This window comes from Erythrobacter cryptus DSM 12079 (genome assembly GCF_000422985.1).
In the GTDB taxonomy this organism is placed as follows: domain Bacteria; phylum Pseudomonadota; class Alphaproteobacteria; order Sphingomonadales; family Sphingomonadaceae; genus Erythrobacter; species Erythrobacter cryptus.
Window position 1 is genome coordinate 1 of record NZ_AUHC01000013.1, and the last position, 54,806, is coordinate 54,806.

Here is a 54,806-nt window from a genome sequence, read left to right on the forward strand (position 1 = left end):
CAACGGCAATGGAGCGCCGGCTGACCCTGGCAATGGCGGCGGTTCACCCACTGACCCCGGCAACGGGAACCCCGGCAATGGCGGCAGGGACCCGGAGACGGGCTCTGGCAGGCCGGGCAATGGTGGGCGCGGTGGCCGCTGATCGCTCACGCCTTGCTCCATGGGCGCTGCGGCCGCGCACCGCGCGGCATGCCGACCAGTCGCGCGCATGATGGCCCCTCTCGCCACTGTGCCGCGCCTTGCCGGCTTGCGCCTTGGCGATCGCTGGGCCGATAGCTGGCGCGCCGCAGCACTGCTGCTCGCCGTGCTGTTGCTCGCGGTGGTGGCAGCCAGCCTCGCGGGCGTGTGGCGCAGCGCCGAAGCCGCGCTCGAACAGGCAAGCTTTGCCCTGCTCGATCGCCCCGCCAGCGGGCAGGTGCACATTGTCGAGATGGACGCTGCCTCGATCGCCACGATTCAGCGCTGGCCGTGGCCGCGCGATCACTATGCCCGGGTGGTGGCCAAGCTCGATGCCGCCGGGGTGCGTTCGATCGCGTTCGACGTCGATTTTTCCAGCCCCGGCGATCCGGCGGGCGACCGTGCCTTTGCCGCCGCCATTGCCGCCGCGCGCACCCCGGTGGCGCTGGCGACCTTCGCCCAGGCCGCCGGGGCGGGCGACAAGCGCCAGCTCGATGCCCTGCCGATCGCCCCCTTGCGGGAACATGCCCATCTCGCCTCGGTCTCGGTTGCGCCCGATGGTGATGGCTATGTGCGGCGGATGCTGCTCGGCACCCTCACCGCCGGCACGCCGCGCCCTGCGCTCGCTTCCTTCATCGCCGGGCGCGCGGGCGTGGCGGATGCCGATTTCCCGGTGGACTACGCCATCCGGCCCGAGACCTTTCCGCGCCACAGCTTTGCCGCGATCGAGCGCGGGCGCTTCAACCGCGCGGAGCTTGCCGGCAAGGACGTTATCATCGGCGCCAGCGCCGTGGAACTGGGAGACCGCTATGCCGTGCCGCGGCACGGGGTGATCCCCGGGGTGGTGATCCAGGCGCTCGCTGCCGAGACCCTTGCGCGCGGGGTGCCGAGCTATGGCTCGTGGCCGCTGCCGCTTGCGGTGGCGGCGCTCCTTGCGCTCGCGGTGCTCACCGCGCGCCGCCGTCGGGTGGTGCTGCTGCGTGGCGGCGCGATCCTGCTGGCGCTGCTCCTTGGCTGGATGGCGGCGCGCAGCTTGGCGGGGCTGTGGTTCGAGATCGTCCCGGCGCTGGTGCTCGCTGCCGGGGCGACGGCGCTGCGCTATGTTGTGCTGGTGCAGCGGCTGGCGCTGCTGCGGCGCCGGATCGATCAGGCGAGCCAGCTGCCCAACCGGCTCGGCCTTGCTGCCCGCCCAGCCCGGCCCCAGGACCGCTTCCTCATCGCCGCCCAGATCGACGATTTCGATGCGCTCCAGCTTGCCGTCGATGGCGCGGGCCTTGGCCTGCTCTTGCGCCGCATTGCCGAGCGCCTTGCGGTCGCGGCCGCGGCGGATCAGGTCTATCGCACCGAGGAGCGAACGCTCGCCTGGGTCTCGCCCCTGCCGATCGACGAGCTCGAGGCGCAGCTTGCCGGCCTCAGGGCGCTGATGCGCAGCCCCTTCGAGATCGCCGGGCGCCGCCTCGGGGTCGGCCTCAGCTTTGGCGTTGCTGCCTGCAACACGCCCGATCCCGCCGCCCGGGCGACCCATGCCGCGAGCCTCGCGCGGCGCGCAGGCAAGCATTGGCGGCTTGATGACGAGGCCGCCGGAACCGCGGCCTCCGAGCAGTTCTCGCTGCTCGGCGAGCTTGAGGGCGCGCTCGCAAGCGGCCAGATCGTCGCCTTCTACCAGCCCAAGCGCAACCTTGCGAGCGGCGTGATCGATTCGGCCGAGGCGCTGGTGCGCTGGCAGCACCCCGAGCGCGGCCTGCTGCCGCCCGATTGTTTCGTCCCGCTGTTCGAGGAGGCAGGGCGGATCGACGAGCTGACGCTGGCGGTGCTGCGGCGCACGCTGATCGACATGCGCGGCTGGCTGGCGCAGTCGCTGGCGATTGGCGTTGCGGTCAATGTCTCGGCCGCGGTACTTGGCTCGCGCGGCTTTGCCGAGCGCGCGCTGGCGCTGGTCGATGCGAGCGGGGTGCCCACGGGGCTGCTCACCTTCGAGGTCACCGAAAGCGCCGAATTTGCCGATGCCGAGGCCGCGACCGCCACGCTCGAGCGCTTCCGCGCCCGCGGCATCCGCATCGCCATGGACGATTACGGCACCGGGCAATCCACGCTCAACTATTTGAAGACGCTGCCCCTGTCGGAACTCAAGATCGACCGCATGTTCGTGGCGAGCGCCCATCTTGATCGCGGCGATGGACTGCTGGTGCGATCCACGGTTGATCTGGCGCACGAGCTCGGCCTCAAGGTGGTGGCCGAGGGGGTGGAGGATGCCGCCTGCCTTGCCTTTCTCGAGGAGATCGGCTGCGATCATGCCCAGGGCTACTTCATCGGTCGGCCCCTGCCGCCTGCCGAACTGGTGGCGCTGGTGACAGCGCCCGACGCTGCCGCAGAGCGCGCCGGCCTTCCCATCGCCGCTGCCGCCTGATAGCCTCGCCGCTCGGCAGGGAGGAGCGCATGATGCGAGGCTTGATGATCTTGGCCGCGGCGGGCCTTGTGGCGGGCTGCGCCACCACCGATGCAGCGGACGACGCGGCGCCGGCGCCGATGGCCTGCAATGCCGAGGCGGCGCAGGCCCATGTCGGCAAGACCGCTTCGCCAGAGGTGGGCGCGGCGATCCTCAAGGACAGCGGCGCGCGCATGCTGCGCTGGGGCCCACCGCGCGGGGCCTGGACGATGGATTATCGCCAGGACCGGGTGAACGTGCGCTATGACGAGGGTATGGTGATCACCGGGATCACCTGCGGATGAGCGGGCGGGCGCGGGCGAGCTCGGGCTCGCCCTATGAAGCGGCCTTCGGCTTTGCCCGCGCGGTGCGGGTGGGCCAGCGCATCATCGTGGCCGGCACTGGCCCGGTCGCGCCCGATGGGTCGACCACCCCGGGCGGCGTTGCCGCGCAGGCCGAGCGCTGCTGCGCGATCATCCTTGCTGCGATCGAGGAGCTAGGCGGCAGCGCCGCTGATGTGGTGCGCACCCGGATGCTGCTCACCCACCCGGAGGATCAGGACGCGGTGGGCGCGGTGCATGCGCGCTTCTTCGGTGCGGCAAGGCCGGCGGCGACCATGGCCGGCGTGGCATGGCTATGCCGCCCGGAATGGCGGGTCGAGATCGAGGCGGAAGCGGTGATCGCCGACTGATGCAGCGGGTTCTGGCCTATCTCGCCGCCATTGTTACGGGGGCTGCTATCGGGCTAGGCAGCGCCTTGTGGCTGGCGGGTCTGCTGCCCGGCACCAACAACGTGGCCTTCGGCAATGTCGATGTGGACGGCTGGCGCAGCGACTTTGCGATCGGTTCGGAGGCCGCCGATCCCTATACCCGCGCCCGGGTCGCTCATCACGGATTGCTGGCGCTCGCCAAGAGCGAGGCAGTCTATTTCACCCGCAACACCGACGATGACGGCCGGTCCCTGAGCTCGGCCTGCACCTATCGCCTGTCGGGTGGGGCGATGCCGGCGGGCTGGTGGTCGGTGACGCTGTACGATCAGGCGAGCATGCTGCCTGCCAACACCGATAACGCGCTGAGCATCGATGCCGGACGGGCGGGAAGCGGCGCGTGGGAGGCGATCATCGCCGCCGCCGCGCCCGCGGATACAAAGCACTGGATTTCCAGCCGCAATGCCGGGGCCTTCGACCTCACCTTGCGCCTCTACATGCCCGATCCGGCCCTGCTGTCCGAGCCGGAGGCAGCGCTGGTGCCCCCGCGCATCGAACGGCTTTCTTGCGGAGAGCATGGATGAAGCGCTGGCTCGGCCCGCTTGGTGTGCTGATCTTCGTCGCGGCGGCAGCCCATGTCGCCGCGCTGCATCTCGCACCCGGCGTGATCATAGCGCGGGCGTTGGATATGCTGGCGGCGCGAGGCGTTGCGCTCCACCGCTTCACCACTCCCGAGCGCGTGACACCGCAGACCCAGAGTGTCGTGCGGTCTTCGCCCGATCTCTACTACGCATTGTGCCGCTATGATCTGAGCAATCCGGGGACGCAGGTGAGCGTGCGGATGGGCAGCTGGCCGGACTACCAGTCGCTGTCGTTCTTCGACGCCCGGACCGACAATTTCGCAACCATCCGCGGCAGCGGGCGCGCGGTTGCGGTGCGGCTGCTTCCCCCCGGAAGCGCGGCGGAAGAGGGGGCAATCGTGAGCCCCACCGCCAAGGGCGTGATCCTGATCCGCCGCCTTGCGCCCGATGCGGAACGCTTCGCCGCCGCAACCACTGCGGGCAAGGTGGATCGCTGCCGGCTCGAATGGCGTGACCGGATCGCCGCCCCAGCAGGCGCGGCCTAGCAAATTTCGGCAAGGCCGCGGCGCGCGCCAGCCTTTTCCAACCCGGCAAACCCCGTTAGAGCCCCTGCCATGCACGGACAGTTCCAGCTCACCGAAGATCAGCTTGCGATCCGCGAGGTTGCCCAGCGCTTCACCGCCGATCGCATCACCCCCCATGCCGCCGAATGGGATGCCAAGCACATCTTTCCGCGCGAGATCATCAAGGAAAGCGCCGAGCTTGGCTTTGGCGCGATCTATGTCTCGGAAGAATCGGGCGGCATCGGCCTCGGGCGGCTCGAGGCGGCGCTGATCATGGAGGCCATGGCCTATGGCTGCCCCTCCACATCCGCCTTCATCTCGATCCACAACATGGCCGCGTGGATGATCGATCGCTTCGGCAGCGCCGCGCTCAAGGCGAAGTATCTGCCCGATCTCGTCACCATGGAGAAGATGGCGAGCTATTGCCTGACCGAGCCGTCGAGCGGCTCGGACGCCGCCGCGCTCAAGACCACTGCGCGCCGCGATGGGGATTGCTTCATCGTCACTGGCACCAAGCAGTTCATCTCGGGCGCGGGGGCGAATGATGTCTATGTCACCATGGTGCGCACCGGTGGCGAGGGGGCGAAGGGCATCTCCTGCCTGGTGATCGAAAAGGACATGCCGGGCGTGAGCTTCGGCGCGCAGGAAAAGAAGCTCGGCTGGCATTCGCAGCCGACCGCGCAGCTCATCCTCGAGGAGGTGCGGGTGCCGGTCGAAAACCTCGTCGGCGCGGAGGGCGAGGGCTTTCGCATCGCGATGATGGGGCTGGATGGCGGGCGGCTCAATATCGGTGCCTGTTCGCTCGGCGGGGCGCAGCGCTGCCTTGACGAGGCGATCCGCTACACCCGCGAGCGCAGCCAGTTCGGCCAGGCGATCGCCGAGTTCCAGAACACCCAGTTCATGCTCGCCGACATGGCGACCGATCTCGAGGCCGCGCGCGCGCTGCTGTATCTTGCAGCGGCCAAGGTGACCGACAACGCGCCGGACAAGACCCGCTTTTCCGCCATGGCCAAGCGCCTTGCCACCGACAATGGCAGCGCGGTGGTGGACCGGGCGCTGCAATTGTTCGGCGGCTACGGCTATTTGCAGGACTATCCCATCGAACGCTTCTGGCGCGATCTCAGGGTGCACTCGATCCTCGAAGGCACCAACCAGATCATGCGCATGGTCGTGGCCCGCGATCTGCTGCGGCAAGGATGACGGGACGGGGAAACTGAGATGAGCGATGATGTCCTGATCCGCAACGACGAAAAGGTTGGCCATATCAGCCTCAACCGCCCCAAGGCGATCCATGCGCTCAACCTGGAGATGTGCCACGCGATGAGCGCGGCGCTTGCCGCTTGGGCTCAAGACGAGGGCATCAAGGCGGTGCTCCTCGACCATGCCGAGGGCCGCGGCTTTTGTGCCGGGGGCGATATCGCCATGCTGCGCGCCTCGGCACTGAACGATGGGGGGGAGAGCGGGCGGCGGTTCTTCCACGACGAATATCAATTGAACCACCAGATGTTCACCTATGGAAAGCCGATCGTCGCCTTCATGGACGGCATCACCATGGGTGGAGGCGTGGGCATCTCGCAGCCCGCCAAGTATCGCGTCGCCACCGAGAACACCCGCTTTGCCATGCCCGAGACGGGCATCGGCCTGTTCCCCGATGTCGGTGGGGGCTGGTATCTTTCGCGCCTTGGCGGCCGGATCGGCCAGTTCCTTGCGCTCACCGGCGCGCGGCTCGATGGCGCGGAATGCCTGTGGGTGGGGCTCGCCACGCATTATCTGCCGCATGACAAGCTCGCCGAGGCCAAGGCGCGCATCGCCGAACATCCCGATCGCATCGCCGGGATCCTCGCCGAACTCTCGGTCACGCCGCCCAAGCCGCGGATCGAGGCCAATGCCGACAGGATCGCGCGGCACTTTGCCTCTGACACCTATGAGGAGATCCTCGCCAGCCTCGAGGCCGCGGCAAGCGCGGGCGATGAGTGGGCCGCAAAGGAGCGCGACACGCTCGGCACCAAGAGCCCGCAGACCTGCAAGGTCGCCTTGCGGCAGCTCGCGGAAAGCGCGAAACTGAGTGACTTTGCCGAGAACATGCGGATGGAATATCGCATCGCCTCGCGCGTGCTCACCCGCCCGGACTTTGCCGAAGGCGTGCGCGCGGTGATCATCGACAAGACCAATGATCCCAAATGGAACCCGGCCACCCCCGAGGAGGTGAGCGAGGCCTTGCTCGACAGCATCTTTGCTCCGCTCCCCCCCGATCAGGAATGGAAGCCCCTATGACCTACGAGACCATCACCGTTGAAACCGATGCGCGGGCCACCCCAGGCGTCACGCTCATCACCCTCAACCGCCCGCAGGCCTTGAACGCGCTCAATTCGCAGGTGCTGGATGAGCTGATCGCCGCCTTTGCCGCCTATCAGGCCGATGGCTCGCAGCGCTGCGCGGTGCTCACCGGCAGCGGCGACAAGGCCTTTGCCGCAGGCGCGGACATCAAGGAAATGGCCGACAAGCCCGCGGCCGATTTTTACCTCGATGATTTCTTCGCCCCCTGGACGAGCGAGATCGTGCGCAAGACGCGCAAGCCCTGGATCGCCGCGGTCAACGGCTTTGCCCTGGGCGGAGGGTGCGAGCTGGCGATGATGGCCGATTTCATCATCGCCTCTGACCGGGCCAAGTTCGGCCAGCCCGAGATCAAGCTCGGGGTTGCGCCCGGCATGGGCGGCAGCCAGCGGCTGACCCGCGCGATCGGCAAGTCCAAGGCGATGGAAATGTGCCTAACGGGGCGGATGATGGACGCCGCCGAGGCTGAGCGCAGCAACCTCGTTGCCCGGGTGGTGCCGCATGAGGAACTGATTGCCGAGGCGCTCAAGACCGCGGCCACCATCGCGGCCATGCCGCCGATGGCGGTGATCGCCAACAAGGAGATGGTCAACGCCGCCTTCGAGACCACGCTCGATCAGGGGCTGATCGTCGAGCGGCGGATCTTCCAGATCCTGGCCGCAAGCGAGGACAAGGCCGAAGGCATGGCCGCCTTCATCGAAAAGCGCGAAGGGCAGTGGAAGGGGCGGTAAGCCTGACGCCAGCGCAAGGGAGAGAGCCATGAAGATCGCCTTTATCGGGCTTGGCAACATGGGCGGCGGGATGGCCGCGAACCTGGTGAAGGCGGGCCACGAGGTGCGCGCCTTCGATCTTGCCGAAGCCGCGCTTGCCGCGGCGCGGGCGGCGGGCTGCACCACCTTTGCCAGCGCGCGCGAAGCCTGCGCCGAGGCCGAAGCGGTCGTCTCGATGCTGCCCAACGGCGCGATCGTCAAACAGGTCTATTGGGATGCGGTGATCGGCCATGCGCCTGAAGGTGCGATCCTGATGGATTGTTCGACCATCGATGTCGCCACTGCGCGCGAAGTGATCGAAGTGAGCGAGGCACATGGCTACCAGATGGTCGATGCCCCGGTCTCGGGTGGGATCGCGGCGGCGGCGGCGGGCACGCTCACCTTCATGGTCGGCGGGAGCGCCGAGGCCTTCGCCCGTGCTGAGCCGATCCTTGCTGCCATGGGCAAGGCGGTGATCCACGCCGGCGGCCCCGGGACGGGCCAGGCCGCCAAGATCTGCAACAACATGCTGCTGGCGATCCACATGATCGGCACCTGCGAAGCCTTTGCCATGGCCGAGAAGCTCGGACTCGATCCCCAGACCTTCTACGATATTGCCAGCGTGTCCTCGGGCCAGTGCTGGTCGATGACCTCCTATTGCCCAGTCCCCGGGGTTGGGCCCAAGTCTCCGGCCGACAATGGCTATCAGGGCGGCTTTGCCGCGGGGCTGATGCTCAAGGACCTGAAGCTGGCGATGGAGGCCGCCGCGGCAGTGGGCGCGAGGGTGCCGCTCGGCGAGCACGCCCGGGCGATCTACGAGGACTTCGCCCGCGAGAATGCCGCGGTCGATTTCTCCGGCATCATCCGCGCGCTCTAGCGGCACAGGCGCTGCGACATTGGCGCGGCCGGTGCGGGCAGCTGCCGTGTTTGCCGTGCCTCGGGGCGCCGCGGGCTTCCCCGCCCTTGCAGGAGGGCGCTAGGGGCAGGCCTTCGCCACCGCCTGTGCCAGTGCGGCGGCCTCGCCATCATCCTTCTGGCGCAGCCCCTTGATCGCCTGCGCCAGAAGCGCGCAATCAAAGGTGGTGCCGCGCGCGAGGCTGGCGATCACGATCTCGCGGAAGGCATCGGGCGGCATCACCATCCGCCCGCGCCGCAGCACCAGGGCATGCCACCGTTCGGTGCCGGAGATGAGATCGATCATCGTTCTGCGACCTGGCCCGCCCGGCTCGCCAAGCACCTCGGGGGCGAGTTCGGCGAGCAGGCGGTTGGGCGTCTTGTCGCGCAGGAACAGCGCGGCATAGCGGCGCGCCGCTTCGGCCTTGTCGCCATTGGCAAGCGCGAGGCGCAGCACGGCTTCCTGCGCCAGCGGCTCGCGCCAGCCGCGTTTTGCGGCCATCTGGATGGTCATGAGCGCTTGCTGCTGCTGTCCGGCCTTGGCCTCGGCCAGCGCGAGCAGGCTGAGGTGTTCCGCCGGCACCGGACGCCGCTCCACCAGGCGCTTGGCCTCGGCGAGGGCCTCGTCGCTCCCGCCTGTCTCGATCGCACGCAGCGCCAGCTGCTTCTGGGCATGGTTGCGCAAGGGGACGGGCACCTTGTCGGCGAGCGCCGGGGTCGTTTCGGACTGGCGGTCGAGTTGCAGGCCGACCGTCACCACCGCAATCGCGCCGAGCACCGCATACCAGATCGCCCGCCCGATCATCGCGCGTCACCCTCGCTCACGGAGGCGCGCGCCAGCAGCAGCAGGGCAAGGCCGGCAAAGGCCAGCATCGTCTGGTTGCGCAATGGGTAATCGGTGATTGACTGCGGGCCGCTCAAGCTCAACTGGATTGCCGATATCGGGCTGAGCGCAACTGTCCTCGTCGCGGCGGCGCTTCATGTGCGGCTTGGCCGCAGGGAGCCAAGGTCGAGGTCTAGATCATCGCGCCGATGATCTCGGCGATGCGGCCGGCGGCCTTGCCGTCGCCATAGGGATTGTGCGCCTGCGCCATCCGCGCATAGGCCGCGTGATTATCGAGCAGGCGGTTGGTTTCCGCGAGGATCCGCGCGCAATCCGCGCCAACCAGGCGCGCCGTTCCTGCAGCAACCCCTTCCGGGCGTTCGGTCGTCTCGCGCATCACCAGCACCGGCTTGCCGAGCGCCGGGGCTTCCTCCTGAATCCCGCCGGAATCGGTCAGCACAAGGTCGCTGGCTTCCATCATCGCGACAAAGTCGCAGTAGTCGAGCGGGTCGATCAGGGCGACATTGGCAAGGCCCGCGAGCGCGGGGCGCATCACCCCTGACACATTGGGGTTGGGGTGGAGCGGATAGATGATCGCAACGTCATCGCGCGCGGCAAGCTGTTGCAGCGCTGCGGCGATCTCAGCCATGCCGGGGCCAAAATTCTCGCGCCGGTGCGCGGTGACGGCGATGATCCGCCGCCCGGCAAAGCGCTGCTTGAGCGGCGCGATCGTGGGTGCCAGCGAGGGATCGGCGGCAACCCGCGCCCGGGCGTAAAGCAGGGCGTCGATCACCGTGTTGCCGGTGACGTGGATGGCATCCGCGCGCACACTCTCGGCGCGCAAGGCCGCTGCTGCCGTCTCGGTCGGGGCGAAATGCAGGTCCGCAATCACCCCCGTGACCTTGCGGTTCACCTCCTCGGGCCAGGGCGCATAGATATCGCCGCTCCTCAGCCCCGCCTCGACATGGCCCACCGGAATGCGCCGGAAATAGCAGGCGAGGCTCGCCATCATCGTCGTCAGCGTATCTCCGTGCACCAGCACCCGATCGGGCTTGAGCTGATCGAGCGCCGTGCCGAAGGCGGTGATGAGCCGTGCGCTGAGGCTATCGAGCGACTGGTCGGGCTGCATCAGGTCAAGATCGATATCGGGCAAGAGGCCCGACAGTTGAAGCACCGAATCGAGCAGTTCGCGGTGCTGGGCGGTGACCACAACCTTGACGTCGAACCGCCCGGTCTCGCGCAGCGCAAAGACCACCGGGAACATCTTGATCGCTTCGGGCCGGGTGCCGAAGGTCACCACGATCCGCGGCCTGCCCCCGGCCGCGCTCATCGCTTGAGCATGCCTCTCGTGTCGAACACCAGCTTGCCCGCAAGGTCGGCGGGCGCAAGGTGCCTGAAGGCGGTGTGATCGACCAGCACCACCACAACCTCGGCGGCATCGAGTGCGGCGTCAAGCACCATCAGCTGCGCGCCAGTGCCATCGAAGGCCGCCGGCAAGGTCTCGGCAAAGGGCTCGACCACCAGGATCTTCTCGCCATGGGTGCGGGCAAGGCTCGCCGCGATGGCGAGCGCGGGGCTTTCACGGAAATCGTCGATATCGGGCTTGAAGGCGAGGCCCAGCAGCGCGACCTTGCTGCCCGGCGCGGCCTCGATCAGCGCCCGGATCTTGGCTTCGGTGTGCAGCGCCTTGTGGTCATTCACCTCGCGCGCGGTGCGCACCAGCCGGGCGGCCTCCGGCGCGCCGGCGACCAGGAACCAGGGATCGACGGCGATGCAATGCCCGCCCACCCCGGGGCCGGGCTGGAGAATGCTGACCCGCGGGTGACGGTTGGCAAGGCGGATCACCTCCCACACATCCACCCCGATCACATCGGCAATCATCGAAAGCTCATTGGCAAAGGCGATGTTGACATCGCGAAAGGCGTTTTCGACCAGCTTGACCGTCTCGGCCACCCGGGCGGTGGTGGTCAGGCAATCGCCCTTGACAAAGCTGGTGTAGAGCACCGCGGCGCGCGCCGCGCAGGCCGGGGTGACGCCGCCGATCACCCGATCATTGTGCACCAGTTCGGTGACGATCCGGCCCGGGAGCACGCGCTCCGGGCAATAGGCGAGCGCAATGTCCGCATCTTCCTCGCTGCCCTCGCGCGGGACCACCAGATCGGGCCGCGCCTCGGCGATGATCGCGCCCACCCGCTCGGTCGTGCCGACGGGCGAGGTGCTCTCGACGATCACGCAGGCCCCGGGCCCGATCTTGGGGGCGATCGCGCGCGCCGCGGCCTCGACATAGGAGATGTCGGGCGACTTGCCCGGCCCCAGCGGTGTGGGCACGGCAATCATGTAGAAGCTCGCCGTCGGCACCTCGCACGCTGCCACCAGCGTGCGCGCGGCAATCGCCTCATGCACCAGCCGGTCAAGGTCGCGCTCCTCTATATGCACCCGCCCGGCATTCACCGTCTCGACCACCTTGGGCGAGACATCGACGCCGCACACGCTCCAGCCGTAGGAGGCAAGCAGGGCCGCGGTCGGCAGCCCGATATAGCCCAGCCCGATCACCGCGACCTGGTGGTCGGGCGCGGGGTGGGCGAGCGCCTTGCGCCCGAGCGCGGCGGTGGCATCGAAAGGAGCGTTCATGCGGTCAAAGTCCCGGTGTCCGGGGTGGTGATGGCCGCAAAGCCCTTAAAATCGCGTTAGGCTTGCTGTGACTTTACCACACTTGCCGAGGCACGATCAGGGCTGGCGGTTCTCGATGAAGGCGGCAAGCGCCGCATGGAGCTGCACCGCTGTGGGTGATGCCAGGCGCGAGCAGTCGTGCCCCGTCAGGCCCTCGGCAATTCTCGCGCGCAGTTCGCTTTCGTCCTTGGCGACAAGAATGCCCGGGCGTCCTGCAAGCTTGCGCACCGTGGCGAGCTGGTGATCGTTGCGATGCTCGCCAAGGCTGGCGCGGCGCGGCATCAGCACGATCGGCTTGGCATGGCGCGCGGCTGTTACCACGGTGCCGATGCCGGCGTGGGCCACGATCAGGCTGGCGCGTTCCACCAGCGTTTCGAACTCGGCCGGCGCCAGCTTCTCGCGCGCCTCCATGTGCCGGGGGCGATAGGTGCCCTTGCCGGTTTGCGCGATCACCGGGCCTTCAAGTTCCGGCGCGAGTGCATCCATGGCAGCGATCAGCCGGTCAAAGCCGAGTTGCATGCCCACGGTCACAAGGATCACAACACCGCTCCGTGGTAGTGCGGGCCATTGCTTGCGGCGAGGTGCTCCCATTGAGTCCAGCACTGATGGGCAAGGCGCCGGGACAGCCGTCCGCACATCGACAGCTCCTCGCCATTGGCAACCGAATCGATCCACAAGGTGCGCGCGCCGATCAGCCGGCCGGCAAGGATGCAGAAGAAGCCAGGGGCCGCTCCGGTCGAGATCACCACCCGCGGGCGAAGCCGCAGCACGATCCCCATGGCGACGAGCGCGCACAGCGCAGAGCGCAGCGGCTGGTTCTGGTTGCAATCGGGCAGGGGCGCGACCGCGGCAATGCCATGCTGCTCGGCGACGCCCGGCTCGGTCGTTGCGTAGAAGGTCTCGTAGTTCGCCAGGGTGGGCCGCAGCAGCATCAGTTGCTCCCAATGCCCGCCGCCCGAGGCAGCCGCGAGAACCCTGATGGCCTTTTTGCCCATGCGCGAAAGGCTCCCGGTGGTGCACTGCACAATAGCGACCGGCGCGGGTTTGGTGGATCGCGGCCAGCCTGTCAACGCCGCAGGCTCACCCGGCGAGGCGGGCGATCTCGGCCAGCACACTTGCGGCCCATTCGCGCCTGCAGATGAGCAGATCGGGGATATAGGTATCGGCCTGGTTGTAGCGGAGCGGGCTGCCGTCGAGGCGCGAGCAGTGCAGGCCGTGCGCCGCGGCGACGGCGACGGGGGCGCAGCTGTCCCACTCATACTGGCCGCCCGAGTGGAGATAGACCTCGGCTTCGCCGCGCACCACCGCCATCGCCTTGGCCCCGGCGCTGCCCATCGGCACCAGCGTGCCCCCGAGCGCCGCGGCGACCGCCTCGGCCTGGGCGGCCGGGCGCGTGCGGCTGACCACGAAGCGTGGGCACGCCGCCATGAGGGGGAGAGGGGCCGGCGCATCCGAGCGCAGCACCACGCCAGCGCCCAATCCCGGCAGCGCCACCGCCCCGACCGCGGCGGCCCCATCAATGGCGAGCGCGACGTGGACGGCCCAATCTTCCCGATCTTCGCCAAATTCGCGCGTGCCATCGAGGGGATCGACAATCCACACGCGGTTCTTGCCGAGGCGCGCGGGGCTGTCCTTCTCCTCCTCGGAGAGCAGGGCGTCCTCGGGCCTCATGTGCCGCAGGGCATGGCACAGGAACTGGTTGGCGGTGGCATCCCCGGCCTTTCCCAGCGCCTTGCCCGAAAAGACCCCGCTCGCGCGCACGCCCCGCAGCAGCTCTCCCGCCGCGGCGGCGAGGCGCGCGGCCAGCTCGGCATCGGTCATTGTGCCGGTTCCTGTGATGCCACCGGGGTGGGCTGCGGATGGCCTGCCCTTATGCCCCAGCGGATCGAACTCCATGCACGCTCGTGCAAATAATAGAGCACCATCTTGGTCAGCACCTCGGTAAGCGCGATCGCGCCGGCCGCCTTGGCTGAGCGGGTGAACAGCCAGCTGAGCAGGAAGGTGTCGATGCTGCCCAGGATGCGCCAGCTGATCGCCTTGGCAAGCGAGCGGCTATGAGCCTCCTGACCATCAAACAGGAACATCGCGCAAGGCCCCCCCTCGGCTATTTGAGCGGCAGGATCCGCTCGATGATGTAGCGCGCCGCCTCTTCCGGGCTCATCTCGAGGGTGTTGACCCGGATTTCCGGGTTCTCGGGCGGCTCGTAGGGGCTGTCGATCCCGGTGAAGTTCTTGAGCTTGCCCTCGCGCGCCTTCTTGTAGAGGCCCTTGACATCGCGCGCCTCGGCCACGGCGAGCGGGGTGTCGATGAAGATCTCGATGAACTCGCCCGGGGGCAGCATCTCGCGCACCATCTGCCGCTCGGCCCGGAAGGGCGAGATGAAGGCGGTGAGCACGATGAGGCCGGCATCGGCCATCAGCTTGGCCACTTCGCCCACCCGGCGGATGTTCTCGATCCGGTCGGCCTCGGTAAAGCCGAGGTCGCGGTTGAGGCCGTGGCGGACATTGTCGCCATCGAGCAGGAAGGTGTGGCGGTTCATCAGGAACAGCTGCTTTTCCACCTCGTTGGCGATGGTCGATTTGCCGCTGCCCGAAAGGCCGGTGAACCACAGCACCCGCGGGGTCTGGTTCTTCATCCGCGCGTGATCCTCGCGGGTGATGCTGACCGGCTGCCAATGGATGTTTTCGGCCCGCCTGAGGCTGAATGCGATCATCCCCGCGGCGACGGTGGCATTGGTGAACTTGTCGATGAGGATGAAGCCGCCCAGCTCGCGCGCGGTGGCATAGGGTTCGAACACGATCGGCCGGTCGGTGGCGAATTCGACCACGCCGATCGCGTTGAGGCCCAGCGTCTTGGCCGCAAGATGCTCGAGCGTGTTGACATCGATCTCGTATTCGGGCGGCTGGATGGTGGCGGTGACCATTTGCGTGCCCAGCTTGAGCCAATAGCCGCGCCCGGGCTTGAGGGCCTCCTCATCCATCCACACCAGCGTGGCGCGGAACTGGTCGGAGGCCTGGGGCGGATCGTCGGCTGCCGCGATCATGTCGCCGCGGCTGCAATCGACCTCGTCGGCAAGCGTCAGCGTCACCGACTGGCCGGCCACGGCCTCATCAAGGTCGCCATCGAAGGTGACGATGCGCGCAATCGTGCTGGTCTTGCCCGAGGGCACGATACGCACCTTGTCGCCGGGGCGGATGGTGCCGCTGGCGATCTGCCCGGCAAAGCCGCGGAAATCGAGATTGGGCCGGTTTACCCATTGCACCGGCATCCGGAAGGGGCGCGCCTGCGCGGCGGTGGCATCAAGCTCGACGGTCTCGAGATGGTCGATCAGGCTCGGGCCCGCATACCACGGCGTGTTGGGCGAGGGCGTGGTGATGTTGTCGCCGAGGAAGCCCGAAATCGGGATGGCGGTGAAGGCGCCGATCCCAATGCTTTCGGCAAAGGCGCGATAATCGGCGAGGATCGCGGCAAAGGTGGCCTCGTCATAGTCCACCAGATCCATCTTGTTCACCGCCAGCACCACGTGGCGGATGCCGAGCAGGTGGACGAGATAGGAATGGCGACGGGTCTGGCGCAGCACGCCCTTCCTCGCATCGACGAGGATCACCGCCAGATCGGCGGTCGAGGCCCCGGTCACCATGTTGCGCGTGTATTGTTCGTGCCCCGGCGTATCGGCGACGATGAACTTGCGCTTGGCGGTGGTGAAGAAGCGGTAGGCGACATCGATGGTGATGCCCTGCTCGCGCTCGGCGGCAAGCCCATCGACGAGTAGGGCAAAGTCGATCGCCTCGCCCTGGGTGCCGTGGCGCTTGCTGTCGGCCTCGAGCGCGGCGAGCTGATCTTCAAAGATCATCTTCGAATCATAGAGCAGGCGCCCGATCAGCGTGGACTTGCCATCATCCACGCTGCCGCAGGTGATGAAGCGCAGCAGGCTCTTGTGCTGATGCGCCTCGAGATAGGCCTCGATATCCTCGGCCACCAGCGCATCGACCTCAAATGAGGAGGGCGTGTGCATCAGAAATAGCCTTCCTGCTTCTTGTCTTCCATGCTGGCCGACTGGCCCTTGTCGATCGCCCGGCCCTGGCGTTCGGAACTGGTGGCAAGCAGCATTTCCTGGATGATCGCATTCATCTCCCGCGCCTCGCTTGGGGTTGCGCCGGTCAGCGGATAGCAGCCGAGCGTGCGGAAGCGCACCGAGCGCATCACCGGTTCTTCGCCCGGCGCGAGCCGGAAGCGCTCATCATCCACCACGATAATCAGCCCGTCGCGCTCCACCGTGGGGCGCGGCTTGGCAAAGTAGAGCGGGACGATGTCGATCTTCTCGAGCGCGATATATTGCCAGATATCAAGCTCGGTCCAGTTGGAGAGCGGGAAGACGCGGATGCTTTCGCCCTTGTTTTTCTTGGCGTTGTAGAGGTTCCACAGCTCGGGCCGTTGGTTCTTGGGATCCCAGCGATGCGCGGCGTTGCGGAAGGAGAAGATGCGCTCCTTGGCCCGCGCCTTCTCCTCGTCGCGCCGCCCGCCGCCGAAGGCCGCATCAAAGCCATGCTGGGTGAGCGCGCGCTTGAGCGGATCGGTGAGCTGCGCCTGGCTGTAGAGCGCGCTGCCGGTGTCGAAGGGATTGATGCCCTGGGCCTCCGCCTCCTCGTTCTGCGCCACGATCAGCTTGAGACCATATTCGCGCACGGTGCGATCGCGGTGGGCGATGAGATCGCGGAAATCCCAGCCGCTTGCCACGTGCAGCATCGGAAAGGGCACCGGCGCCGGGTGGAAGGCCTTGCGCGCAAGGTGCAGCATTACCGAGCTGTCCTTGCCGACCGAATAGAGCATCACCGGATTTTCGGCCTCGGCCACCACTTCGCGGAAGATGTGGATGCTTTCGGCTTCGAGCCGTTCAAGGTGGGTCAGCACACGCATGGGCGGGGGTGCTACACGCTGCACTGCACAAGACAAGCAAATTTGCCTTTGCCCGCCCCATAGGCAGCCTTGTGCAGGCAGGGCGTGCGCGGGCTGTGCCGGGCCGCTCAGCGGGCTTGCTCTTGGCGCCCTTCAGCGCCACAGACACGCCCAGCACAGGAGAGAGCAAACAATGACCCAAGCAAAAGGCCCGCTCGCCGGGCTCAAGGTGCTCGAATTTGCCGGGATCGGGCCGGGCCCGCACGTGGCGATGCTGCTGGCTGATCTTGGCGCCGAGGTGGTGCGGATCGACCGGCCGGGGGCAGGGGTGAGCAACCCGGTGGTCGAGCGCGCGCGCCACCGCCTCGCGCTCGATCTGAAAAGCGACGAGGGCAAGGCCGCGGTGCGCGCGGCCGCCCGCCATGCCGACGTGCTGATCGAGGGCTTCCGCCCCGGGGTGATGGAGCGGCTGGGGCTGGGGCCAGAGGTGCTGCTCGCCGACAATCCCCGGCTCGTCTATGCCCGCATGACCGGCTGGGGGCAGGATGGCCCGCTGGCTCAGGCGGCCGGGCACGATATCAATTACATCGCCATCACCGGCGCGCTTGCCGCGATCGGCAGGGCGGGCGAGTTGCCCATCCCGCCGCAGAACCTGGTCGGCGATTTTGGCGGCGGATCGATGTATTGCGCCTTCGGGATCATGGCGGCGCTCTATGAGCGCGAACGCTCGGGCCGCGGGCAGGTGGTTGATGCCGCGATCGTCGATGGGGCCACCAGCCTGATGAGCTTCTTCTTCGGGGTGCGCCAGGTGCCGCACCTCACCACCGCGCGGGGCAAGGGAATGCTCGGCGGGGCGGCGCATTTCTACCGCTGCTTTGTCTGCGCCGATGGCAAGGAGATCGCGCTCGGCGCGATCGAGCCGCAGTTCTATGCCGAGCTGCTGCGCCGCAGCGGCGCGCCCGAGGAGCTGGCCGAAGGGCAGATGAACCCGGCCAATTGGGACGCCTATGCCGAGCGGCTCGCCGCCCTGTTCAAGACCAGGACGCGCGATGAATGGTGCGCGCTGCTCGAGGGCACGGATGCCTGCTTTGCCCCGGTGCTCGAGCTCGAGGAAGCGCGCGAACACCCCCACATGAAGGCGCGCGGCACCTATGTCGAGCACGAGGGGCTGTGGCACACCGCCCCCGCGCCGCGCTTCAGCCGCACCCCCGGCGCGGTGCGTGGCAGCGCTGACGATGGAGCCGAAGTGGTGGCGCGCTGGGCAAGCGAGGCTGGCTGATGGCCGGGCGCTTCTTCGAGGAATGGCAGGTGGGCGAGCGGCTCGAGCACCCGATCCGCCGCACCGTGACCGAGACCGACAACCTGCTGTTCTCGACGATGACCCACAATCCCCAGCCGCTTCACCTCGATGTCGAGGCAGCAAAGGCGAGCGGGTTCGGGCAGATCCTCGTCAATTCCACCTTCACCTTCAGCTTGCTCGTCGGCCTGTCGGTGGGGGAGACGACGCTGGGCACGCTGGTCGCCAATCTCGGCTTCGACAAGGTGGTGACCCCGAAGCCGGTGTTCATCGGCGATACGCTCCACGCGGTGAGCGAGGTCAAGGAATTGCGCGAGAGCCGTTCGCGCCCCGATGCCGGGATCGTCACCTGGGTGCACGAGATGTGGAACCAGCGCGGCGAGATGGTGTGCCGCTGCGAAAGATCGGCGCTGATCAAGCGCAGGGGGTGAGCATGAGGGGCGGCCAAGCGGGGAGGGCGGGCGCGATGCGTTACGGGTTCCTGGTGGCCGGCCTGCTGCTCGCCGCCGCGCTCGGGGCAAGGGCGCAAACGCCCGAGGCGGGGCCGGCTCCGGCTCCGATCGATCTCGCCCGGGCGATGAGCGGACAGTTTGCCACGCTTGCCGATGACAGCGCCAACAACTTTGCCGAAACGCGGCTGGTGTTTGACAACCCCGCGCTGCTCGCCACGCTGGCGCCGGGTGAGGTGGATGGCGCGCTTGTCTATTCCTCGCTCCTCACCGGGCCGGAGCGCCGCCCCTATCGCCGCCGGGTGAGCGTGATCACGCGCGACGGCGCGGGTTTGCGCAGCGAGGCCTATGCCTTTGCCGATCCCGCGCGTTTTGCCGCGGGGCTGCCCTCGATGGCCGAGCTTGCCGGGCTGGTGCCGGCCGATCTGGTGCGCGGCATTGCCGCAGCGCCGGGGGCGGACTGCGCGATGCGCTGGCGCGCGCTCGCCGCGCCGGGCCATTGGCGGGGCATGATCGATCGCGCGGACTGCCGCTTGTGGTCGGAGCGGCGCGGCGCTTTCATCGCGCTCGAGGCCGAAACGCGGATCGAACCAGGCCGGATCGCCCAGACCGAGCGCGGGTATGATGCCGATGGCCACCAGCTGTTCGGCACCGCGCCGGGCGAATTCATCGTGCAGGTGGCCGTTCAGCCCCAACCCTGAGAACGAGGCTCACGCCCCGGGCACTGCCGGCGTGCCGCCCAGCGCCTGCCACAGCACGATCCGCGCCCGGGCAGCGCGCCCCAGCGCCGCGGCGGCGCGCTCGCCGCTGGCATCGGCCGCGCGGCGCGCCTCGAGCACTTCGAGGAAGCTCGCAAGGCCAGCGCGGTAGCGCGTTTCGGCCAGCGCGGCGGCACGTTCAAGCTGGTCGCGCTCGGCAAGGGCCGTGCGCGCCTCGGCATCGGCGGCGCTGACCACGCCATAGCCCGCCTCGGCATCGCCGAGCGCCCGGAATACCGCGGCGCGATAGGCGGCAAAGGCAGCCCGCTTGTCCGCCGCGGCTGCATCGATCCCGGCGCCCACCCGCCCGAAATCGAGCAGCGGCCCGGCAATTGCGCCCGTGAGCGTGCCGATGATCGAATCGCTGTCGAAAAAGTCTTCCGGATCGAAGGCGAGCAGCCCGATCACCGCCGAGAGGGTAATGCGCGGGAAGCGTGCCCGCGCGGCGGCGGCAAGATCGGCATCGCGCGCGGCAAGATTGGCAGCGGCCGCGGCGACATCGGGGCGGTTGGCGAGGAGATCGGAGGGCAGCGCCGCAGGCGGGAGGGCAGGCGCTGCGAGCGGGGCCGGATTGGCGAGCGCGGCGCGCACCGTGGCCGCGTCCTTGCCGGTCAGCGTCACCAGCCGCCCGATCAGCCGTGCGCGCTCGCTTTCGAGCGCGGCGAGGCGGGTGGCCGAGGCGCTGGCATTGGCCTCGGCGCGCACCCGGTCAAACCCCGGGGCGATCCCCGCCTGCTCGCGCACCAGGGCGAGCCGGGCGAGGCCCTGCGCCGCCTCGGCATCGGCGCTGATGGCAGCAGCGCGCGCCTCGATCACCCGCCAGTCGGTGACGCTCGCGGCGATCTCGGCCAGCAGCGCCAGGCGCACGCCCTGCGCCTCGGCGCTGGCGGCATCGATGCGGGCGATGGCCGCCCGTTCGCGCGCCTTGAGCTGGCCGAAGATGTCCGGATCCCAGCTGGCGGTGATGTTGGCGCCGTAGAAGGTCTGCTCTGCGGGGATGAAGCCCTGCTGTCCCGCCGGGCCGAACTGGGCGGGATTGATGCGGTTTTGCCGGATGCTGGCATCGGCGCTGATATTGGGCAGGCGCTCGGCCCCGGCGCGGCGGGCGCCCGCGCGGGCGGCCTCGATCCGGGCGGCGGCCTCGGCAAGGCTCGGCGCCTCGGCCAGCGCGGCGGCGCTGAGCGCGCGATAGGCCGGATCGCCCTCGGGCATGAGCGCGGCAAGGCTGGCCGCGGTCTCGCCCGCCGGCGCGTGGAAGAAGGCCGCCGGCAGTTCGGGCGTGGGCGTGGCGATCTCGGGCTTGGGGTTCGCCATGCAGCCCGCCAGTGCCAGCGCCACTGGCAGCAAGGCGAGCCGCAGGGCGCGGCGGCGAGCGGGGGCGCTGGTGCCGGCAGGCATCGCCGTCACGCCCCCTGCTGCGCGCGGGGGGCATCCTTGGGCTTGCCCCGCGCCGGAATGAAGGCATCGATCTGCTGGCCGACCCGGAAGGCATCGGAGGGCGGCAGTTCATAGATCAGCTGGAGCACCCGCACATCGACCCTTTCGGCCGCGCTGTTCGTGAGCGAGCGCTTGGGCACCACCTGTGGCTCGGCCCGCACGAAGCGCGCGCTGACATGAAGTTCGGCCGCCCCGCGCGGCGAGACCACCGCCGGCTGGCCCAGCGCCACCCGGGCGATCTCGTTCTCGTCGATATCGACGCGCACATGCAGCGGCGTGGTCTGGCCCATCTGGATGAACGGCTGGCTGTTCCCCCCACCCTGCGTGGCGACGAATTCGCCCGGGCGGATGTTGACCGCGAGGATCTCGCCGGCGATCGGTGCGCGCACGGTGAGCCGTTCGATCTCGGTGCGCGCCGCGGCGGCGGCAGCCTCGGCGGCAGCGAGCCGGGCGCGGGCAAGGCCGAGCCGGCTGGTCGCGGCGGCTTCCTCGCCCTCGGCGCGGATCACCTCGGCGCGGCTCACCGCGGCCGGATCGGCAAGGCTGCGGTAGAGCGCAAGCTGCTGGCGCGCGGTGGCCTGAGCGGCGCTGGCCTCGGCGATCGCGGCGCGGGCCTCTCCGATCGCGGCCTCGGCCTGCCTCAGGCTGGCGCGCGCGGCGCGGGCATCGACGGTGAACAGCACCTCGCCCGCAGCCACCTTGTCACCCGGGCGCACCCTGACTTCGGTGACAAGGCCCGAAAGCGCCGAGCCGATATCGATCACCTCGCTTGCCGGTTCGACTACCCCGGCCCCGGCAACCCGCGGGGCATTGGCGAGCGCCCCCACCGCCTTGGGCGGCTGTTCGGCCGGCTCGGCGAGCGAGCGATCGGGTAGGCCGATCGCGATCATGTAGACGGCAAAGAGGAGGCCGATCACCGCGGCGACCGGCAGGATCTGGCGGCTGAAGCTCAGGTTGCGCAGCATGGAGTCCTCGGCACGTTCACGGGGGAGAGGGGATCAGTGGTCATCGGGCATGGCCGTGCCATCGTGGGTGATGCGCCCGTCCTCGAGCGCGATGATGCGATCGGCCAGATCGAAGATGCGGTTGTCGTGGGTGACGATGATGCACGCCCGATCGGGCGCGATCGCCACCTCGCGCAAGAGGTCCATCACCCGCCGGCCCGAGGAGGCATCGAGCGCCGCGGTCGGCTCGTCGCACACCACCAGGCGCGGGGCATGGACGAGCGCGCGGGCGATTGCGACGCGCTGCTGCTGCCCGCCGGAAAGCTGGCGCGGCAGCTTGTCGGCCTGATCGCCGATGTTGAGCCGCTCGAGCAGCACCTTGGCGCGTTCGCGCGCTTCCTCGCGCGGCACGCCCTGGGCGATCAGCGGCACCGCGGCATTGGCGGCCGCATCGATCGAGGGGATGAGGTTGTATTGCTGGAAGATGAAGCCGATGTTGTGGAGGCGGAAGCGCACCAGATCGCTGTCGGAGAGCTTGTAGATATCCGTGCCGAACACCCGCACCTCGCCCGCGGTGGGATAGAGGATGCCGCACATGATCGAGATCAGCGTGGTCTTGCCCGAGCCGCTCTCGCCGACGATGTAGGTCATCTCGCCCGGGCGGATGTCGCAATCGATGCCGTGGAGCACGCGGATGGTGCTCTGCCCCGCCTCGAAATCGCGCACGATCCCGCGCGCGCAGATCGCCGCCTCGGGGTCGCAGCCGCCGATCGCCCGGGTGCCGACGATGCTGCCCGCCGCGTTCACCGGAACACCGCCGCCGGTTCGGTCTTGAGCACGCTGCGGATGGCGATGAAGCCGGTGATCGCCAGGATCACCACCACCGCGGCGAGGCTGATCAGCGGGATTTGCCACGGGATGTAGAAGCCCTTGAAGAAGGGATTGCCGCCAAAGGCCTTGAGAAACAGCACCGTGCCGACCACGCCAAGGGCATAGCCGATGAGCCCGACCAGCCCCGCCTGCACCGCCACCATTTGCACGATCTTGCCGTTGGTGACCCCGATCGCCTTCAAGGCGCCGAACTGCTTGATGTTGTCGCGCAGGAACAGGCTGAAGGTGAGGCCCACGATCGCCACCCCGACGACGAAGCCCAGAAACACGGTGATGCCGAAATTGGTAGGGATGCCGGTGTTCTCGATGATGAAGTTGATGCCCGCCCGGGCAAATTCGTCGTGGGTTTGGGCCTTGAGACCGGTCTCCTTCTCGATCCGCGCAGCCACTGCTTGCGGGCTTTCGCCCTCGCGCACTCCGGCCAGCACGAAGGTCATCCGGTTGCGGGTGCCGGGCACGTAATTGAGCGCATTGGAATAGCGGGTGTAGAGCACGACCTGGCTGGTGAAGGAGGGGATGGCATCGGCAATGCCGCGGATCACCGCGCGCTGATCATTGAGTTCGAGCCGCTCGCCCAGCGCCTGGCCACCATCGGAAAACAGGCGGGTGGTGCCCACATCGTCGATCACCACGCTGTCGGGCGCGAACAGCACGGTCTTGTCGCCCGCGACCATCCGCTTGGGCAGGCCGATCAGCGTGGCATCATCGACCCCGATCACCGCCACGCCTTCAAGGTCACCCTCCTTGGTGCGGACATTGGCAGCCGCGCGCAGATGCGGCACCGCCCATTCCACCCCTTCGACCGAGCGCACCTTGTCAAGCGCGGTGGCTGGCATGGGGAAGCTGACATCGGTGGTGCGGCTGACTGGGTCCATCACCCACACCTGCGCCTCGGGAGCGTTGAACACCCCGCTCGCCCCGCGCTCGATCAGGTTGATGAAGATCGTCATCTGCTGGGTGATGAGCAGCGTGGAAAAGCCGATGCCAAAGAGCAGCCCATAGAACTTCTGGGCATCCCCGGTCAGCATCCTGATGGCGATCCAAAGCACGGGGAGGGAACCTCTGCGCTGGCGATGGGTTGCAATCTTGGGCTATCCGGCCCATTATTGAACGGTGTCGTTTAAATGAACGGGGTCGTTCACTTTGTCAATCGCCGAAACATCGGTTGCAGAAAAAAATGCAAATCCGCGACGCGGCGGACGGCCCCTCGATGCGGCCAAGCGGCGCGCGATCATCGAGAAGGCAGCCCACCACTTCTTCCACCACGGCTTTGCCGCGACCGCGATCGAGCAGGTGGCGGCCGATGCCGGGGTTTCCAAGGTCACGATCTACAACCAGTTTGGCGACAAGCGGGCGCTGTTTGCCGCGGCGGTGGAATGCGAATGCGAAAAGATACGCGGGCATTTCTCGCTCGATCCGGCGCGGCAGGGGAGCATCGCCGAACGTCTGACAGCGATTGGCGCGGCGATCGTTGCGTTCCTCTCGCGCCCCGAGATGGTGCAGTTCGAGCGCCGCATCGCCGCCGAGACCGAGGCCGAGCCGGGGCTTGGTGCGGCCTTTCTCGAGGCCGGGCCGTGGCGGATGAAACGTGCCTTTGCCGCCTATCTCAGCCATGCCGAGGCGGCGGGGGAACTGCGGGTCGCCGATCCGCTGCTCGCTGCCGAGCAATTCGTTTCGCTGTGCAAGGGCATGGGCGATCTCGAGCGCCGCTTCGGCTGCCATGATGACGATGAGACCAACCGGCGGCGCATTGCCGGGGCGGTCGAGGTGTTCCTTGCCGCCTATGGCGCTGCCCCGGGCGCGGCGCGTGATCGATAATTCGCATCTGCCTGTTCGAAATTTGGCACCGTCCCTTGGGGGGGCTTTGTCTTGCCATTCACCCCGTGCGTCCTACATTGCCGGGGCGAGAAAAAGGAATCCGGTGCGATGAGCGAGCCCAACCAGCCCAATCCCCACGGCGATGGCCCCAACCCCTGGGTCAGGCAGCTGATGATCTGGGGCGGCATCTTCCTGGCGCTGCTGCTGGTGGTGACGCTGTTCAGCAATTCGGGCCAGGCGCCCGGCACCGCGATACGCTATTCCGATTTTCGCGCCGCGGTTGCCGATGGCGAGGTGCAGGACGTGCAGATTGGCCCTGAACTCATCACCGGCACCTTCAAGAACGGTGAGAGCTTCAGCACCGTGCCGGTGCCCAACGACACCGAGATCACCCGGCTGATGGAAGACAATGGGGTGCGCTTCACTGGCAAGCAGCGCGAGGGCCAGAACGTGCTGCTGTTCATCCTTCTGAACTCCTTGCCCTTCATCCTGATCCTCGCGATCGCCTTCTTCGCGCTGCGCCAGGTGCAAAAGGGCGGCGGCGGCGGGGCGATGGGTTTTGGCAAGTCCAAGGCCAAGCTGCTCACCGAACGATCGGGCAGGGTCACCTTCGATGATGTTGCCGGGATCGACGAGGCGCGCGAGGAGCTGCAGGAGATCGTCGAGTTCCTCAAGGACCCGCAGCGCTTTTCCAAGCTCGGCGGGCAGATCCCCAAGGGCGCGCTGCTCGTCGGCAGCCCCGGCACCGGCAAGACCCTGCTGGCCCGCGCCATCGCCGGCGAGGCGGGGGTGCCGTTCTTCACCATTTCTGGCTCGGATTTCGTCGAGATGTTCGTCGGCGTCGGCGCCAGCCGGGTGCGCGACATGTTTGAACAGGCCAAGAAGAACGCGCCCTGCATCGTCTTCATCGACGAGATCGACGCGGTGGGCCGCAGCCGCGGCCACGGGCTTGGCAATTCCAACGATGAGCGCGAGCAGACCCTGAACCAGCTCCTCGTCGAGATGGACGGGTTCGAGGCCAATGAAGGCATCATCATCATCGCCGCCACCAACCGCCCCGACGTGCTCGATCCGGCGTTGCTGCGCCCGGGCCGCTTCGATCGCCAGGTGGTGGTGCCGATCCCCGATATCGACGGGCGCGAGAAGATTCTGCGGGTGCACATGAAGAAGGTGCCGCTGGCGCCCGATGTCGATCCGCGCGTGATCGCCCGCGGCACCCCCGGCTTTTCCGGGGCCGACCTGGCCAACCTCGTCAACGAGGCGGCGCTGCTGGCTGCCCGCCGCAACAAGCGGCTGGTGGCGATGCAGGAGTTCGAGGACGCCAAGGACAAGGTGATGATGGGCGCCGAGCGCCGCTCGATGGTGATGACCGAGGACGAGAAGAAGATGACCGCCTATCACGAGGCGGGCCACGCCATCGTCGCGGTGCACGAGCCGGCCTCCGACCCGATCCACAAGGCCACGATCATCCCGCGCGGCCGCGCGCTGGGCATGGTGATGCGCCTGCCCGAGCGGGATTCCTATTCCTACCACCGCGACAAGATGCACGCCAACCTGTCGGTGGCGATGGGTGGGCGCGTGGCCGAGGAGTTGATCTTCGGCCATGACAAGGTCTCCTCGGGCGCCTCGTCCGATATCCAGTATGCCACCAACCTGGCGCGCAACATGGTGACGCAGTGGGGCATGTCGGACAAGCTCGGCCCGCTCCAGTACGAGGAGCAGGCCGAGGGCTATCTCGGCTATGGCGCGGCGCAGCGCACCTTCCGTTCGGGCAAGACCAACGAGCTCATTGACAGCGAGATCAAGGCGCTGGTTGAAGGGGCGCACAAGCGCGCGACCGAGATCCTGACCAAGCACCAGGATCAGCTCCACCTGCTTGCCCAGGCGCTGCTCGAATACGAGACGCTCACCGGCGAGGAGATCAAGACCCTGCTCGAGACCGGCAAGATTGACCGGCCCGAGGCCCCCCGCGGCCCGGTGGTGGCGGCGCCGGTGCAGGGCTCCTCGATCCCCAAGGCTGGCAAGCGCTTCGGCGGGGCCAAGGGCGGCGAGGCTCCGCAGGGCGCCTGATCCCGCGCTTCAGCCCGGGTTAAGCCCGCCCCCGGCAGCCGATGCGCCGGCGGTGACGATGATGTTTGGCGCAGGTCTTGCCCCGGCCGCGTTGGCGTCGCTTGCCGTGCCTGCGCTCGCCGAGGTTGCCGCGCCGGCGCCCGAACCGACGCTGGGCGGATGGATCGCACGTGACCGCGAGCTTGCCCAGCGCGGGGTGGCGAGCGTCGACCATCCCGAGATGCAGCAGCTTTATGGCGATGTGGTGGCCGCGCTCGGCAAGGCGCGCGCCGCGATCGCAGCGCAGCGCGCCGCCGGAGCGCCGCCCGCCGCCTGCCTGCCGCCGCCGGGTGCGGTCCAGCTCACCTCGCGCAAGATCGGCACCTGGCTCAGCGCCCGCCCCGCCGCCGAGCAGGGCGAGGCCCTCTCGGCCGTGATGGCGCGCTTCCTTGCGGCCCGCTTCCCCTGCCCTGCGCCTTCTCAATAGGCGCCGAGCAGGCCGATAATTACGAGAAACAGCACAAGCACAATTTGGGTGCAGATGAGGAGCACCACGAAGCGCCACAGCGCCGAGGTGCGGCTCAGCCCATAGGCATGGCGCAGCTGCTTGTAGAGGTGCAGCGGCACGGCGATGAGAAAGATCAGCACCGCCCAGTCGCCGCCGCCCGGAATGAGGCTGAGCAGCGAAAGCGCGATGAACAGCAGGGACATGAAGGCCAGCGAATAGGTAACGAAGACCGCATGGTCATAGGCCTTGAACTCTCGCCGCCAGGCGAACATCAGCCACAGGAAGGGGATCGAGAGCGGGATCAGCAGCCAGCTGAACTTGTAGCTGTTGGCCTGCAGCTTGTAGAGCATCAGGCCGGGGTTCCTGTTCCATTTCTTGATCAGCCCCTCGTCGAGAAAGCGAATCCCGGTGGGAGCATTGTCGGGATTGCCAAGATCGATCTCGATCGGCGCGTTGCCGGCCGCCTTGAGGACGTTGGTGAGCCCGGTAATCTCGTTGTCGATCTCGGCGCGCCGGGGGCTGGCATTGGGCAGGGCGGCGCGTTCCTGCTCGAGCGCGGTGATCTGTTGCTGGATATTCGTCCGGAACGCAGAATTCGTGGCTTGATCGCCATAATTGCTCCAGCCCTCCAGAAAATCGTCCGAGACCGAAACCCCCACCATCTGGAACACCGCGAACATCGCAAAGACGCTGAACAGGAACAGCGCCATCGGGCTGACGAACTTGGCCCGCTCGCCCGCGATGAAGCGGCGGGTGAGCTCGCCGGGGCGCAGGGTGAGCAGCGGCAGGGTGTTCCACAGCTTGCCATCGAGATGCAGCACGCCGTGCACGAGATCATGGCCGATCGCGGCAAGGCTGCGGTGGATATCGGCTTTCTGCCCGCATTCAGGGCAGAAATGGCCGACAAAGCGGGTCTGGCAATTGGGGCAGGTGGTGGGCGCGCCGTCCCGGGCAGGCGCGGCCCCGGCCTCGCCCTCGCCTTCCACCGCGTGGGAGAGCAGGCCGCCCTCGATCACCGTGCCGATGCCCTCGCTCACGCCGCTCATTGATTGCGCCCCAGATTGTGCCGCAGCACTATAGGGGCGAATTTCGCAGCTGCAAAATCCGCCTAGTGGCGCGCGCGCGTTGGAGGCAGCGGCTAGCGGCTTGCCAGCTTGCGCTCGATCGCGGTCCACAGCTGCGCGATCGCGCGCGCGGCAGGCGAACGCGGGGCAAAGGCGCCCACCGGCTGGCGCAGGCTGGCGCATTGCTCGACCGCACTGGCGAGCGGGATCGCGGGCCAGGTGGGATTTGCCGCGCGCGCCTCGCGGTGGAGGCTGCGGCGCAGATCGATCATCGAGAGCACCGGCAGGATCGGCGGATGGCTCTTGCCGCTGGCGCGCACTTCCTCGACCACCACCTCGAAAGCGCGGGCCGACAGCGGCGAGGGCGGCAGCGGCACGATCACCAGATCGGCCGCGCGCATCACCTGCGCGCTCACCTCATTGAGCACCGGGGCGCAATCGAGCAGCACCCGGTCATAATCCTTGTGCAGCGCCTCGACCAGCCGGGCGAGGCGCTTCTTCTTGCCCAGCCGGTCAAGCTGGCGATCGAGCGTGCGGATGCTCTCATCGGCGGGCAGAAGATCAAGATTGGCATGGCCGGTCGGCTGGATCAGCCGCGCCGGATTGCTGTCCTCGGCAAAGACGCTGTCGGCGCTGCGCTTCTTCTTCGGATCGACCCCGAGGAGAAAGCCCGAGCCATTGGCCGCATCGAGATCCCACAGCAGCGTGCGGCGCCGCGAAATGGTGGCCGCGCACCAGGCAAGGTTAACCGCCAGCGTGGTTTTGCCCACCCCGCCCTTGACGCTGTAGATCGCGATCGCTGCCATGTCCGGCCCGCCCTGGCGTTACAATTTGATGACAACGCCAAGGAATAGCGCGCAACGCCCGCCTGGCAAGCGCAAGCGCCGCAGCGTCACGAGGCGGTCAAGCAGGGAGGAGGGTATGGGGCGCGCCGGCGTGGCGACGCTCCAACCGGTCAGCCGTCGTAATCGCCGCCGAGCGAGGCGGTGCGCGCCGGCGCCGAGGCGGTGATGCGCAGCGCTTCGGCCGACTGGCTGAGCGAGCCGATCTCATCGGCCTCGTCCTCGTCATCGGGGAGGATCTTCTGGAGGCTGGTGATCAGCGCCTCGCGCAGCGAATCGGGGCTGATCGTCTGCTCGGCGATCTCGCGCAGCGCCACCACCGGGTTCTTGTCCCGATCGCGATCGATCGTCAGCTCGGCGCCGCCCGAGATCTCGCGCGCACGCTGCGCGGCGAGCAGCACGAGATCGAAACGGTTGGGAACCTTGTCAACGCAATCTTCAACCGTGACGCGGGCCATGGGGAGCCTTCTTCCAAATAAGCTGGGAAAGGGGAAGCGCGCAGCTAGGCATCGCGCCACGCAAAGTCAAGCGTGGCGCCGCAGCCTGGCTCAGACGCTCACCCCGAACAGCCGCCCGACCAGCGCAGTCGCAGCCATGGCGAACAGGCCCCAGCCCACCACCCGCAAGGTTGCCGGCAAAAGCGGGGCCGCCCCGGCCCACGCGCCCAGCGCCCCGAGCAGGGCAAGGGCCAGCACCGTCACTCCGGCCACCACCACGCCGATTGCCTGCGCCGGGGCGAGCCAGGCCGCCAGGAGCGGCACCGCCGCGGCGCTGCTGAAGGTCACGCCCGAGGCTAGCGCTGCCTGCAGCGGGCGGGCGGCAAGATGCTCGGCAAGGCCCAGTTCGTCGCGCACATGCGCGGCCAGCGCATCGCGTGCGCTGAGTTCGCGCGCCACGAGCGCCGCGGTTGCCTCGCTCAGCCCGCGGCTGCGATAGATCGCCGCAAGCTCGGCCTCCTCGGCCTCGGGCGATTGCGCCAGCGCCGCGCGCTCGCGGTGGATATCGGCGCTTTCGGTATCGGCCTGGCTCGAGACCGAGATATATTCCCCCGCGGCCATCGACATCGCCCCGGCGATCAGCGCCGCCACCCCAGCCACCAGCACGGCGCCCTTGTCAGGGGTTGCCGCCGCCACCCCGGTGATGAGCGAGCCGACCGAGATGATCCCGTCATTGGCGCCCAGCACTGCGGCGCGCAGCCAGCCGGTGCGGTGGACATAGTGGGGATCGTCCGGGTGTGCGCTTGCCTGAGTCATTCCTGTTCTGCTCCTTGCGGCGCGGTGCTGGCGGGCAGTCTCGGGGCGGCGGCGCGCTTTGGCAAGGCCGTCTGCGGATGGGCGGGTGATTTCGCCGCCGGGAAAAAGGTTCTAGATCCCTTGGCCATGGATGATGCCGCCGCCACGCCCTATTGCGATCTGCCGCCCTTCCGGATCGCGGCGCAGGATCACAGCTTCACCTTTTATCCCGGCGGGGCTGACCGGCTGGCGGCGCTGATCGACCTCATCGCCAGCGCGCGCGAGCGGCTCGAGGTGTTCTACTATCTGTTCGACGATGACGAATCCGGCACCCGGGTTCGCGATGCGCTGGTGGCCGCAGCCCGGCGCGGCGTGGCGGTGCACCTCATCGTCGATGCCTTCGGCAATGATGCAGGAGCGGGCTTCTTTGCCCCCTTGCGTGCGGCCGGCGGGCGCTTTGCCGAGTTCTCGCCCAAGTGGGGCACGCGCTACCTCGTGCGCAACCACCAGAAGTTCGCCATTGCCGATGGCGCGCGGGTGATGACCGGGGGCGCCAATGTCTCCGATCACTATTTCGCGCCGCCAGAGGCGAATGGCTGGTGCGATCTTTCCGTGCTGGTCGAAGGGCCCGTGGCAGCCCAGTTCGTTCGCTGGTTCGCGCTGCTGGCCGAGTGGACCGAGAACGAGGCGCGGGGCCGCGTGGCGCAGCTCAGAAGGTTGCGCGACATCGTCAAGGACTGGGACGGGGGCAGCGGCCCGGTGCGCCTGCTGGTGGGCGGGCCGCTGGTGCGGCGCGGGCATTGGGCCTGGGCCTTGCGGCAGGATCTCGCACGAGCGCGGCGGCTCGATACCGTTACCGCCTATTTCTCCCCGCCGCGCAGCTTCCGCCGCCAGATCGCCCGGGTTGCCCGGCGTGGGGCGGTGCGGATGGTGATGGCCGGCAAGTCCGACATCGCCGCGGCGATCGACATGGCGCGGCTGCAATATGGCCAGCTCTTGCGGGCAGGGGTGCGCCTGTTCGAATTCCAGCCGTGCAAGCTGCACATGAAGCTGCTGGTGGTGGACGGGGCGAGCTATGTCGGCAGCGCCAATCTCGACAAGCGGAGCCTGCGCATCAATGTCGAGCTGATGCTGCGGATCGAGGATGAAGCGCTCGCGGCGCGCCTTCGCGCCCTGATCGACCATCTCGAAGCGGCGAGCGAGCCGGTGACGCTCAAGTGGTATGCCGAGCACGCCACCCTGCTAGCCCGGCTGCGTTGGGGCATCGCCTATTGGCTCAATCTGGCCGACTATCGGGTCAGCCGCCTCGCCAGCGGCTAGGCCACCGCGCGCCTCACACGTCCTCGAAGCGGGGCTTGCGGCGCTCCATCTCGGCCATCACCGCTTCCACCTGGTTGCGGCTGCGCATCAGTGCGTGCTGCTCGAGGCTTTCCTCCATCAGGATCGCATCGGTCTCGCGCTCCCACATGGCCGCCTGCAGCCGCTTGGCGGCGCGGATCGCGTGGGGGTTCTTGTTGGCAATCTGGCGGGCGATGGCGAGCGCGCGTTCGTGCGGGTTGTCATCGACATGAGTGGCAAGGCCAAGCGCCTGGGCTTCGGCACCGGAAAATTCGCGATTGGTGTAGATCAGCTCGCGCAGCACATCATCGCGCACCAGCCCGCGCCACAGCGCATAGCCGCCCATGTCGGGCACGAGGCCCCACTTCATCTCCATGATCGCCATGCGGGTCTGGGGATGAACGATGCGGATGTCGGCACCGCTGGCGATCTGGAGGCCCCCGCCGAAGCACACCCCGTGCACCGCGGCGATCACGGGGACGGGCAGCTTGCGCCATTGCATGGCCACCTGCTGGGCGCGGTTGGCATTGCCATGGGTGCGCTCGGTCAGCGCTGGCTCGTCCGGGGCGGGCTGGCGCGAGAAATTGGACAGGTCGAGCCCGGCGCAGAAGGCCCGGCCCTCGCCCGAGAGCACCACGACGCGCAGCCCCTTCATGCGTTGCAGTGTGCTGCCCGCCTCGATGATGCGCGCGAACATCTCCGGATCGAGCGCATTGAGCTTGTCGGCGCGGGTGAGACGCACCTCGGCCACGCCTTCGGCATCGAGGGTGATGGCGACACGGTCATTGCTGGTGTGGGAAATGGTGGCAGACACGGGATCGGCGGACATGGCGACAGGCATTCCTCGTCAAGGGCTGTTGGCGCCGCCAAGACTGGCCGATCCCTCGCCCCAAGTCCAGCGCCGCGCGCGCTCAGCAGGCGGGGGCGGCGTGCCCAGAGGCAGGATCGAGGAAATAGCCGCCCGCCGGGTGGGTGGCGATCAACCGGGCGAGGCCGAAGGGTTCGAGCTTGGCGCGCACCCGCGCGACATGCACCGCGAGGCTGTTGGTCTGCGGCTCGTAGCGGATGCGCCACACATCGGCGAGCAGCTGCTTGCGGCTCACGCACACGCCCGGCTGCTCGGCAAGGCGCCAGAGCAGGGCAAATTCGCGCGGGTGCAGCCCGAGCCAGCTGTCCACCACCCGCCCGTCACGGTGGAGCAGGTCGAGCGTGACATCCCCGGCCTCGCGAAAGCGCGGCATCATCAGCGCCGTTTCGGGTGCCCCTGGGAGGGGTTGGGACGGAGTCACCGCGTTCACAGCAGCCCCCCGGCGCGCATCGAATAGACCGCATCGCGGGTGAAGATGAGGTGATCGACCAGCGTGATGTCGAGCGCCCGGGCGATTTCGGCCAGGCGGCGCGTGGCGGTGATGTCGCGCCCGCTCGGGCGGCACTGGCCCGAAGGGTGACTGTGGGCAAGGATGAGGCCGGCGGCATCGCGCCGCAGCGCCTCGCCGAGCAGCGAGCGCATCCGCAAGGTGAGCGTCGCCTCGCCGCCCATGCCGAAAGGGGCATCGCCTGCCCAGCCCTGCGCGGCATCGAGGAAGACCGCATGGCCGCGCTCATGGGTCACTGGCGGCGCCAGCAGCACGCTGCGCAAATAGGCGATCAGCCCGGCGGCGCAGCGCTCGGCGGCTTGGCGCTGGGCCTTGTCTGATTGAGGGGCGAGGGTCAGCATCGCGGTGGTTCTCCGCAGCAGGGGGCAGGCCTGTCAGCCATGCGGCCCGGCGCTGTTGCCCGCGCTCCAGATGCGCCCCGTCGCTGGGGTGCGCGGGCGCCAGTCGCGGTAAGGGCCGTAGCGTCGCAGGCGCAGGCAGTGGAACAGCAGCCCGCCGGCGAGCACCAGCAGCTGGCCATAGGACGGGCCGATGGCAAGGATGGCATAGGCGAGCGGCGAGACCGCATCGACCAGCCCGCGCACCACATGGGCGCTGAGTGCCACCAGCTGGAACCCGGCGAGCCACAGCGTGTAGCTGCGGTTGGCCTTGAGCGCGATGGCAATGAAGGCCGCCGCGGCGACGATGTCAAACAGGGTGTAGAGCCAGGCCAGATTGCCGAACAGCAAGGCGATGTCCTGCCCGGTCAGCCGGGTGAGCATCGCGGGCACGATCAGCAGGCCGACGAACACGAGGCCCGCCGCCCGCTCCGGCCCTGCGCCGAAGCGCAGCACCGCCAGCCCCAGGGCGAAGCTGGCGATGTATTGCGCATCGGCGCGATAGAGGCTCAGCCATTCGAGCATGGTGCTGCGCCGGTCAGATGGCGGTCTCCGCAACCGGGGCGGGCGCATCGGCGAAGGCGGTCTTGGGAAATTCGGTGGGAATGCCCGGATCGCCCCCGGCATAGACCTCGGCCACCTTGCTGAGCTCGGCATGGACCCTCAGCAGCGCGGTGGACATGGCGAGCGCCTGGCTTTCGGCCTCGGTCAGGCGCATCAGCGCGCGCTGTCCGGTGTGCACCTCGACTTCGGGGTTCTGGCGCGCGCTCAGCATCGCCTGTTTGAGCCGGGCCATGGCGATGATCGATTCGTCGGCAAGCGCCTCGGCCTCGCGGATGAGCTTCTTGAGATTGTGCGCGTCACAGATAATGCGGTCGTTCATCGTTTTCTTCCCCCCGATCCCGGCGCTCACCCGGGACGGATCGATTGGCCCAGGGGGATGGCAGCCTTGCCGTCCATCGCCTCGCTCAGCGCCACCGCCGCGGTGACCGTGAGCACCACCGCGGCGAGGATGCCGCCGGCGATCCCGACGATCGCGGCAAGGCGCAGCAGGACGGCGTTTTCACCATCGAGCGCCCCCGGGACCACCCGAGGCTCGCCGGGCCTGAGCCAGGGTGCCTGTTCAATCAGCGGCACCGCATCGCCAAGCACGAGTTGCCCCGGGTCGTCCTGCCCCAAGCCATCGGCAGGATCGACGGCGGGCTGAAGCTGCGTTTTTGTATATGCAGCTTCGCTCAAGGGGGGCTCAGCGATCGCGGAGACCGGCTGTGCCGGCGCAGAGGGGCGGTGCGTCGGGGGATCATCCGCAACTGCCAGCGTCGCGCGGTAGTTTTCGACGAGTTCGCCGAGGCTCGCCGCGCAATAGGCGTCCTTGAGCGCGCGGATGTGCTGGTTGATTCGGGTTTCGGATACGCCGAGTTCCTGCGCGATCACCTTGATCGGCACCCGGCGGTCGATGCGCTCCATCACGGCGCGCTGTCTGTCGGTCAGTCGCCGTGCGGCTCGGCCCCGCATCCGGTTCCTCCCCTGTCAGTCAGCCTTTGGTATCCGTCCAGCGCTGGCATCAGTCCAGCTTGGCTTACACACAAGCTAACGCATTTTGGACAGGAATTCTCCTGTCGTCTGCGCTGCGCCTTGATGTTGGAGTAGTCGGATCAGGCGGCCGAGGAATTGACTCCGAGCGACTGGAGATAGCGGCGGATGTTGCGCGCCGCCTGGCGCAGGCGCTGCTCGTTCTCGACCATGGCGATGCGCACATAGCCCTCGCCATTCTCGCCATAGCCCACGCCCGGGGCCACCGCGACCTGAGCATGCGTGAGAAGCTGCTTGGAAAATTCGAGGCTGCCCATCGCCTTGAGCGCCGGGGGCAGGGGCGCCCAGGCGAACATTGAGGCGGGCGGCGGCGGGATTTCCCACCCGGCGCGGCCGAAGGCCTCGACCATCACGTCGCGGCGGCGGCGATAGAGTTCGCGGTTGGCCTCGACGATGTCCTGCGGCCCGTTCAAGGCGGCGCAGGCCGCCGCCTGGATCGGGGTGAAGGCGCCGTAATCGAGATAGGACTTGACCCGGGTGAGCGCGGCAATGAGCTGGCGGTTGCCCACCGCAAAGCCCATCCGCCAACCGGCCATAGAATAGGTCTTGGACATGCTGGTGAACTCGATCGCCACGTCCTTGGCGCCCGGCACCTGCATGATCGAAGGGGTGGGCTTGCCGTCGAAATAGAGCTCGGAATAGGCAAGGTCGCTCACCACCCAGACGTGGTTTTCCTTCGCCCAGGCCACCAGCCTTTCATAAAAGGGCAGATCGACCACCTCGGCGGTGGGGTTGGAAGGATAGCTCACCACCAGCACCGAGGGGCGCGGCACGGTGAAGTTCATCGCCCGCTCGAGCGATTCCCAATAGTGGTCATCGGGGGTGGTCGGCACCGAGCGGATCGTGGCGCCGGCGATGATGAAGCCGAAGGTGTGGATCGGATAGCTGGGATTGGGCGCCAGCACCACATCGCCCGGGGCGATGATCGCGGTGGCAAGGCTCGAGAGGCCCTCCTTGGAGCCCATCGTCACCACCACCTCGGTTTCCGGATCGAGTTCGACCCCGAACCGGCGCGCGTAATAGCCCGCCTGCGCGCGGCGCAGCCCCGGAATGCCCTTCGACTGCGAATAGCCATGGGCATCGGGCTTGGCGGCGACTTCGCACAGCTTGTCGATCACGTGCTGCGGCGGGGGCTGATCGGGATTGCCCATGCCCAGATCGATGATGTCCTGCCCGGCAAGCCTTGCGGCATGGCGCATGGCGTTGACCTCCGCGATCACATACGGGGGCATCCGCTTCATGCGATAGAACTGGTCATTCATCGATTGTCATCACCTTGTCTTGCGCTCGCCCGATGAGGCCGTCGCCGCCTTTCTCCCTAAGCCAAGACCGCCGCGCGAGGAAAGGCGTTTTCGGCAGTTGAAGCGGCTGGAAATTCGCGGCACTGCTTATGCCGCATACGCTATGCAGGGATCCCAACGGCGATGGCATATGAGAGCGACCCGATGGCCACCACCCGTGAGAACCTCGCCGCCTTCGTGGCGATGCAGGGCGAGGCGGTGCGCGCGATGATGGGCGGTGCGCCCGCAGAGGCGCTGCTGGAGCAGGGGCTGGAGAGCAGCGAAATGGCCGAATGGGCCGCCACCGGCGCGCAGCTCCAGCAGCTCTGGCTCGAATTTGCCGCGCACCAGGCCGAGGCCGCCAGCGCCAAGGTGGCAAAGGGCGCCAATCCGCTCGATCCGGCACAGTGGCTGGTGATCGCCCAGGCGATGCTGGGGCACAGCCCCAAGGGGCTGATCGAGGCGCAGGCGCGCCTGGCGCAGGAACAGCTGCAATTGTGGTCGGGGCTGGTGGAGCGCTTCGCCAAGGGGGGCGCCCTGACCGAGGCGCCCGATCCGGCCACGCTCCCCCGGCAGGACCGCCGCTTTGCCGATCCGGCCTGGCGCGCGCACCCGGCCTTCCTGCTCCTCCACCAGACCTATCTGATGCTTGCCGACTATTTCCGCTCGGCCGTCAGGAATATCGAGGGCCTCGATCCGCAAAAGCGCCAGCAGCTCGAATTTGCCGTGGGCGCGCTTGCCGAGGCGATGAGCCCGGACAATTTCCTCGCGCTCAATCCGGTGGTGATGAAGCGCACGATCGAGACTCGCGGGGCCAACCTGGTGCGCGGGATGCGCCACCTCATCAATGATCTGAAGCGCGGCCAGCTCACCCACACCGATCCTCACGCCTTCCGCCTCGGCGAGAACCTTGCCGCAACCCCGGGCAAGGTGGTGCACGAGACCCGGCTCTACCAGGTGATCCAGTACACCCCCACCACCGAGGAGGTGCTTGAGGTGCCGCTGGTGATCTTCCCGCCGTGGATCAACCGCTTCTACATCCTCGATCTCACGCCGAAGAAGAGCTTCATAAAGTGGGCGGTGGATCAGGGGATCAGCGTGTTCGTGGTCAGCTGGCGCTCGGCCGATGCGAGCCTGGCTGATGTGGTGTGGGACGATTACATCCGCGCCCAGATCGACACGATCGATTTCGTCCGCGCCCGGCTCGGGGTGGAGCAGGTGCACACCATCGGCTACTGCGTCGCCGGCACCACGCTGGCGGCAACGCTTGCGGTGCTCGCGCGCCGGGGCGAGGCCGACAAGGTTCGGAGCGCGACCTTCTTCACCGCGCAGGTCGATTTCGAGAAGAGCGGGGACCTCAAGAATTTCATCGATGATGCCCAGCTCGAACTGATCGGCCAGCTCAGCCCCGATGGCTATCTCGATGGGCGCTATCTTGCTGCCACCTTCAACGCCCTGCGCAGCCGCGACCTCATCTGGAACTACGTCGTCAACAATTATCTCTTGGGCGAGGACTATCCGGCCTTCGACCTGCTGCACTGGAACGGCGATGTCACCAACCTGCCGGCCAAGTGGCACAATGCCTATCTGCGCGACCTTTATCGCGACAACAAGCTGGTGGTGCCGGACGCGCTTGAAGCCGATGGCACGCCCATCGATCTCACCCGGGTGACCACGCCTGCCTATGTCCAGGCCGGGCGTGAGGATCACATCGCCCCGGCTGAGAGCGTGTGGCGCATCACCCGCCACTTCAAGGGCCCGATCGAGTTCCTGCTGGCGGGTTCCGGGCACATTGCCGGGGTGGTTAACCCTCCGGCGGCGGGCAAGTATCAGTACTGGACCGGCGACAGCAGCGCGCCCTCGCTCAAGGCCTTCGTGGAAGGGGCCAGTGAACACCCGGGCAGCTGGTGGCCGCACTGGCTGGCCTGGCTCGAGCGTCAGGGCGAGGCGCGCGTGCCCGCGACCGGAAAGCGCGTGCCGGGCGGCAAGGGCGACCAGGTGATCGAGGATGCCCCGGGGCGCTATGTCAAGACCCGCTAGCGCCTCTGCGGCCTGCCGTGCTGCAATCAAGGCGTTGAAGTAAAGGCAGATTACAGGCATTTTTGTGCACTGCACAAAAATGCTTGACTTCGCAGGCGCACTGACTATTTTGTGCAGTGCAACATGAAGCGAGGTCGCCATGTCCGAAGTTGAGAACAAGCCTACCGAAGCCGCAGCGCCACTCGCCAAGATCGATGCCGCTGCCGAAAAGGCCTATGCCGAGGCTGCGGCCAAGGTTGCCGCTGCCCCCAAGGCCAAGGACGAAGTCGTGCCGGCCGCGTCCGCGCCTACCCCCGCCGCGCCGGCAGCGCCGGTCAAGAAGGCCGCCCCGTTGAAGAAGGCTGCCGCGAGCAGGAAGGCGCCGAAGAAGGCTGTGGCCCGCAAGCCCGTGGCCAAGAAGTCTGCCGCCAGCAAGGCGCCGGCCAAGGCGCCGGTGCTGGCCAAGAAGGCCGCGGCCAAGCCTGCCGCGCCCGCCACCACCACCGCCAACCCCGTTGCCAAGCTCAAGGACACCATCATGACCACCGCCAAGAAGATCGACATCGCCGCCAGCGCCAAGGAAATGCTGGCCGACGTGCAGGCCCGTGCCAAGACCGCCTTCGCCAAGACCGGCGAACTCGCCGCCGAAGCCACCGAATTCACCAAGGCCAATGTCGAAGCCGTGGTGGAAAGCGGCAAGATCTTCGTCACCGGCGCGCAGGAACTGCTCAAGGACAATATCGAGACCGGCAAGACCGTGATCGAGACCGTCACCGAAGACGCCAAGAAGGTCGCCGCGGTCAAGTCGCCGACCGAGCTGTTCCAGCTCCAGGGTGAACTTGCGCGCCGCAATTTCGATGCGCTGGTTGCCTACGGCTCGAAGCGCACCGAAGCCTGGCTGAAGCTCTACAACGACGCTTTCGCCCCGATTTCGAACCGCGTCAGCGTCGCCACCGAGAAGTTCACCAAGGCGGCCTGAGCCATCCGTTTCTGAACCGGGCCTCTCTCCTCTCTCTCCCAACCCGGTTCACGAAAGCGCGCCGCAAGGCGCCGGGCCGAGCAAGCAGCGCTTGCTCGGCCCTTTTGCTGCGCGCCCTTTTGCCGCGCCATACCTGCCGGGGGCGGTGCGGAACTGCCGCGCTGGCCGTGCGTATCACGGCTTGAACAGCGCCGAGCAAATCCCATAATGTAGGCCCATGCCCCAGCCTCCGGTTCACGCCCTTGCCGCCCATGCCGCGCCGCGCCGGTCGCTGGCGCTTGGCGTGCGCGCCAGCGAGGAGGATGAAGGCAAGGACGGCGGCGGCGGCACCCAGGTCGGCATCGCCACCAAGACCCGCACCAAGCCCAAGAAGCCGAGCCAGTACAAGGTGCTGATGCTCAACGATGATTACACCCCGATGGAATTCGTGGTGATGGTCCTGAAGCGCTTCTTCGGCATGGATCTCGAACAGGCGACGCGGGTGATGCTCCATGTTCATCAGCGCGGGGTCGGGGTCTGCGGGATCTACACCTACGAAGTGGCCGAAACCAAGGTGAACCAGGTGATGGACTTCGCCCGGGCCAACCAGCACCCGCTGCAATGCACGCTCGAGAAGGCCTGAGGCGCGCCGCCAGGTGAGGCCGGCGCATCACCCCGTGCCCGATCCGCCCGGGCCCGGGCAGGAAAGCGTGTGGGACTATCCTCGCCCGCCGATCGTCGAACCGACCCCACGGCACATCCGCATCGTCCACAAGGGCGTGGTGCTGGCCGATAGCCGCAAGGCCTGGCGGACGCTCGAGACCAGCCATCCACCCACCTACTACATCCCGCCCGCGGACATCGCGATGGCATGGCTTTTCCCCAACCCGGCGCGCTCGCTGTGCGAATGGAAGGGGCAGGCCCATTATTGGGACGTGGTGATCGGCAAGGAGCGGATCGCGCGCGCCGGATGGAGCTATCCTGCCCCCACCCCCGCCTTCGCCGCGATCGCCGGCTTCATCGCCTTCTATGCAGCGCCATGTGATGAGGTGCGCGTCGATGGCGAGAAGGTCATTCCCCAGCCCGGCGGCTTCTATGGCGGCTGGATCACCTCGCGCGAGGCCGGGCCGTTCAAGGGCATCCCCGGCAGCCAGTTCTGGTGAGGGCCCGCCCGGGCGGACCGGACATATGCAATTGGGGGCATGACGCGCGCGCGCGAAGCGGCTAGGGCACCAAGGCCGCAGCGCAACCGACGGATGGCCTTCGTGTTCAACTTCCTGCCCAGCATCGACCGCTATATCCTGCGGCTGGTGATCGTGCCGATGCTCGGCGTGTTCGCGCTCGCCGCCAGCCTTTTGATGCTCGACAAGATGCTGCGCCTGTTCGATTTCGTCGCGGTCGAAGGCGGGCCGGTGGCAGTTGTGTTCAAGATGCTGGGTGCCTTGATCCCCGAATATGCCAGCCTTGCCATCCCGCTGGGCCTGCTTCTGGGGGTGCTGCTCGCCTTCCGCCGGCTTGCCACCACCAGCGAGCTTGACGTGATGCGCGCGGTCGGCCTGTCCTACAACCGCCTGCTCAAGGTGCCCTATGCCATCGCGCTGGTGCTGGTGGCGGTCAATGCGGCGCTGGTTTTCTACGTCCAGCCTTTGAGCCGCTATTATTACGAGCAGCTCGAATACGAGCTGCGCTCGGGTGCCCTTGGCGCCTCGATCAAGGTGGGTGAGTTCAACACCCTGGCTGATCGCATGGCCCTGAGGATCGAGGCGAGCGAGGACGATGGGCGCCGTCTCATCGGCATCTTTGCCCGGGTGGCCGACAAGCGCGGACAGGTGCTCTCGATCAGCGCGCGCGAAGGCGCCTTCCTCGCCACCCGCGACGATCCCGACACGATCATCCTGCGCCTTACCGAAGGCACCATCATCCAGGACACCAGCGGGCGCCCGGGAGGCGGGACAACGCCGCGCGTGCTGAGTTTCAGCCGCCACGATCTGCCGATCGATTTGCCCGCGATCGAGAAGTTCCGCGCCCGCGGCGATGAAACCCGCGAATATATCCTGCCCGAACTGCTTCGGATCGGCTGGAGCAACGCCAGCGCGCCCGATGCGCGCGATGCGAGCCTCGCAAGCTTCCACTTCCGCCTGGTCGAGATCGTGATGATGCTGCTGATGCCGCTCCTCGCGGTGGCGCTGGCGATCCCGCCCAAGCGTTCGACCAGCGCGCTCGGCGTGTTCGTCTCGATCGTGATGGTGGTGGCCTATCACAAGGTCAACCAATATGCCGAGGACGTAGCGGCGCTGGGCCGGGTCGATCCGGTGCTGGCGCTGTGGCTGCCCTTCGCGGTCTTCGCGGCACTGATCGTGTGGATGTATTACCGCGTCGCCTTTGTCCCCGGGGGGCAGGCGATCGGCGCGCTCGAGACCGCCTTCGACAAGCTCGCCAAGCGCCTTGCCAAGCTGTTCGCGCGGCGCCCGCAGCGGGCCTATCGCCCGCCCGCCGCCGCCGAGGCCGCGGCTGCGGAGTAGGCTGGCAATGCAGCTCGATTTCTTCCCCTCGCGCACGCTCACGCTCTATCTTGCCCGGCTGTTCGTGGTGCGCATCCTTGCGGTGCTGGTGATGCTGGTGCTGGTGCTGCTGGCGCTCGATCTGCTTTCGGCGACCGGCGAGATCCTCGCTGTCCCCGGCAATGGCGAGGCCGAGATCCTGCGCTATGCCAGCCTGCGCCTGCCGCAGCTCGTCAGCCGCTTCCTGCCCTATTCGGTGCTGCTCGCCACGCTGATTACCCTCGTCGGGCTCAACCAGAACTCCGAAGTGGTGGCGATGAAGGCGGCGGGGCTCTCAGCGCACCAGGTGCTCGCTCCGCTGCTGCTCACCGCCGGGCTGGTGGCCGTTGTCAGCTTTGCCTTCAACGAGCGCATCACCACCCGCGCCAATGCCGCGCTGAAGGCGTGGGAGGCGGTGGAATATGGCGCCATTCCGCCCGAGGCCGGCAGCGGCAAGGTGCGCACCGGGGTCTATCTCGTCGACGGGGCCAATGTGCTTGCCGCCAATACGCTCAGCGGATCTGGGCGCGACATCGTGCTTTCCGGGGTCACCTGGTACGAGCGCGGCCCGGGCGGGATCATCCGCGCCCAGTGGCGCAGCGCGCGGGCGACCTTTGCCAATCCCGGCTGGCGGCTCGAACGCCCGGTGCGCTTCGATGTCGCCAGCGCGATCACCGAAAGGAGGCCCGATACCGTGGTGGCGGAGGCGCTGACCCCCGAGCGGATCATGCTGCAATCGGTCGATGCCGATGCGCTCAGCTTTTGGGAACTGGCCGGGCGGATCGAGGCCTTCGCCGCGGCCGGACGCAACACTGACGAACTCAGGGCCAAGTGGTGGCACCGCCTTTCAGGGCCGCTCTCGGCCTTGCTGATGCCGCTCCTGGGCTCGATCGCGGCCTTTGGCCTCGCGCGCTCGGGCCAGTTGTTCGTGCGCGCGGTGATCGGGATGGCGCTCGGCTTTGCCTATTTCGTGGTCGATAATGCCGCGCTCGCCATGGGCAGCTTTGGCGGCTATCCGCCGCTGCTTGCGGCCTGGGCGCCCTTCGTGCTGTTCCTGCTGGTGGGCGAGACGGTGCTGATCCGCACCGAGGAATAGCAGCGTCGCCCTTGCGGCTCAGCCGCGCCGGCCCATCGTGCTTCTTGCGATCCGCGCAATCAATGCCAGCATCCCCGGATGGTTGGCGCCCTCATAGGTCGAGCCCGGCCCCAGCGCGCGCGTGAGGCGGCGGTGCGCCTCGGGCAGATCGTGATAGGGCATCGAGGGCATGAGGTGATGGAGCGCGTGGTAGCGCAGCCCCACCGGCGCCCAGATTTCCGCCGCGATCCCCGGCGGCGGAACGTTGACCGAATCGAGGAACTGTGCGGTCACCGTCATCGCCTCGCCCTCGTTCTCCCACAGATGCGCAACCAGGGTGCGCAGTTGGTTGAGGAGGGCACTGAGCGAGAGGATCACCAGTGCGATCGCAAGCGGCTGCCAGCCGAGCGCAAAGATGCTGGCGATCAGCGCCCAGGCCCACAGGCTCGCCCCGGCTTCCTGCCAGCGCACCCGCGCGGCCAGCTCGCCCTCGGGCGCCCGGCGCCGGAAGGCCGGATTGATCGCCAGCGCCGAAAAGCGCTCCCAGGTCAGCCGCCGCAGCGGCGGGATGAGCGCCCCCAGCGGCACCAGCACGGCAAAGCGCACCAGCAGCGCCAACGGGGCAAGCAGCGCCACGATCACGAACAGCGGCAGGCTCCAGGGCTTCATCAGCGCCAGCGGCAGATATTCGGGGTCCTCCACCGTGCCATATTGGGTGCGCTTGTGATGGATCACGTGCACCCCTTCATACATGAAGCTGGGGGTGAGCAGCGGGATGCCGACGATGAGGTTCCAGGCGGTGCGAAAGCCCGGCAGGGCATCGCGGTGGATATGGGTGAGCTCGTGGATGAACATCAGCGCCCGGTAAAGCGCCAGCGCCGCGACCAACCCGGCTGCGAGGCGCAAGGGCAGGCCTTCGGCAAGGATCGCGGTGGCAATCCCGGCATAGCCCAGCCCGGCCGAGAGCAGCATGTCGCTCCAGTAGATCGCCGGGCGCGCTTCGCCCAGCCCCCGCGTCAGCTCGCGCGCGGCGCGCAGCATCGCCTTGTCGTCCTCGGCCATGAACTGCGCGCGCGTCGCCCGCGCCAGCGCGGGGGCGGCAGCGGCGGGGATGGTCTGATGCATGGTCATCTTCGGCAGGCCCTTGCGCGTTGCCCTAGCCCAATTGTCTGGCCAAGCCAAACGCGTCTTGTTGGTGAGTGTGATCGATGGCCTTGCGCCAATCGCCGCGGCGCGACACAGACACCTTGATCTGGAGCAATTACGGAACATTCCTCGTGGCGGACGCAGCACAGTTGAGCATCGAGCCGGTCACCGACAAGCGCGGGCGTGCTGCCTTTGTCGATTGCGGGCGCGCCTTTTCCGACCGCCTGCCCCATTTCGTGCCCCAGCTGCGCTCCGAACAGCTCGAACTGGTCGATCCGGAGAAGAACCCCTTTTTCGGCCATGCCCGGGTGCAATTGTTCCTCGCCCGGCAGAACGGGCGCGCAGTGGGGCGCATCTCGGCCCATATCGACGAGCTGGCGCTCGCCATGCCGCCTGAGCAGGGCTTTGGCCCGGGCACGGGGTTCTTCGGCTATTTCGATGCCGAGAACGAGGACATCGCCCGGGCGCTGCTGACCAGCGCCGAAGCCTGGCTGGTGGGGCAGGGGATGCGCCGGGTGCTGGGGCCGATCTCGCTGTCGATCTGGGAGGAGCCAGGCCTGTTGGTGCGCGGGGCCGATCATTCCCCGATGCTGATGATGGGCCACCACCCGCCGCATTATGCGGGCTGGATCGAGGGGGCAGGCTATGCCCGGGCCAAGACGCTCTACACCTACGAGCTCGATATCAGCCACGATTTTCCCCCGCTGGTGCAGCGCATCGTGCAATCGGGCCACCGCAATGCGCGCATCAATGTGCGCCGCGTCAACAAGCAGCGCTGGGACGAGGAGGTGGCAACCGTGCTCACCATCCTCAACGACGCCTGGTCGGACAATTGGGGCTTTGTCCCCTTCACGCCCGAGGAAGTGGCCTATGCCGGCAAGAAGCTGCGCCCGATCATCTTTGAAGAGCTCAACATGATCGCCGAGCTTGACGGACGCCCGGTCGCCTTCATGCTCACCTTTCCCGATCTGAACGCCGTGCTGGCGCGGATCAGGGGCAGGCTGTTCCCGCTGGGCTGGCTGCACCTCTTGCGCTGGCTGCGCCGCCCCCGGGATGCAGGGATGCGGGTGCCGCTGATGGGGGTGCTCAAGGAACTGCACAATTCGCGTCTCGCCAGCCAGCTTGCCTTCATGATGATCAGCGCGATCCGCAAGGAGGCGCACGAGACCTTCGGTTCGGTGCGCGGCGAGATCGGCTGGATCCTCGAGGACAATCAGGGGATGGTGGCGATCGCCGATGCCATCGAGAGCAGGATCAACCGCGAATACGCGATCTACGCCAAGGCGCTGGGCTGATCCGGCAAGGCCTGTTGCAGCAATGTGAGCCACGGGCCACGCGTTATGCGGGCCAGACAAAAAAGGCCCCCGTTGCTTGCGCAACGAGGGCCTTTCGGGATCGTATCACCAGCCGCTTGGACGGGAGGGGGGTCTCGGCGGTGACATGCCGATAATGCCGCAAAGCCCTTGCGGTTCCCGCGCGGCGAAAAAAATGTCGCTATCCCGGGGTCGGCGCGAAATCATCATGCCGATCAGTGCTTTGCCTGGGGGCGCCCGCAGGTGACGGCGGAACCGCTATGGCGTGCTTGCGGTTGTTGCTATGGCCTTGGCCAAGGCCCTTCACCGAAGCGGAGTATGCCATGTCGCTCGCAGCCCAGATCGCCGCCAACCTGCCTTACCTGCGCCGCTATGCCCGCGCGCTGGCCGGCTCGCAGGCCGATGGCGATGCCTTCGTGCGCGCGCTGCTCGAGGTGGCGCTCGCTGACGAGACGCTCAAGGCCAGCCTTGCCGGCGGGCGAATGCCGCTTTACCGCGCCTTCAGCAAACTGTGGGCGAGCGCCACCGGCCCGATCGTCGGCGGCGCGCCCTCGAGCGAGCACGAGGCCGGGGCCCAGGCCCGGCTCGGCACCATCACGCCCCCGGCGCGCCAGGCGCTGCTGCTGACCACGCTCGAGGACTTCTCCCACGCCGAGGCTGCGGCGATCCTCGATCGCACCCCCGATGACATCGCGGCGATGGTGGCCGAGGCGATCGCCGAGATCGAACGCGAGGCGGCGACCAGCGTGCTCATCATCGAGGATGAGCCGCTGATCGCGATGCAGCTTGAGGAGCTCGTCACCAGCCTCGGCCACTCCGTCAGCGGCACCGCCGCCACCCGCAGCCAGGCGCGCGCCGCGGTGGCCGAGGCCACCCCGGGCCTGGTGCTCGCCGATATCCAGCTTGCCGATGGTTCCTCCGGCCTCGATGCGGTGGACGATATCCTCGCGATCGCGACCATGCCGGTGATCTTCATCACCGCTTTCCCCGAGCGCCTGCTGACCGGCGACCGGCCCGAGCCGACCTATCTTGTCACCAAGCCTTTCCAGGAAGCGACGGTGCGCGCGGCGATCAGCCAGGCGCTGTTCTTCGGTTCGACCCGCCCGCTCGGCTAGGGCTTCCTCACCCGCCGGTCGGCGGGCCGCTCACGGATGTGGAAATCCGCCGGGCGCCTCACCGGCACGGTGAGCACGCAGCGCACGCCTTCGGGGGCGAAATCGAGCACCACCGGCTGGCGCAGCTCGTGGGCGACGACCTTCTCGATCAGCTCGGTGCCAAAACCGCGGCGGCGCTCGGCGGCGACCGGCGGGCCGCCGCGCTCCTGCCACTCGACCTCGGCAAAGTGCTCGCCTGCCTTGCGCCAGCGGATCGTCACCTGCCCGCCGGTCACGCTGAGCGCGCCATACTTGGCGGCATTGGTGGCCAGTTCGTGGATCGCAAGGCCGAAGGACAGCGCGTCATTGGGCGCCAGTTCCAGCTCCGGCCCCTCGAGCAGGATGGCATCGCCCAGCGCGATGCGGAAGTGCTGGAGTTCCGCCTCGATCACCGCGCGGATCGGGGTGGTGCCCCAATCGGTGACGGTGAGCAGATCGTGGGTGGCCGAAAGCGCGCGGATGCGCCCTTCGAGACTGTCAGCAAAATCGGCCAGCCCGCTGGCGCGGCGGCGGGTGAGCGCGATGATCGAAAGCACGTTGGCGAGCGTGTTCTTGACCCGGTGGTTGAGCTCGCGCACCAGCGAATTGCGGATCGAATGCTGCTCCTCGAAGAAGGCGAGCCGGGCCTGATCCTCGAAGGCCTGCTGCGTCAGCAGTCGCGCCAGCAGCATCAGCAGGCTGGCAAGCGCCAGGCCGAACATCAGCGTCACCATCGACAGCGGCGAGAGCACCGCCGGATCGGCGTTCTCGACCACCAGCAGGAGCTTGCGATCGGCGATGGTGACTTCCTGCTCCACCCGCGCGCTGGTATCGGCGCCGCTGGCCCGTGCCACCAGCAGGTGCCCGGTGCTCGCCTCGCCGTCATAGAGCCGCACGCCGAAGCGCGCAGGGCCTTCGCGCGCCAACGCCGCGTCAAGGAAGGTGCGCGCACGAAACGGGGTATAGACAAAGCCGATCAATCGCCGCTCGCCCCCGGGGGCGATGCGGAAGGCGGGCATGTAGATCGCGAAGGTCGGCACCCCGCCAGGCGTTTCCTGCTCGAGCATGATCCGCCCCGAGGCAGCCGGGCGCAGCGTCAGCTCGGCCTCGGCCATGGCCGCGGCGCGGGCCGGATCGGAATACATGTCATAGCCGAGCGCGCGGCGGCTGATTGCGGTGGCCGGCGCGAACATCGCCACCGGCGCCACCCGCGCGCTCTGGCTGGCAGGGGCGGGGTGAATGTCGGGATAATCGGGTTGGCGCTGGCGGATGCGCGCAAGAAAGGCGGGCAGTTCGCGCGGCTCGAGCACCGGCAGCCAGCCGATTCCTTCCGCACCGGAAATCTCCGGGTCAAGCTTGAGCGCGCGCACGAAGTTCTCAAAGGTGGCCGGATCGACATCCTCGAGGCTCGAGAACAACGCCGCTCCGGCCCGCAGGTATGAGGCAAAGCCGCTCCCGCTGCGGTCGAGCGCGGCGGCCACGCTCTGAGCATATTCGCGCATCTGCGCCCGCTCGCTCGCCCGGGCGTTGCTCTCGATGGCAAAGACGCTAAGGCCGGTGATCGCCGCAAGCGCAAGGAAGATCGTCAGCGGAATGGCGCGCGGATAGAGCACCAGCCAGCGCCGCGCGCGGCCCGAAGGCGGCGGCGGGGGGGCGGCTGGCTCGCTTGCCGGGCTGAGGCTGCGCGTTGCGATGGTGCCTGATCCTGCCTGTGCCATGCCCGCCTGCGCCGCGCCCGACCGTTTGTCTTGGCCGTGCCCGCGCTGCAAGCGGAACCAAACAGGTAGCGCATCGTTGCCGAATCGTCCAAACACCATGGGCAATGCGGTTCGATCGGGACGGGAACCGCGCCCGGCGCAAGCATGCCGGGGGCCGGACTCGCAGGGAGCCCGGAGGAACGGGATCAGGGGCAGGCTCAGGGCAGGATGGCCACAGATCAGGATCATGAGGGGGCAAGGGGGCGCGGCGGCAGCGCCGACCGGACGCCGCGCCGCGCGCCCGATTGGGCCGATGGGCTCAAGCAGCTTTACGATTCGGTGGTCGAGGAAGACCTGCCCGACAGTTTCAAGGCCCTGCTCGACCGGCTGGACGAACTCGGCCAGGGGGCAGCGCCCGGCGGCAGCGCCGCCAAGGCCGCGCGTCCCGCCACCAGGCCGGATGACCAGCGGTGAGCGCGGATCACGCCCCCAAGGACGGCCCCGCCCCGGGCGACCGCCTCTCGGCGCTCGACAAGGCGAGCTTCAAGCGCGAGCTGACCGAAGTTGTGCCGCACCTGCGCGCCTTTGCCCGCGGGCTGTGCGGAAGGCCCGATCTTGCCGACGATCTGGTGCAGGAAACCCTGCTCAAGGCCTGGGCGGCGCAGGACCGCTTCGAACCCGGCACCTCGATGCGCGCCTGGACCTTCGTGATCCTCAGGAACGCTTACCTAACCGACATGCGCCGCAACCGCTTTCGCGGCGAATATGATGAGGGCGTGGCCGAACGTATCCTCACTGCGCCCGCCGGGCAGGAGGAACCGATCCACCTTTCCGATCTGCACCGCGCGCTTCTGACCTTGCCGCCCGAGCGGCGCGAGGCGCTGCTGCTGGTGGGGGCGGGAGGCTTTTCCTACGAGGAAGCTGCGGAGATCTGCGGCTGCGCCGTCGGCACCATCAAGAGCCGGGTCGGCCGCGCCCGCGCGGCGCTGACCGAAATGCTGGCGAGCGGCAACATCCCGCGCCGCTCGGCGAGCGACGAGGCCGCCCACCGGGCGATCCTCGACGAACTCGAGGAAGTCGCCGCAGGCAACCTTGCCAGCACGCGGGGGTGACCTGCCGCCCGCCTGCTCGGGCAGGGGCGGGGGCAGCGCGATCATCCACGATCCTTGCCCATGGTGAGGGAGCCGCCAGCGCCAAAGCGATGATGTGCGCAAGCAAAAAGGCCCGAGGCAGCGCTGCCCCGGGCCTCCCGTTCCTTCAATGCCGACGTAAGCTCAGGCGTAGGTCCACACCGTCCCGCGCGCCAGGTTCTCGCTGGCAAAAGCCCAGTTGAGCTTTCCTTCGACCACCGCATCGAGATAAGCCGGGCGCTTGTTCTGGCGATCGAGATAATAGGCGTGCTCCCACACGTCGAGCACGAGCAGCGGGTTCATGCTGCTGTCGGCGAGGGTGTCGGCATCGTGGGTTTCCTCGATGGAAAGCTTGCCGTCCTTTTCGGCCAGCCACACCCAGCCGCTGGCGAAATGGCCGGCGCCGCGGTCCTTCAATTGCTGCTTGAGCGCATCGAGCGAACCGAAGGCCTCATCGATCTTGGCGGCAAGCTCAGCCGAGGGCGCGGTGCTCTCGGGCGCCAGCGAGTGCCAGTAAAAGGCGTGGTTCCAGGTCTGCGCGGCATTGTTGAACAGGCCCTGGTTGGTGCCGCGCGCGGCAGCGATGATCGCCTCGAGCGGCTTGCTTTCATGCTCGGTCCCCGCGATCGCCGCGTTCATCTTGTCGACATAGGTCTGGTGGTGCTTGCCATGGTGGAACGAGAGCGTCTCGGCCGAGATCGCCGGGGCAAGCGCGTCAGCGGCATAGGGTAGGGGGGCAAGTGCGAAAGCCATGTCATCCTCCGGAAGGCTAGTGTGTGAAGCTTGATAGCGACAACGCAGATGCGCGTTAAGGGTTGCAGCTTCAAGTCCGCGCGGTGCGATCGACCGCGCTGGCCACGGCCACATTCATGGTGACATTGCCGAGCGTGCGCATCAGATCGGGCAGCATCTCCACCGCCACCAGCAGCGCCAGCGGCTCCACCGGCACGCCCATGGCATGGGCGATCGGCCCGATCGAGACGACAAAGCTGATCGATCCGGGAAGGCTCACCGCCGACAGGCTGATGAGGCTGGCGACAAGGATGCCGGCAAGGCCGATCGCCAGCGGCACCTCGATCCCGGCCAGCGCGGCGATGTAATAGACCACCGCGAGGTTCATCGCCGCGCTGGTGGCGCGGAACACCACCACCTCGAGCGGCAGGACGAATTCGGCGGTGGCCGGGCTGAGGCCGAGCCGCGCGGCCGAGGCGAGCATCGCCGGAAGGCTCGCCAGCGAGGACTGCGTGGACAGCGCCACCGCCTGGGCGGGCAGCATAGCCCGGGCAAAGCGCGCGAGCGGCACGCGCCCGCCGAGCGCTGCGATGGCATAGGCAAGGACCAGCACGAAGCTGCCCATCAGGCTGACGGTGATGACATAGTGCCCGAGCGCGGCAAAGGCGCCGCCGCCGCTTTCCACCCCCACCCCATAGGCCAGCGCGAAGACTCCCACCGGGGCGGCGGCGAGCACCCAGCCGATGATCAGCAGCATGGCATTGCCGAGCGCGTGGAACAGGCCGATGAGGCGCTCCCCTTGCTCGCTCGGCAGGCGAGTGAGCGCCACCGCCAGCATCACGAAGAACAGGGTGAGCGGCAGCATCGCGGTTTCGGCCGCGGCAGCGATGATGTTGGAGGAGACCAGCGAGGCGAGGAAGTCGAGCACCTCGGGCACGGTGCCCACCTCGGCGCGCCCCTGTGCAAGGAAGGACTCGGCCCCGGCGGGCACCGGCCAGGCGCGCAGCAGCATGGGCATGACCAGCGTGGTAAAGGCCCCGCCGGCAAGCTGCGCGGCGATGAGGATGGTGATCAGCCGGCGCGCCACCTGCCCCACCCGGGCGGCGCGGATCATCTGCACGAGGCCCAGCACCAACAGCGCGGCGACCAGCGGAATGATCGTCATTTGCAGGGCGCGCAGCCACAGCCCGCCCACCAGTGCGGCAAGCTCGCCCGCAAGGCTCGGCGCGCCGAGCCTGCCCGCGGCGATTCCTGCCACCAGCCCGCCCACCAGCGCAGCAAAGGTCAGCGCCACCGGCAGGCGGATCTCGACCAGCGTGAAGGGGGCGCTCGCCTGTGTGCTCTCGTGCAATTTCCGTTCCTTGTGCGGGCGCGGGCCCTTTCCTTTGCGCGATAACCGCGCCACAAGCGCAAGACAATCGCCGCCATCGGGCGCAAGGACGGGGGACATGAGCCGCAAGCTGTTCGGAACCGACGGGATCAGGGGGCGCACCAATGCCGGCGTGATGACCGCGACGACCGCGATGAAGGTCGGGCAGGCCGCCGGGCGCCATTTCCTGCGCGGCGGCCACCGCCACCGGGTGGTGATCGGCAAGGACACGCGCCTATCGGGCTACATGATGGAAAGCGCGCTGGTGGCGGGCTTCACCAGCGTGGGCATCGACGTGATCATGACCGGGCCGCTGCCCACCCCCGCGATTGCCCTGCTCACCCGTGAGATGCGCGCTGACCTTGGCGTGATGATCTCGGCCAGCCACAACCTCTTTGCCGACAATGGCATCAAGCTTTTCGGCCCGGATGGCTTCAAGCTTTCCGACGAGGCTGAGGCCGAGATCGAGCGGCTGATGGAAACCGAAATCCCGCTCGCCCCGGCCGAATCGATCGGGCGCGCGCGCCGGATCGAGGATGCCCGCGGGCGCTATATCCATAGCGTCAAACAGTCGGTCGCCGCGGAAATCCGCTTCGATGGCCTCAAGGTGGTGGTCGATTGCGCCCACGGGGCGGCGTATCAGGTCGCCCCTTCGGCGATCTGGGAGCTGGGGGCCGAGGTGGTGGCGCTCGGCGTCAGCCCCAATGGCACCAACATCAACGACGGGGTCGGTTCGACCGCGATCGCCGCGCTCCAGGCCAAGGTGGTGGAGGAGGGCGCCGATATCGGCATTGCCCTTGATGGCGATGCCGACCGTCTGATCGTGGTCGATGAGAAGGGCCGCGCGGTTGATGGCGACCAGATCATGGCGCTGATAGCCACCCGGATGCAGGACAAGGGGGCGCTCAGGGGCGGCGGCGTGGTGGCCACGGTGATGAGCAATCTCGGGCTCGAGCGCTATCTGGCCGGGCGCGGGCTCGATCTGGTGCGCACCAAGGTGGGCGATCGCTATGTGCTCGAGGCGATGCGCGCAGGCGGATACAATGTCGGGGGCGAGCAATCGGGGCACATGATCCTGCTCGACCATGCCACCACCGGCGATGGCACGCTGGCGGCGCTGCGGGTGCTCGCCAGTCTGGTGCGCGCCGGCCGCCCGGCGAGCGAGGTGCTCCACGTCTTCGATCCTGTGCCGCAGCTGCTCAAGAACGTGCGCTACGAAGGCGGAAGGCCGCTCGAGCACCCGCAGGTGGTCGCCGCGATTGCCGAGGCCGAGGCTGCCCTTGCCGGGCGCGGGCGCCTCGTCATCCGTCCCTCGGGCACCGAGCCGGTGATCCGGGTGATGGCCGAGGGCGACGATCCGACGCAGGTGGAAGGCGTGGTGGACAGCATCTGCGCCGCGGTGAGGGCCGCGGCCTAGGCGCGCGCGATGCTGGAGATGCGCCCCGATTGCGAGCGCTGCGGCGCCGATCTGCCCGCCGAGGCGCCGGGCGCCTTCATCTGCTCGTTCGAATGCACCTTCTGCGCGCCCTGTGCCGAGGCGCTCGATGATCGCTGCCCCAATTGCGGCGGCGAGCTGATGGACCGGCCGACGCGCGCGCGATCGCTGCACGCTCGCTTCCCGCCGGGCACCGAGCGCCGCTTCAAGGGGTAAGCCGCGCGCGGTCCCGACTCAATCATAGCCGTAGTCGGAATAGTCCTTGAAATTGGGCGAGGTGAACTTGGTGATCTCGCTCTGGAAGTGCAGCGGCACATTGCCGGTCGAACCGTGGCGCTGCTTGGCCACGATCAGCGTGGCGCGGCCGACGAGCTGTTCGAACTTCTCCTCCCAGGCCCGGTATTTCTCCTGAACATCGGGCGGGCTGCTGGCATCGGGCGTGTCGGGCTTGACGAGCTGGTGGTAATAATCGGCGCGGAAGATGAACCACACCATGTCCGCGTCCTGCTCGATCGAGCCCGATTCGCGCAGGTCCGAAAGCTGCGGGCGCTTGTCCTCGCGCTGCTCCACCGCGCGCGAAAGCTGCGAGAGCGCGATCACCGGCACCTGCAATTCCTTGGCCAGCGTCTTGAGCCCGCGGCTGATCTCGGAGATCTCGGTGACGCGGTTGTCATTGCCCCGTGCGGTGCCCTGCAGCAGCTGGAGATAGTCAACGATGATGAGCCCGATGTCGTGCCGCCGCTTGAGCCGCCGCGCCCGGGCGCGCAGGGCGGCGATGGTCAGCGCCGGGGTGTCGTCGATGTAGAGCGGCAGCTCGGCAAGGCGCTGGCTGGCATAGGACAGCTTCTGGAAATCCTCGCGCGACAGCTTGCCGCTGCGCAGCGATTCGGACGGGATCTCGGCCTGTTCGGCAAGGATGCGGGTGGCCAGCTGATCGGCGCTCATCTCGAGGCTGAAGAAGGCCACCGGCGCGCCATAGTTGAACTCGCCGCCATGGCGCTGCCATTCGAGATGGGCCTCGGCGCAGTTGAAGGCGATATTGGTGGCCAGCGAGGTCTTGCCCATCCCCGGCCGCCCGGCAAGGATGATGAGGTCGGAAGGGTGCAGGCCCGCGGTCTTGCGGTCGATGCTGGCAAGCCCGGTGGTCTTGCCCGAAAGCCCGCCGCCCGATTTCATCGCCGCCTCGGCCATGCGGATCGCCTGGAGCGCGGCATCGCGGAAGGTGACTTCCTGCCGCCCCGTTGCGGCCCCTTCTGCGACCTTGAACAGCGCCGCCTCGGCCTGTTCGACCCGCTCTTTGGGGGAAGTGTCGCTCGAGGTGTCGAGCGCGCCTTCGATGAGCTGCCGCCCGACGCTCACCAGCTCGCGCAGAAGCGCAAGATCGTAGATCTGTTCGGCAAGGTCACGCGGTGCGAGCAGCCCGGCCCCGTTGGCGGTGAGCTGGGCCAGATAGCTGGTGCCGCCCAGTTCCTTGAGCGCCTCGTCGGCCTCGAAATAGGGGCGCAGCGTCACCGGTGAGGCGGTGGTGTTGCGCTCCACCAGCGCCTTGATCCGCGCGAAGATGCGGCTGTGCAGCGGCTCGAAGAAATGCTCGGGCGCGATCGGCACCTGCAGTTCCTCGAGCACCCGGTTGTCGATCAGCACCGCCCCCAGAAGGGCCGCCTCGGCCTCGAGGTTGAAGGGCAGCCTCGGCTCGGCAGGATTGCCTGCCTCCTCGCCGGGGGTGATTCTGGAAAGCTTGGCCGGTTCGCTCATGGCCGCAGGTGATGCGCGCGCCGGCGCGCCGCGGCAAGGCCGGTCGTGCGGGATATTTGCGCGCGCGCTTGTGGATAGTGGGGAGAGCCCATCGAAGTGCTTGAAGTGCGCACCCTGCATCTGCGAAGGCAGGGGGCATGGCCGATCCGCCGCCCGATTCCCTGCCGATCTCCTCTGCCCCCGGGGCTGCGGGCACGCAGCGCATCGCGCAGGTGACGCTCGATGAGGCAACGATCCTGTGGCGCAACGCCGATGTCGAGCAGGAGCGGCGGGTGGCGATCTATGATCTCATCGAGGAGAACACCTTCAAGCCACTGCGCAGCGCCGAGCGCGGGGCGAGCGGGCCCTATCACCTGCACCTGTCTGTCAATGACGGGCGTCTGGCGATGGACATCAAGGACACGCAGGAGGTGCTGCTCGAGACCCTGCTGAT

General features: G+C 67.9%; 58 protein-coding genes (1 of these 58 running past the window's edge). 29 read left to right on the forward strand and 29 right to left on the reverse strand.

Annotated elements, in window-relative coordinates:
* Positions 1-208: 208 nt before the first annotated feature.
* From G524_RS15510 to mmsB, 9 genes are all read left to right on the forward strand, one after another.
* On the forward strand, positions 209-2,584 hold the full coding sequence (locus G524_RS15510) for a putative bifunctional diguanylate cyclase/phosphodiesterase (protein WP_051221080.1): 2,376 nt from the start codon (positions 209-211) through the stop codon (positions 2,582-2,584).
* 29 nt (positions 2,585-2,613) lie between these two features.
* On the forward strand, positions 2,614-2,907 hold the full coding sequence (locus G524_RS0109435; RefSeq protein ID WP_051221084.1) for an I78 family peptidase inhibitor: 294 nt from the start codon (positions 2,614-2,616) through the stop codon (positions 2,905-2,907).
* The gene (locus G524_RS0109440; RefSeq protein ID WP_027443497.1) at positions 2,904-3,293 is read left to right on the forward strand and encodes a RidA family protein; all 390 of its coding nucleotides are present in this window, start codon (positions 2,904-2,906) and stop codon (positions 3,291-3,293) included. Before G524_RS0109435 ends, G524_RS0109440 begins: the two co-directional genes overlap by 4 nt.
* Positions 3,293-3,892 (forward strand): DUF1214 domain-containing protein, encoded by a 600-nt coding sequence (locus tag G524_RS0109445; protein ID WP_027443498.1) that lies wholly within the window; start codon positions 3,293-3,295, stop codon positions 3,890-3,892. Before G524_RS0109440 ends, G524_RS0109445 begins: the two co-directional genes overlap by 1 nt.
* Entirely contained in the window at positions 3,889-4,434 is a 546-nt protein-coding gene (locus G524_RS0109450) for a DUF1254 domain-containing protein (RefSeq protein ID WP_027443499.1), read from the forward strand. Before G524_RS0109445 ends, G524_RS0109450 begins: the two co-directional genes overlap by 4 nt.
* Positions 4,435-4,503: 69 nt before the next feature.
* Positions 4,504-5,652, forward strand: coding sequence for an acyl-CoA dehydrogenase family protein (locus G524_RS0109455; protein WP_027443500.1), 1,149 nt, complete (start codon positions 4,504-4,506; stop codon positions 5,650-5,652).
* Positions 5,653-5,670: 18 nt separating this feature from the next.
* On the forward strand, positions 5,671-6,726 hold the full coding sequence (locus G524_RS0109460) for an enoyl-CoA hydratase/isomerase family protein (protein WP_027443501.1): 1,056 nt from the start codon (positions 5,671-5,673) through the stop codon (positions 6,724-6,726).
* A complete protein-coding gene (locus G524_RS0109465) occupies positions 6,723-7,517 on the forward strand; it encodes an enoyl-CoA hydratase-related protein (protein ID WP_027443502.1) in 795 nt (264 codons plus the stop codon). The genes G524_RS0109460 and G524_RS0109465 overlap by 4 nt, the downstream gene beginning before the upstream one ends.
* A gap of 28 nt (positions 7,518-7,545) precedes the next feature.
* A complete protein-coding gene (gene mmsB, locus G524_RS0109470; protein WP_027443503.1) occupies positions 7,546-8,412 on the forward strand; it encodes a 3-hydroxyisobutyrate dehydrogenase in 867 nt (288 codons plus the stop codon).
* 99 nt (positions 8,413-8,511) lie between these two features.
* On the opposite strand, the gene G524_RS0109475 is transcribed toward mmsB, so the two are convergent.
* From G524_RS0109475 to cysD, 9 genes are all read right to left on the reverse strand, one after another.
* Positions 8,512-9,234 carry a tetratricopeptide repeat protein gene (locus G524_RS0109475; RefSeq protein WP_027443504.1) on the reverse strand — a complete coding sequence of 241 codons (723 nt, stop codon included), beginning with the start codon at positions 9,232-9,234 and terminating at the stop codon, positions 8,512-8,514.
* 211 nt (positions 9,235-9,445) lie between these two features.
* The gene (wecB, locus tag G524_RS0109485) at positions 9,446-10,582 is read right to left on the reverse strand and encodes a non-hydrolyzing UDP-N-acetylglucosamine 2-epimerase (protein WP_027443505.1); all 1,137 of its coding nucleotides are present in this window, start codon (positions 10,580-10,582) and stop codon (positions 9,446-9,448) included.
* A complete protein-coding gene (gene wecC / locus G524_RS0109490) occupies positions 10,579-11,883 on the reverse strand; it encodes a UDP-N-acetyl-D-mannosamine dehydrogenase (RefSeq protein WP_084625129.1) in 1,305 nt (434 codons plus the stop codon). The genes wecB and wecC overlap by 4 nt, the downstream gene beginning before the upstream one ends.
* Before the next feature lie 96 nt (positions 11,884-11,979).
* The gene (locus G524_RS0109495; RefSeq protein ID WP_027443507.1) at positions 11,980-12,462 is read right to left on the reverse strand and encodes a glycosyltransferase; all 483 of its coding nucleotides are present in this window, start codon (positions 12,460-12,462) and stop codon (positions 11,980-11,982) included.
* Positions 12,459-12,854: a UDP-N-acetylglucosamine transferase subunit ALG14 gene (locus tag G524_RS0109500; protein ID WP_245561339.1), complete on the reverse strand. Its 396-nt coding sequence runs from the start codon at positions 12,852-12,854 to the stop codon at positions 12,459-12,461. The genes G524_RS0109495 and G524_RS0109500 overlap by 4 nt, the downstream gene beginning before the upstream one ends.
* Positions 12,855-13,002: 148 nt before the next feature.
* Entirely contained in the window at positions 13,003-13,743 is a 741-nt protein-coding gene (locus G524_RS0109505; RefSeq protein WP_027443509.1) for a 3'(2'),5'-bisphosphate nucleotidase CysQ, read from the reverse strand.
* Positions 13,740-14,006: a DUF2061 domain-containing protein gene (locus tag G524_RS15515; RefSeq protein WP_051221085.1), complete on the reverse strand. Its 267-nt coding sequence runs from the start codon at positions 14,004-14,006 to the stop codon at positions 13,740-13,742. The genes G524_RS0109505 and G524_RS15515 overlap by 4 nt, the downstream gene beginning before the upstream one ends.
* A gap of 20 nt (positions 14,007-14,026) precedes the next feature.
* Complete coding sequence (gene cysN / locus G524_RS0109515) at positions 14,027-15,937, reverse strand: sulfate adenylyltransferase subunit CysN (RefSeq protein WP_027443510.1); 1,911 nt, start codon at positions 15,935-15,937, stop codon at positions 14,027-14,029.
* Positions 15,937-16,863 (reverse strand): sulfate adenylyltransferase subunit CysD, encoded by a 927-nt coding sequence (gene cysD, locus G524_RS0109520; RefSeq protein ID WP_281170502.1) that lies wholly within the window; start codon positions 16,861-16,863, stop codon positions 15,937-15,939. The genes cysN and cysD overlap by 1 nt, the downstream gene beginning before the upstream one ends.
* 148 nt (positions 16,864-17,011) lie before the next feature.
* On the opposite strand from cysD, the gene G524_RS0109525 reads away from it, so the two are divergent.
* The 3 genes from G524_RS0109525 to G524_RS0109535 are packed head-to-tail and all read left to right on the forward strand — an operon-like array spanning position 17,012 to position 19,265.
* Positions 17,012-18,097: a CaiB/BaiF CoA transferase family protein gene (locus tag G524_RS0109525; protein WP_027443512.1), complete on the forward strand. Its 1,086-nt coding sequence runs from the start codon at positions 17,012-17,014 to the stop codon at positions 18,095-18,097.
* Positions 18,097-18,546, forward strand: a complete 450-nt coding sequence (locus tag G524_RS0109530; protein WP_027443513.1) for a MaoC family dehydratase — start codon at positions 18,097-18,099, stop codon at positions 18,544-18,546. Before G524_RS0109525 ends, G524_RS0109530 begins: the two co-directional genes overlap by 1 nt.
* A 35-nt stretch (positions 18,547-18,581) precedes the next feature.
* Positions 18,582-19,265, forward strand: coding sequence for a chromophore lyase CpcT/CpeT (locus G524_RS0109535; RefSeq protein WP_027443514.1), 684 nt, complete (start codon positions 18,582-18,584; stop codon positions 19,263-19,265).
* A 9-nt stretch (positions 19,266-19,274) separates the two neighbouring features.
* Here G524_RS0109535 and G524_RS0109540 read toward each other — a convergent pair whose 3' ends face one another.
* From G524_RS0109540 to G524_RS0109555, 4 genes are read right to left on the reverse strand one after another with little or no spacing between them, the layout of a single operon-like run.
* The gene (locus G524_RS0109540) at positions 19,275-20,720 is read right to left on the reverse strand and encodes an efflux transporter outer membrane subunit (protein ID WP_051221104.1); all 1,446 of its coding nucleotides are present in this window, start codon (positions 20,718-20,720) and stop codon (positions 19,275-19,277) included.
* A 5-nt stretch (positions 20,721-20,725) separates the two neighbouring features.
* Positions 20,726-21,724, reverse strand: coding sequence for an efflux RND transporter periplasmic adaptor subunit (locus G524_RS15520; RefSeq protein WP_051221087.1), 999 nt, complete (start codon positions 21,722-21,724; stop codon positions 20,726-20,728).
* A gap of 33 nt (positions 21,725-21,757) precedes the next feature.
* Positions 21,758-22,510 carry an ABC transporter ATP-binding protein gene (locus tag G524_RS0109550; protein WP_027443516.1) on the reverse strand — a complete coding sequence of 251 codons (753 nt, stop codon included), beginning with the start codon at positions 22,508-22,510 and terminating at the stop codon, positions 21,758-21,760.
* A complete protein-coding gene (locus G524_RS0109555) occupies positions 22,507-23,622 on the reverse strand; it encodes an ABC transporter permease (protein ID WP_245561340.1) in 1,116 nt (371 codons plus the stop codon). The genes G524_RS0109550 and G524_RS0109555 overlap by 4 nt, the downstream gene beginning before the upstream one ends.
* A gap of 115 nt (positions 23,623-23,737) precedes the next feature.
* Between G524_RS0109555 and G524_RS0109560 the strand changes: the two genes are divergently transcribed.
* The 3 genes from G524_RS0109560 (at position 23,738) to G524_RS0109570 (ending at position 26,948) form a co-directional block, all read left to right on the forward strand.
* Positions 23,738-24,412 carry a TetR/AcrR family transcriptional regulator gene (locus G524_RS0109560; RefSeq protein WP_027443518.1) on the forward strand — a complete coding sequence of 225 codons (675 nt, stop codon included), beginning with the start codon at positions 23,738-23,740 and terminating at the stop codon, positions 24,410-24,412.
* Between the two features lie 108 nt (positions 24,413-24,520).
* On the forward strand, positions 24,521-26,482 hold the full coding sequence (gene ftsH, locus G524_RS0109565) for an ATP-dependent zinc metalloprotease FtsH (protein WP_027443519.1): 1,962 nt from the start codon (positions 24,521-24,523) through the stop codon (positions 26,480-26,482).
* Between the two features lie 52 nt (positions 26,483-26,534).
* Complete coding sequence (locus G524_RS0109570) at positions 26,535-26,948, forward strand: hypothetical protein (protein ID WP_156894060.1); 414 nt, start codon at positions 26,535-26,537, stop codon at positions 26,946-26,948.
* On the opposite strand, the gene G524_RS0109575 is transcribed toward G524_RS0109570, so the two are convergent.
* From G524_RS0109575 to G524_RS0109590, 4 genes are all read right to left on the reverse strand, one after another.
* Entirely contained in the window at positions 26,942-28,015 is a 1,074-nt protein-coding gene (locus G524_RS0109575; protein WP_027443521.1) for a DUF3667 domain-containing protein, read from the reverse strand. The genes G524_RS0109570 and G524_RS0109575 overlap by 7 nt on opposite strands.
* Before the next feature lie 92 nt (positions 28,016-28,107).
* Positions 28,108-28,839 carry a ParA family protein gene (locus G524_RS0109580; protein WP_027443522.1) on the reverse strand — a complete coding sequence of 244 codons (732 nt, stop codon included), beginning with the start codon at positions 28,837-28,839 and terminating at the stop codon, positions 28,108-28,110.
* Between the two features lie 149 nt (positions 28,840-28,988).
* Entirely contained in the window at positions 28,989-29,333 is a 345-nt protein-coding gene (gene rpoZ, locus G524_RS0109585; RefSeq protein ID WP_027443523.1) for a DNA-directed RNA polymerase subunit omega, read from the reverse strand.
* A gap of 90 nt (positions 29,334-29,423) precedes the next feature.
* Complete coding sequence (locus G524_RS0109590; protein WP_027443524.1) at positions 29,424-30,128, reverse strand: VIT1/CCC1 transporter family protein; 705 nt, start codon at positions 30,126-30,128, stop codon at positions 29,424-29,426.
* A gap of 126 nt (positions 30,129-30,254) precedes the next feature.
* Here G524_RS0109590 and G524_RS0109595 point away from each other — a divergent pair, with 126 nt between their 5' ends.
* The gene (locus G524_RS0109595; protein WP_036857750.1) at positions 30,255-31,427 is read left to right on the forward strand and encodes a phospholipase D-like domain-containing protein; all 1,173 of its coding nucleotides are present in this window, start codon (positions 30,255-30,257) and stop codon (positions 31,425-31,427) included.
* A 13-nt stretch (positions 31,428-31,440) separates the two neighbouring features.
* Here G524_RS0109595 and G524_RS0109600 read toward each other — a convergent pair whose 3' ends face one another.
* From G524_RS0109600 to G524_RS0109630, 7 genes are all read right to left on the reverse strand, one after another.
* The gene (locus G524_RS0109600; protein ID WP_051221090.1) at positions 31,441-32,274 is read right to left on the reverse strand and encodes a crotonase/enoyl-CoA hydratase family protein; all 834 of its coding nucleotides are present in this window, start codon (positions 32,272-32,274) and stop codon (positions 31,441-31,443) included.
* 82 nt (positions 32,275-32,356) lie between these two features.
* On the reverse strand, positions 32,357-32,689 hold the full coding sequence (locus G524_RS15525) for a winged helix-turn-helix domain-containing protein (protein ID WP_051221093.1): 333 nt from the start codon (positions 32,687-32,689) through the stop codon (positions 32,357-32,359).
* Positions 32,690-32,739: 50 nt separating this feature from the next.
* Positions 32,740-33,162 (reverse strand): JAB domain-containing protein, encoded by a 423-nt coding sequence (locus G524_RS0109610; RefSeq protein ID WP_027443527.1) that lies wholly within the window; start codon positions 33,160-33,162, stop codon positions 32,740-32,742.
* A gap of 33 nt (positions 33,163-33,195) precedes the next feature.
* The gene (locus G524_RS16325) at positions 33,196-33,723 is read right to left on the reverse strand and encodes a hypothetical protein (protein ID WP_051221094.1); all 528 of its coding nucleotides are present in this window, start codon (positions 33,721-33,723) and stop codon (positions 33,196-33,198) included.
* Between the two features lie 13 nt (positions 33,724-33,736).
* Positions 33,737-34,081 carry a hypothetical protein gene (locus G524_RS0109620; RefSeq protein WP_027443528.1) on the reverse strand — a complete coding sequence of 115 codons (345 nt, stop codon included), beginning with the start codon at positions 34,079-34,081 and terminating at the stop codon, positions 33,737-33,739.
* A gap of 26 nt (positions 34,082-34,107) precedes the next feature.
* Positions 34,108-34,665, reverse strand: coding sequence for a hypothetical protein (locus G524_RS15535; protein WP_245561341.1), 558 nt, complete (start codon positions 34,663-34,665; stop codon positions 34,108-34,110).
* 188 nt (positions 34,666-34,853) lie between these two features.
* On the reverse strand, positions 34,854-36,053 hold the full coding sequence (locus G524_RS0109630; protein ID WP_027443529.1) for an LL-diaminopimelate aminotransferase: 1,200 nt from the start codon (positions 36,051-36,053) through the stop codon (positions 34,854-34,856).
* 183 nt (positions 36,054-36,236) lie between these two features.
* On the opposite strand from G524_RS0109630, the gene G524_RS0109635 reads away from it, so the two are divergent.
* From G524_RS0109635 to lptG, 6 genes are all read left to right on the forward strand, one after another.
* Entirely contained in the window at positions 36,237-38,111 is a 1,875-nt protein-coding gene (locus G524_RS0109635) for a PHA/PHB synthase family protein (RefSeq protein ID WP_036857755.1), read from the forward strand.
* A gap of 139 nt (positions 38,112-38,250) precedes the next feature.
* Complete coding sequence (locus tag G524_RS0109640) at positions 38,251-39,069, forward strand: phasin family protein (protein WP_051221098.1); 819 nt, start codon at positions 38,251-38,253, stop codon at positions 39,067-39,069.
* Positions 39,070-39,286: 217 nt separating this feature from the next.
* Entirely contained in the window at positions 39,287-39,691 is a 405-nt protein-coding gene (clpS, locus tag G524_RS0109645) for an ATP-dependent Clp protease adapter ClpS (protein ID WP_425387216.1), read from the forward strand.
* 13 nt (positions 39,692-39,704) lie between these two features.
* Positions 39,705-40,211, forward strand: coding sequence for a DUF427 domain-containing protein (locus G524_RS0109650; RefSeq protein ID WP_245561342.1), 507 nt, complete (start codon positions 39,705-39,707; stop codon positions 40,209-40,211).
* A gap of 93 nt (positions 40,212-40,304) precedes the next feature.
* Entirely contained in the window at positions 40,305-41,570 is a 1,266-nt protein-coding gene (lptF, locus tag G524_RS0109655; RefSeq protein ID WP_036857724.1) for an LPS export ABC transporter permease LptF, read from the forward strand.
* 7 nt (positions 41,571-41,577) lie between these two features.
* Complete coding sequence (lptG, locus tag G524_RS0109660) at positions 41,578-42,684, forward strand: LPS export ABC transporter permease LptG (RefSeq protein WP_027443535.1); 1,107 nt, start codon at positions 41,578-41,580, stop codon at positions 42,682-42,684.
* A gap of 18 nt (positions 42,685-42,702) precedes the next feature.
* On the opposite strand, the gene G524_RS0109665 is transcribed toward lptG, so the two are convergent.
* Positions 42,703-43,794, reverse strand: coding sequence for a fatty acid desaturase family protein (locus G524_RS0109665; protein WP_027443536.1), 1,092 nt, complete (start codon positions 43,792-43,794; stop codon positions 42,703-42,705).
* A 77-nt stretch (positions 43,795-43,871) separates the two neighbouring features.
* On the opposite strand from G524_RS0109665, the gene G524_RS0109670 reads away from it, so the two are divergent.
* Together G524_RS0109670 and G524_RS0109675 are read left to right on the forward strand one after the other, a co-directional pair.
* Complete coding sequence (locus G524_RS0109670; protein WP_245561343.1) at positions 43,872-45,104, forward strand: N-acetyltransferase; 1,233 nt, start codon at positions 43,872-43,874, stop codon at positions 45,102-45,104.
* 341 nt (positions 45,105-45,445) lie between these two features.
* A complete protein-coding gene (locus G524_RS0109675; protein ID WP_027443538.1) occupies positions 45,446-46,237 on the forward strand; it encodes a response regulator in 792 nt (263 codons plus the stop codon).
* Here the strand turns inward: G524_RS0109675 and G524_RS15540 are convergent.
* Positions 46,234-47,973, reverse strand: a complete 1,740-nt coding sequence (locus G524_RS15540; RefSeq protein ID WP_084625131.1) for a CHASE domain-containing protein — start codon at positions 47,971-47,973, stop codon at positions 46,234-46,236. The genes G524_RS0109675 and G524_RS15540 overlap by 4 nt on opposite strands.
* A gap of 207 nt (positions 47,974-48,180) precedes the next feature.
* Here G524_RS15540 and G524_RS15545 point away from each other — a divergent pair, with 207 nt between their 5' ends.
* Together G524_RS15545 and G524_RS15550 are read left to right on the forward strand one after the other, a co-directional pair.
* On the forward strand, positions 48,181-48,426 hold the full coding sequence (locus G524_RS15545) for a NepR family anti-sigma factor (protein WP_036857726.1): 246 nt from the start codon (positions 48,181-48,183) through the stop codon (positions 48,424-48,426).
* A gap of 80 nt (positions 48,427-48,506) precedes the next feature.
* A complete protein-coding gene (locus G524_RS15550) occupies positions 48,507-49,064 on the forward strand; it encodes a sigma-70 family RNA polymerase sigma factor (RefSeq protein WP_156894065.1) in 558 nt (185 codons plus the stop codon).
* 162 nt (positions 49,065-49,226) lie between these two features.
* On the opposite strand, the gene G524_RS0109695 is transcribed toward G524_RS15550, so the two are convergent.
* Both G524_RS0109695 and G524_RS15555 read right to left on the reverse strand, forming a co-directional pair.
* Positions 49,227-49,835 carry a superoxide dismutase gene (locus tag G524_RS0109695; RefSeq protein WP_027443539.1) on the reverse strand — a complete coding sequence of 203 codons (609 nt, stop codon included), beginning with the start codon at positions 49,833-49,835 and terminating at the stop codon, positions 49,227-49,229.
* Positions 49,836-49,905: 70 nt separating this feature from the next.
* Complete coding sequence (locus G524_RS15555) at positions 49,906-51,165, reverse strand: dicarboxylate/amino acid:cation symporter (protein WP_036857758.1); 1,260 nt, start codon at positions 51,163-51,165, stop codon at positions 49,906-49,908.
* Positions 51,166-51,262: 97 nt separating this feature from the next.
* Here G524_RS15555 and glmM point away from each other — a divergent pair, with 97 nt between their 5' ends.
* Positions 51,263-52,600, forward strand: a complete 1,338-nt coding sequence (glmM, locus tag G524_RS0109705) for a phosphoglucosamine mutase (protein ID WP_027443540.1) — start codon at positions 51,263-51,265, stop codon at positions 52,598-52,600.
* Between the two features lie 9 nt (positions 52,601-52,609).
* Entirely contained in the window at positions 52,610-52,834 is a 225-nt protein-coding gene (locus tag G524_RS0109710) for a DUF1272 domain-containing protein (protein WP_027443541.1), read from the forward strand.
* Positions 52,835-52,852: 18 nt separating this feature from the next.
* Here G524_RS0109710 and G524_RS0109715 read toward each other — a convergent pair whose 3' ends face one another.
* A complete protein-coding gene (locus tag G524_RS0109715; protein ID WP_027443542.1) occupies positions 52,853-54,373 on the reverse strand; it encodes a replicative DNA helicase in 1,521 nt (506 codons plus the stop codon).
* A gap of 137 nt (positions 54,374-54,510) precedes the next feature.
* Here G524_RS0109715 and G524_RS0109720 point away from each other — a divergent pair, with 137 nt between their 5' ends.
* Positions 54,511-54,806 carry the 5' portion of a UPF0262 family protein gene (locus G524_RS0109720; RefSeq protein ID WP_245561344.1) on the forward strand. It continues 238 nt past the right edge of the window, so only the first 296 of its 534 coding nucleotides appear in the window; the start codon lies at positions 54,511-54,513; the stop codon falls past the right edge of the window.

Coding starts and splice junctions, on each gene's coding strand:
- G524_RS0109665 (WP_027443536.1), bottom strand. CDS start 43,794: ATGACCATGCATCAGACCATCCCCGCCGCTGCCGCCCCCGCGCTGGCG.
- G524_RS0109670 (WP_245561343.1), top strand. CDS start 43,872: ATGGCCTTGCGCCAATCGCCGCGGCGCGACACAGACACCTTGATCTGG.
- G524_RS15545 (WP_036857726.1), top strand. CDS start 48,181: ATGGCCACAGATCAGGATCATGAGGGGGCAAGGGGGCGCGGCGGCAGC.
- G524_RS15540 (WP_084625131.1), bottom strand. CDS start 47,973: ATGGCACAGGCAGGATCAGGCACCATCGCAACGCGCAGCCTCAGCCCG.
- clpS (WP_425387216.1), top strand. CDS start 39,287: ATGCCCCAGCCTCCGGTTCACGCCCTTGCCGCCCATGCCGCGCCGCGC.
- G524_RS0109525 (WP_027443512.1), top strand. CDS start 17,012: ATGACCCAAGCAAAAGGCCCGCTCGCCGGGCTCAAGGTGCTCGAATTT.
- G524_RS15515 (WP_051221085.1), bottom strand. CDS start 14,006: ATGTTCCTGTTTGATGGTCAGGAGGCTCATAGCCGCTCGCTTGCCAAG.
- rpoZ (WP_027443523.1), bottom strand. CDS start 29,333: ATGGCCCGCGTCACGGTTGAAGATTGCGTTGACAAGGTTCCCAACCGT.
- cysN (WP_027443510.1), bottom strand. CDS start 15,937: ATGCACACGCCCTCCTCATTTGAGGTCGATGCGCTGGTGGCCGAGGAT.
- lptF (WP_036857724.1), top strand. CDS start 40,305: ATGGCCTTCGTGTTCAACTTCCTGCCCAGCATCGACCGCTATATCCTG.
- G524_RS0109595 (WP_036857750.1), top strand. CDS start 30,255: ATGGATGATGCCGCCGCCACGCCCTATTGCGATCTGCCGCCCTTCCGG.
- G524_RS0109710 (WP_027443541.1), top strand. CDS start 52,610: ATGCTGGAGATGCGCCCCGATTGCGAGCGCTGCGGCGCCGATCTGCCC.
- G524_RS16325 (WP_051221094.1), bottom strand. CDS start 33,723: ATGCTCGAATGGCTGAGCCTCTATCGCGCCGATGCGCAATACATCGCC.
- G524_RS0109465 (WP_027443502.1), top strand. CDS start 6,723: ATGACCTACGAGACCATCACCGTTGAAACCGATGCGCGGGCCACCCCA.
- G524_RS0109600 (WP_051221090.1), bottom strand. CDS start 32,274: ATGTCCGCCGATCCCGTGTCTGCCACCATTTCCCACACCAGCAATGAC.
- glmM (WP_027443540.1), top strand. CDS start 51,263: ATGAGCCGCAAGCTGTTCGGAACCGACGGGATCAGGGGGCGCACCAAT.
- lptG (WP_027443535.1), top strand. CDS start 41,578: ATGCAGCTCGATTTCTTCCCCTCGCGCACGCTCACGCTCTATCTTGCC.
- G524_RS15535 (WP_245561341.1), bottom strand. CDS start 34,665: ATGGAGCGCATCGACCGCCGGGTGCCGATCAAGGTGATCGCGCAGGAA.
- G524_RS15510 (WP_051221080.1), top strand. CDS start 209: ATGATGGCCCCTCTCGCCACTGTGCCGCGCCTTGCCGGCTTGCGCCTT.
- G524_RS0109475 (WP_027443504.1), bottom strand. CDS start 9,234: ATGATCGGGCGGGCGATCTGGTATGCGGTGCTCGGCGCGATTGCGGTG.
- G524_RS0109440 (WP_027443497.1), top strand. CDS start 2,904: ATGAGCGGGCGGGCGCGGGCGAGCTCGGGCTCGCCCTATGAAGCGGCC.
- G524_RS0109620 (WP_027443528.1), bottom strand. CDS start 34,081: ATGAACGACCGCATTATCTGTGACGCGCACAATCTCAAGAAGCTCATC.
- G524_RS0109635 (WP_036857755.1), top strand. CDS start 36,237: ATGGCCACCACCCGTGAGAACCTCGCCGCCTTCGTGGCGATGCAGGGC.
- G524_RS0109500 (WP_245561339.1), bottom strand. CDS start 12,854: ATGCTGCTGCGGCCCACCCTGGCGAACTACGAGACCTTCTACGCAACG.
- G524_RS0109530 (WP_027443513.1), top strand. CDS start 18,097: ATGGCCGGGCGCTTCTTCGAGGAATGGCAGGTGGGCGAGCGGCTCGAG.
- G524_RS0109535 (WP_027443514.1), top strand. CDS start 18,582: ATGCGTTACGGGTTCCTGGTGGCCGGCCTGCTGCTCGCCGCCGCGCTC.
- G524_RS0109445 (WP_027443498.1), top strand. CDS start 3,293: ATGCAGCGGGTTCTGGCCTATCTCGCCGCCATTGTTACGGGGGCTGCT.
- G524_RS0109590 (WP_027443524.1), bottom strand. CDS start 30,128: ATGACTCAGGCAAGCGCACACCCGGACGATCCCCACTATGTCCACCGC.
- G524_RS0109675 (WP_027443538.1), top strand. CDS start 45,446: ATGTCGCTCGCAGCCCAGATCGCCGCCAACCTGCCTTACCTGCGCCGC.
- G524_RS0109455 (WP_027443500.1), top strand. CDS start 4,504: ATGCACGGACAGTTCCAGCTCACCGAAGATCAGCTTGCGATCCGCGAG.
- G524_RS0109555 (WP_245561340.1), bottom strand. CDS start 23,622: ATGCTGACCGGGGATGCCCAGAAGTTCTATGGGCTGCTCTTTGGCATC.
- G524_RS0109460 (WP_027443501.1), top strand. CDS start 5,671: ATGAGCGATGATGTCCTGATCCGCAACGACGAAAAGGTTGGCCATATC.
- G524_RS0109715 (WP_027443542.1), bottom strand. CDS start 54,373: ATGAGCGAACCGGCCAAGCTTTCCAGAATCACCCCCGGCGAGGAGGCA.
- wecC (WP_084625129.1), bottom strand. CDS start 11,883: ATGAACGCTCCTTTCGATGCCACCGCCGCGCTCGGGCGCAAGGCGCTC.
- G524_RS0109450 (WP_027443499.1), top strand. CDS start 3,889: ATGAAGCGCTGGCTCGGCCCGCTTGGTGTGCTGATCTTCGTCGCGGCG.
- G524_RS15525 (WP_051221093.1), bottom strand. CDS start 32,689: ATGATGCCGCGCTTTCGCGAGGCCGGGGATGTCACGCTCGACCTGCTC.
- G524_RS0109695 (WP_027443539.1), bottom strand. CDS start 49,835: ATGGCTTTCGCACTTGCCCCCCTACCCTATGCCGCTGACGCGCTTGCC.
- G524_RS0109580 (WP_027443522.1), bottom strand. CDS start 28,839: ATGGCAGCGATCGCGATCTACAGCGTCAAGGGCGGGGTGGGCAAAACC.
- G524_RS0109435 (WP_051221084.1), top strand. CDS start 2,614: ATGATGCGAGGCTTGATGATCTTGGCCGCGGCGGGCCTTGTGGCGGGC.
- G524_RS0109575 (WP_027443521.1), bottom strand. CDS start 28,015: ATGAGCGGCGTGAGCGAGGGCATCGGCACGGTGATCGAGGGCGGCCTG.
- G524_RS0109540 (WP_051221104.1), bottom strand. CDS start 20,720: ATGCCTGCCGGCACCAGCGCCCCCGCTCGCCGCCGCGCCCTGCGGCTC.
- ftsH (WP_027443519.1), top strand. CDS start 24,521: ATGAGCGAGCCCAACCAGCCCAATCCCCACGGCGATGGCCCCAACCCC.
- mmsB (WP_027443503.1), top strand. CDS start 7,546: ATGAAGATCGCCTTTATCGGGCTTGGCAACATGGGCGGCGGGATGGCC.
- G524_RS15520 (WP_051221087.1), bottom strand. CDS start 21,724: ATGCTGCGCAACCTGAGCTTCAGCCGCCAGATCCTGCCGGTCGCCGCG.
- G524_RS0109630 (WP_027443529.1), bottom strand. CDS start 36,053: ATGAATGACCAGTTCTATCGCATGAAGCGGATGCCCCCGTATGTGATC.
- G524_RS0109505 (WP_027443509.1), bottom strand. CDS start 13,743: ATGACCGATGCCGAGCTGGCCGCGCGCCTCGCCGCCGCGGCGGGAGAG.
- G524_RS0109640 (WP_051221098.1), top strand. CDS start 38,251: ATGTCCGAAGTTGAGAACAAGCCTACCGAAGCCGCAGCGCCACTCGCC.
- wecB (WP_027443505.1), bottom strand. CDS start 10,582: ATGAGCGCGGCCGGGGGCAGGCCGCGGATCGTGGTGACCTTCGGCACC.
- G524_RS0109610 (WP_027443527.1), bottom strand. CDS start 33,162: ATGCTGACCCTCGCCCCTCAATCAGACAAGGCCCAGCGCCAAGCCGCC.